The sequence below is a fragment of the Streptomyces sp. NPDC027189 genome (assembly GCF_055566975.1).
This window is the reverse complement of sequence record NZ_JBVHRI010000021.1, coordinates 113069-160688: the sequence shown is the minus strand read 5'-3', so window position 1 is coordinate 160688 and position 47620 is coordinate 113069. Positions and strand designations below refer to the sequence as shown.

Below are 47620 nucleotides of genomic sequence, written 5' to 3'. Positions count from 1 at the left end.
GCAGGCCGGCGTGCAGCGTGGTGTAGGCGTCGCGCACCTTCTTGATGACGTGCTGCGCGACCTGAGCGCCGAGCCCGCGTTCCTTGAGCTGCGCATAGGCCAGCTTCCGCAACGCGTACTCACGCGGCACACCGTTCATGAACGCGACCTCGGAGACCCAGTTGGCCTCCGAGTTGAATGTGTACAGGGTCGCAGCGATCGCCGGTGCCTGTGCGGCATCCGGTATCAGCTTGACCTGCGTCACGACCTTCACGAGCAAGATCGTAGCATTGATCTATGTCACCACGCTGGGAGCCAAATCCCAACATCCGCAGGGGCCGAACCGTCGTCTACACCCTCCATGCACATTTGGTCTTCACGCCCAAGTACCGGCGTGGCCCGTTCACGGACGAGATCCTTCGACGCTGCGAAGAGATCATGCGGGACGTCTGCGCCGACTTCGAAACCGAACTGGTCGAGTTCAACGGCGAACGCGATCACGTCCACCTGCTCGTGCACTACCCGCCCAAGGTCGCCATCTCGCGCCTGGTCGGCTCCCTCAAAGGCGTCTCCGCCCGAAGGCTTCGCCAGGAGTTTCCCGCCCACATCCGAAAGTACCTGTGGGGTGATCACTTCTGGTCGCCGTCCTACTTCGCCGCATCCTGCGGCGGCGCACCACTCAGCATCATCAAGGAGTACATCGAGAACCAGAAACGTCCCGACTGACGTCAACAGTGCGGACCCGAGCACCCGCGCAAGTCAGAGCAGTCCAGAGAAGCGCTTCCTCCCGGGCGTGAACGCCCGGGGTTCCGCGCTAGATCATGCTGAACTGAGGGAGCTCGCAGGTGGCGCGGGCATCAGGGCAGCGGGGGTATCGCGGGCTCAGCCTGCCGTGGCCGCAGCCCCCTCCGAGGCCCGCGCCTCCCTCAGCCGTATCGCGTGCTCGTTCGTGCGAACGTCGTACGTCATCAGCTTTGGGAGGAGGGCGGCGAGGAGGCCCACCGCCCCCACACAGATCAGGCCCCCCGACCAGATCGACGTCCGGACGCTCGTCCACGCGGCCATGCCCCCGGAGCGGACCTGGCCGAGCTGGGGCCCGACGGAATAGGACAGCAACTCGATCCCGGCGAGGCGGCCGCGCAGCTCGTCCGGGATCGTCTGGTTCCAGATGGCGGCGCGGAAGATCCCGCTGATCATGTCGAAGCAGCCGCCGAGGACGAGGAAGAGCAGCACCAGCCATACGTTGTCCACGACACCCGCGGCCACCATGGCGAGCCCCCAGCACGCCGCCGCGACGGCCACCATCCGCCCGTGCCGGTGGACTCGCGAGGTCCACCCGCTGGTCAGCGTCACCAGCAGGGAGCCAGCCGGCAGCGCGGCGTACATCAGCCCCAGCGACCACTCGGCGTCCAGCTCGTCCGCGAGGAAGGGCAGGACGGCAAGCGGCATCGCGAAGAACATCGCCGCGAGGTCGATTGCGTACGTACCGAGGAGCTCCTTGCGGCTCCACGCGTACCGCGCGCCCTCCGCGATGGACCGCAGCGACGGCTTCGCGGCCTCGTGCGCGGCGGGCGACGCGGCGAGCCCCACGATCAGCGCCACCGACACCGCGAAGGTGACCAGGTCCACCGCGTAGGCCCAGCCGAGCCCGGCGTACGCCACGACGACGCCCGCGAGGGCCGGGCCCGCGACGCCGCCGACCGTCCAGCGCAGGGAGTTGAGCGAGGTCGCGGCCGGCAGGTGCTCGTGCGCGACGATCCGCGGTACGAGCGAGTCAAGCGCGGGCCGCTGGATCGCGCCGAGCGCGGAGGAGAGCCCGGCGACCGCGTACAACGGCCACACCGGCGGGTGCGGCACCAACGCGTTGACGAGCAGTCCGGCGCACAACACTCCCTGCCCGGCCTCCGTGTAGACGATCAGCTTCCGCTTGTCCAGGGCGTCGGCGAGCGCCCCACCGTACAACCCGAACACGATCAGGGGTACGAGTTCCACGGCCCCGATCGCCCCCACGGCCGCCGCCGACCCGGTCAGCACCTTCATCTGCACCGGCAGCGCGACGGACGTCAGAAAGCTCCCGAAGTTCGTGATCAGCCCCGCCAGCCACAGCCGCCGGAAGTCGGCGGAGGCCCGCCAGGGAGCGAGATCGGGCAGGAGGGAACGGAGGCGGGAGGACGGGGTCACGAAAGGCCATGCTCAGGGGAGGCTTCGGCCCGGGCAACTGCTTTTCGGGTGCCGACAGGGGGCGGGGGTTGCCGCCGAAGGCGCGCGCAGAGACTGCTCGCCGGAGGCCGGGACTGCCGAGACGGGCGGGTGGGTGGGCGGGAAGGCAGGGTGTGAGGCGGTAGCCCCCGGGGAGGATGGGGTCCCTCTGTTCAAGCGAAGCCGAGAACCTGGGAAGGAAAGGGGTGGCGAGGGCCGAACAACGCTCGGCCCTCAGCTCCGCTCCAGCCACACCCGACCCCCCACCTCAATCCACCCCTCCGGCTGCGGCGCAGTAAGAATCTGCGACCCCGCCCCCTGGATGATGTTCAGCGCGCGGCCCAGCTGGGCCGTGAGCAACAGCGCCGCCGCCCCCGTCGCCTCGTCCTCGTCGATCCCGTCGTCACGCCCGGGAAAGCCACGGGCACGCACACGCCCGGCGGCCTCGTCCTCCCAGGCCCAGGCATAGATCCAATCCCCCGGTGCGGGGACAGACAGCGCGTCGACCTCGGCGGCCGACCCGTACTGCCGCACCGTACGTGTCGGCACCCACTCCGCCCGCGCCTCAATCCAGCTGAACTCCCCGTCCAGCCGAACCCCCACCACTCCGGCGGGCGTGACCAGTTCGGGCACGTCGAGCAGCCAGCCCGTACCGACACAGGGGTGCCCCGCGAACGGCAGCCGCAGCGTGGGCGTGTAGATGTCGATGACCCCGCGCTCAGGATCGTCGACGAACACGGTCTCGCTGAACCCTAGTTTCGCCGCGAACGACTGCCGCTCCTCACGGTCCGGTATCACCGCGCCCTCCCGCACGACACCGAGCTCATTGCCATACCGTCCGTCGGGTCCGCAGAAGACCCGGAGCACGTCGTAATCAGTCACTCCGGCATTCAAGCATCTGCGTTCCTGAGTTGATTTGTCCGGTGCCGGCCATACCGGACGTCCGAACAGCGTGAGTTGCTGGTCTGGAACGCTGGGCCCCGAACGGTGGTGGGGCCGTGGGGCGGGTGCTTTCCGGGCGGGCGCGCTCGCGTCTGACGCACCACGGGTGTGGTGCTGCGCGTCGTCCTGGCCGGAGCTGTCCGCTCCGTGCGGCCCCGGGTGCGGTGACTCGGCGCTTCGGGGACGGCCGGCCCGGAGCGATCCTCCGGTCGCACGGCCCCCACCTCAACACGCGGCGAGGCATGGGTGGTGGGGGTTTGGCGGGGTCCGTCTTTCCCGCGCCGGGCCGGGCAGCCCAGACCACGTCTGGCGACGACCACCGCGGCGGCATGGTGCCACATCTGCCGCGGATGGTGGCGGGCCCCGGGCATCGGTCCCGCGGCGGACTGGACGGCGCCCGAACTCGCCCTGCGCCGGGCCGTGCTCCCCCAGTCCACGGCTCTCTCCTTCCCCTTCACGGTCGAAGAGGTCGTACGGATGGGCCGCGCACCTTGGACGGCCCTGGACCGGGAGGACGACGACTCGGCGGTCTTCGAAGCGATGGCGGCCACGGAGGTCACCGAGTTCGCGGCCCGTCCCTTCTCCGCGCTCAGCGGCGGCGAGCGGGCCAGAGTCGCGCTCGCCCGGGTGCTCGCCCAGCGCGCCCCGCTGCTGCTGCTCGACGACCCGACCGCCGCCCTCGACCTGCGGCACCAGGAGTTGGTGCTGAGCGTGTGCCGGGACAGGGCGCAGGCCGGGGACGCCGTGGTCATGGTGCTGCACGATCTGGGGCTCGCGGCGGCGTACATGCACCGGGTGGCGATTCTGTGCGCCGGTCATGTCGCGGCTGACGGTCCGCCGGCCGCGGTCCTCACCGGAGAGTTGCTGAGCGACGTCTGTCGCCGGCCGGTGGAGGTGTTCCCGCACCCCAGGACCGGTGCGGCACTGATCACCCCGAAACGCGACTCTTGACCTGCGCTTGACCATTCCTTGGGATTCGTTTTGAGCTGTCGTGATCAAGCCGTTCCTGTACACCGTCCGTGAGAGCTGAATCACCAGACGGGTGGGTATCGGTGAGGCAAGCCTCAGATAAGTTAGGCCAGCCTCACCAAGCCGGCACGGGCCCCGCCGTGCGGATTGTCCGATTCTTCTCTTGGAGCCTGAATGCGAGCCGTCCGACTCTCAGTTGTCACCGCCGCCGCCACCGCGGCGGCTCTGACCGCCGTCACGGGCTGCACCGAGAAGAGCGACGCCAAGGGTGGCGACGCGATCCAGGTGACCGCCGCCGACTCGAAGTGCGACACCTCCGCCAAGTCGGTCCCGGCCGGCCAGGTCACCCTGAAGATCGAGAACAAGGGTTCCAAGGCCACCGAGGTCGAGATCGTCTTCCCGGACGACCGCATCGTCTCCGAGAAGGAGAACATCGGCCCGGGCACCAAGTACACGCTGACCGCCGAGGTCAAGGCCGGCTCGTACGAGATCGCCTGCCGACCGGGCATGAAGGGCCACGGCGTCCGCCAGAAGCTCACGGTCACCGGCGGCAAGGTCGCCAAGCGCGACCCGCGCCTCGACAAGGCCGTCGCCGCCTACCGTGAGTACGCGCAGACCCAGGCCGACGAGACGCTGCCCAAGGCCGAGGCGTTCGCCAAGGCCATCAAGGACGGCGACATCGAGGCCGCGAAGAAGGAGTTCGCCACCTCGCGCCTGGGCTGGGAGCGCACCGAGCCCGTCGCGGAGTCCTTCGGTGACATCGACCCGAAGGTCGACGTGCGCGAGGACGGCCTGGAGGACGGCCAGGACCCGGCCACGGACTGGACGGGCTGGCACCGGCTGGAGAAGTCCCTCTGGCAGGACAAGAAGATCGGCGACCGCGAGAAGGAGCTCGCCGATCAGCTGGTCACCGACCTGACCGACTGGCAGAAGCGGGTCGGCAAGGCCGAGATCACCCCGACCTCCATGGCCAACGGCGCCAAGGAGCTCCTCGACGAGGTCGCCACCGGCAAGGTCACCGGCGAGGAGGACCGCTACTCGCACACCGACCTGAGCGACTTCAAGGGCAACGTCGAGGGCGCGCAGAAGGCGTACGAGCTGCTGAAGCCGGTCGCCAAGGAGAACGACGCGGCGCTGACGACGGAGCTGGACAAGCAGTTCGCCGCGCTGAACACGCTGCTCGACAAGTACCGCACGGACAAGACCTCGTACGACTTCACCTCGTACGACAAGGTCGGCGAGGCCGACCGCAAGGAGCTCTCGGACGCGGTCAACGCGCTCGCCGAGCCCCTGTCCAAGCTCGCCGCCGCCGTCGTGAAGTAGGAGCCGCCACCATGACGGACACCACGGACACCACGGAAGCCACCGAGGACACCACCAGCTCTTCGCCCTCCCGCCGTTCGCTGATCGGCTGGGGTGGTGCGGGCCTCGCGCTCGGCGCCGCCGCTGCCGGCGGCGCGGTGGCGATGACCCGCACCGGCAACGACGTCGACCCGATCGCCGCCGAGGCGGGCGCCGCGGTCGCCTTCCACGGCACGCACCAGGCGGGCATCGCGACCGCGGTGCAGGACCGGCTGCACTTCGCCGCGTTCGACGTGAAGACGGAGGACCGCGCCGAGTTCGTGCAGATGCTCAAGGAGTGGACCGCGGCCGCACGGCGGATGACCGCCGGGCACGCGGTCGGCGAGGGCGCGTACGGCGGTCTGGCCGAGGCGCCGCCGGACGACACCGGTGAGGCACTGGGCCTCAAGCCGTCCCGGCTGACGCTGACGATCGGCTTCGGGCCCTCCCTGTTCGAGAAGTTCGGGCTGGCGGACCAGCGCCCGGAGGCCCTGGTCGACCTGCCGAAGTTCCCGGGCGACGCCCTGGAGAAGGCCCGCAGCAACGGCGACCTGTGCATCCAGGCGTGCGCGGACGACCCGCAGGTCGCGGTGCACGCCATCCGCAACCTGGCCCGGATCGGCTTCGGCAAGGTCGTCGTCCGCTGGTCGCAGCTCGGCTTCGGCAAGACCTCGTCCACGACCCCGGACGCGCAGACGCCGCGCAACCTGATGGGCTTCAAGGACGGCACCCGCAACATCGCCGGCACGGAGACGGACCGGCTGAAGAAGTTCGTGTGGGTGGGCGAGAAGGACGGTCCCGACTGGATGACCGGCGGCTCGTATCTCGTCGCCCGGCGCATCCGGATGCACATCGAGACCTGGGACCGCACCTCACTGCAGGAGCAGGAGGACATCTTCGGCCGCGACAAGGGCGAGGGTGCCCCCGTCGGCAAGGCCAAGGAGCGCGACAAGCCGTTCCTGAAGGCGATGAAGCCCGACGCGCACGTACGGCTCGCGCACCCGGACTCCAACGACGGCGCGACGATCCTGCGTCGTGGCTACTCCTTCACCGACGGCACGGACGGCCTCGGCCGCCTGGAGGCGGGCCTGTTCTTCCTGGCGTACCAGCGTGACGTGCGCAAGGGGTTCATTCCGGTGCAGCGGAACCTGTCGCGCCTCGACGCGCTCAACGAGTACATCCAGCACGTGAGTTCGGCGCTCTTCGCCGTCCCGCCCGGCGTCCGCGACAAGGACGACTGGTGGGGGCGCGCGCTGTTCTCCAAGGAGGCGTAGCCCGTGTTCAGCAACTACCTGATCGGCCTGCGCGAGGGGCTGGAAGCCAGCCTCGTCGTCTGCATCCTCATCGCGTATCTGGTGAAGACGGAGCGCAAGGACGCGCTGAAGCCGATCTGGATCGGCATCGCCGTCGCCGTCGCCATCGCGCTCGGCTTCGGCTTCGCGCTCGAATTCGGCTCCCAGGAGCTGACGTTCCAGGCGCAGGAGGCGCTCGGCGGTTCGCTGTCGATCGTCGCCGTGGGCCTGGTGACGTGGATGGTCTTCTGGATGCGGCGTACGGCCCGGCACCTGAAGTCCGAGCTGCACGGCAAGCTGGACGCGGCGCTGGCGATGGGCACCGGCGCGCTGGTGGCGACCGCGTTCCTGGCGGTCGGCCGGGAGGGCCTGGAGACGGCGCTGTTCGTCTGGGCGTCGGTGCACGCGGCCAGCGACGGCACGCCCCGCCCGCTGATCGGCGTCGCCCTGGGCCTGGCCACCGCGGTCTTCCTCGGCTGGCTCTTCTACCGGGGCGCGCTGAAGATCAACCTCGCCAAGTTCTTCACCTGGACCGGCGGCATGCTGGTCGTCGTCGCCGCGGGTGTGCTCGCGTACGGCGTCCACGACCTGCAGGAGGCCGACTTCGTCCCGGGCCTGACGAGCCTGGCCTTCGACATCAGCAGCACGATCGACCCGACCAGCTGGTACGGCACCCTCCTCAAGGGCGTCTTCAACTTCCAGCCCGACCCGACCGTCCTCCAGGTCACGGTGTGGGCGCTGTACCTGGTCCCGACACTCGCGATCTTCCTCGCCCCGGTAGGGTTCGCCTCCGGGAAGGGGAAGGTGAAGGTACCTGATGAGCAGGGATCGCGCGGGTCGCAGCCCTCGAAGGCTTCGTAGTCCGAACCGTCTGAACCAATTCGCCCTGGCCACAGGGGCGGTGACCGTTCTGTCCTTGACGGCGAGCGGCTGCGTGGTGGTGCACGGCGAGCGGGAGGTCGTACCGGCGGCGACCCGGGCCGAGGCCGCCCGCGCGCTCAAGGACTTCACCACCGCGTACAACAAGGCGGACAAGCAGTACGACAGTTCGCTGGACGCGGACCGGGTCGCCGGGCCGCTCGCCGACATCGACGGCGCCAAGCTCAAGGCCGGGCACAAGAACAACCCGGGCGGCAATCCGACGCATTCGCCGCTGAAGTTCAGCGACGCCAAGTTCGTGATACCCGAGAAGGCGGGCTGGCCGCGCTGGTTCGTGGCCGACACCGCGGCCAACAAGGGCCTGCCGACCAGCCGTTGGCTGCTCGTCTTCACCCGCTCCCGGGCGAACGACGTCTGGCAGGTCTCGTATCTCACCGTCCTCGCCGCCGACGACGTACCGACGTTCAAGAAGGACGACGCCGGCTGGGCCGAGCCGGTCACTGTGGACGACGCGGCCCTCGCGATCGAGCCGGAGAAGCTGAGCCAGTCGTACGCGACGTATCTGAAGGCCGGCGGCGACGGCTTCGCCGCGGGTACGCACACCTCACAGTGGCGCGCCCAGCGCAAGAAGTTCGCCAGCAAGCCCGGCCTCGCCCGGCAGTACATCGACGAGCCGCTGGCCTCGGGCGGCTACGCCCCGGTGGGCCTGCGCACCACGGACGGCGGGGCCCTGGTCTTCTTCACCACCCACCGCTACGAGAAACAGACCGCGGCGGCGGGCACCGAGATCCCCACCCCCACCGCCGACGTCCAGGCCCTGACAACCGGCGAGATCAAGCAGTCCCTCACCCTGGAGTTCATCTCCAACCAGGCGGCCCTGGACCCACCGAAGAACGCGGCCGGCAAGGGCGTGGCGATCCTGGGGCGGATCGAGGGGTTGACGGGGGCGAAGGGCGAGTAACCGCGACGGTTGCGTGACGGCTGCCGCCGGGGCGGCCGCCACCGCTGCCGAGCGGAACGGGAGGGCACAGCCTGCAGCGCCGGGCGCCTTGCAAGCGGACTTCAGCCCCGGTGGGGCCAAGCCGCCAGCTGCTCCGAGTCATCCCCCGCGTAGCGGGCACACGCGTCGGTCAGGATCTCAAGGAGCGTAAGCGGATCCGGCAAGGCGTACTCCGGCCCCCGTACCCACTCGACCGTCAGGTCACCCGGCAACCGCGCCGGCGGAACAAGGACGTACGACCCTCGGCAGTGCCACCGCAACCCCGGATGCTCGTCCATCGTCTCGGGATGGCAGTCCAGCTCGCAGGGCCACCACTCGTCCTCGTCCTCGGGCGTACCCCGGGTGGCCGTGAAGAAGAGCATCCGGTCACCGCCCGACTCCGCGACGGGCCCGACCTCGATGCCGGAGGCCAGCAAGCGCTCCAGCGCCTCGCGCCCCGCGTCCAGCGGCACGTCGAGAACGTCGTGCACCATGCCGGTCGCGGTGATGAAGTTGGCCTTCGGCTGGTGCCGGGCCCACCGCTCGATCTGCGCACGGTCGGTCGTGGACTGCGTCTGCCAGGCGAAGGAGACGGGGTGGCGCGCCGGAGTGGGACAGCCGACGCGGTCACAGGAGCACCGGTAGCCGGAGGGGTACGCGGCCTGCGCGAGCGGCAGCCCCGCGGCGGCAGCGGCGAGCAGCAGGGCCTCACGCCCGCGGTCCGCGCTCTCCACAGGATCCTTCGGCCGGCGTCCGCGGAGCCACTGGGAGATCCTGCCCTGCGCGCCGGAGCGGCGGGCGAACTCTGCGCTCATTTATCCCCTCGCCTAGCCGTTCGTGCCGACAACAGGCCTTCAAAAGGCCATCTGCAAGCCATCACCAAGCCCCATGGTCCCACCATCCTGCGCCCTGGGTGGCCAGAGCCCACATCCGGGGTGGGTGGGGAGATGTGTCTCCCCGGCCCGGATCGGGTGTCATTCCACACTTTGGCGGGATTTGCACCCCTACCGTGGTCGCCATGCTCACACGGACTGCGTTCCTGGGTCTCGCCGGTCTCACCTCACTCGCCCTCACCAGGCCCGGCGGCCCGCCGTCTCCACTGGAGTGGGGTACGGGGCCGCTGACGGTGGACTCCCTCCCCCGCATCACCTACGTCGCCCACCGCGGTGGCGCCCGGGAAGTCCTGGAGAACAGCATGTCGGGCCTGACGGCCGCGTACGAGCGCGGTACGGCGCAGGTGCTCGACTTCGACACCCGCATGCTGCGCGACGGAACCGTGGTGGTCATGCACGACGCGACCCTGGACCGCACGACCTACACGCGCGGAGCGGTACGGGACCTGAGCCTGCGGGACTGGCGGGGCGTGCGGCTGCGCCCCAAGGGCGCGCGCCCCGGCAGCCGGCACCTGGAGCGGCCGCCGACCGTCGCCGAGGTACTGGACCGCTTCGGCGGACGGATTGTGCTGACGCTGGAGGCGAAGGACCCGGAGAGCCTGGGCACACTCGCCGCGATGATCCGCGCCCGCGATCTGACCCGCTCGGCGTTCGTGAACTCCAACGACCCGGAAGTGGCCCGGCGTGCCCACCGGCTGGGCCTGCTCAGCCAACTGTGGCGGTCGGCGGCCCAGATGCGCAGCGACCGCCCCGAGCGCTGGACGTCGTTCGTCGACCTCCTCGACGTCGACCACAAGGCGCGTGACGTCGATCTCGTACGGGCCGTGAAGTCCGGCGTTCCGCGTGTGTGGGCGCACACGGTGATCACTCCGGCCCAGCGCGACCGGGCGCTCGCGCTGGGCTGCGACGGCATCATCACGGACACACCGGGCCGGTTGTCGGCACGGTCGACGACTCAGCGCGGGGCGAGGCCGAAGAGCGCGTAGTCGACGAGCGTGTCGGTGTACTCGTACGAGATCGGGCCGGTGCGCTGGAGCCAGCGCTGGGCCAGCGGGGAGACGAACAGCTCCAGGGCGATGCGAGGGTCGACGTCCCGGCGTACGTCCCCCTTGCCCTGCGCCGAGCGCAACCGCTTCACGTACAGCTGGAGCTGGGGTTCGAGGAGCTTGCCGACGAACTCGACGCCGAGCCGTTCGTTCACCACGCCCTCGGCGGCCAGGGCGCGCGACGGGATCTCGAACCTGGGGTCCAGCAGTTCGTCCACGGTGGCGCGCAGTACCAGTTTGAGGTCGGCGGCCAGATCCCCCGTGTCCGGGATCTCGTACGGCTCCTGCCCCGCCGCCCGCGCGGCCTGCTCGCCGTGGTCCATGAAGGCGTCGAGGAGCACGTCCGCCTTCGAGGACCACCAGCGGTAGATCGTCTGCTTGCCGACTCCGGCACGGGCCGCGATGCCCTCGATCGTGGTCTTGGGGTAGCCGACCTCGCCGACGAGGGCGAGGGCGGCGTCGTAGATCGCGCGACGCGACTTCTCACTGCGGCGGGTGGCGTCGGGGGCGGGCTTGGGCTTGGGCTTTTCGGCCATGGGGGGAACTTATCAGGGCGACGATACGGTACGTCTCGCCTCCGGCGGGGGCGGTGCGACGGGGCTGGGGTAAGGACGCGCGGTTCCCCGCGCCCCTTGTAGGGGCGCGGGGAACCGCGCGAGCAACCCCCACGCACCCGCAGCCGAAAGGCTGGTCGGGACGGGCAGGAGCGGAGGGGGCGAAACAACCGCTCCGAGCCCCGCCCCGGCCAACCGTAGAATCACCGGGTGAACGCCCCCCTGACCCCCGCCGACACCCTGCGCACCGCCCTCGCCGGGCTGCTCGACGGGCTGCCGCCGAAGGCCGCCGCGCAGGCGGTCGAGCGGCTGATCGCCAACTACCGGGGGACCACCCCGACGCACGCCCCGATCCTCCGCGACCGCTCGGACGTGGTCGCGTACGCCGCCTACCGCATGCCCGCCACGTTCGAAGCGGTGCACGCGGCCCTGGAGGCGTTCGCGGACGCGGTACCCGGATGGGCGCCGGGCAGCCACGTGGACGTCGGAGGCGGCACGGGCGCGGCGACGTGGGCGGTGAACGCGACCTGGGAGGGCGCCCGCCCGGTGACGGTGCTGGACTGGGCGGAGCCCGCACTCGCGCTGGGCCGGGAAATCGCCGCGGCGAACCCGGAGTTGAAGAGCGCCGAGTGGCACCGCTCTCGTATCGGATCAGCGCTCACCATCGAGAGCACTGATCTCGTCACCGTGTCCTACGTCCTGGGCGAGCTCACCGACGCCGACCGCGCCTCCGTCGTGGACGCCGCCGCGGCCGCCGCCCAGGCCGTGGTGATCATCGAGCCGGGCACCCCCGACGGCTACACCCGCGTCATCGAGGCCCGCGACCGCCTGATCCGCGCCGGGTTCCACGTCGCCGCCCCCTGCCCGCACAGCGCGACCTGCCCCATCGTTCCCGGCGAGGACTGGTGCCACTTCTCCGCCCGGGTGGCCCGTTCCTCCCTGCACCGCCAGGTCAAGGGTGGCTCCCTGCCGTACGAGGACGAGAAGTTCAGCTACGTCGCCGCGACCCGCTTCCCGCCGGCCCCGGCCTCCTCCCGCGTCGTGCGCAAGCCGCAGATCCGCAAGGGCCAAGTGCTCCTGGATCTGTGCGAGACCGAACCGTCACTGCGCCGGGAGACCGTGACCAAGCGCCACGGACCGTTGTACCGGGCGGCCCGTGACGCGGAGTGGGGCGACGCCTGGCCACCGGACGCGCGGGACTAGTTCCGCAGTTCCTGCGTGCAGCACTTCACGCTGCCGCCGCCCTTGAGGAGTTCGCTCAGGTCGATGCCGACGGGCTCGAAGCCGCGTTCCCGGAGGGGGTCGAACAGGCCGGTCGCGGCCTGTGGAAACAGCACGTGGAAGCCGTCCGATACGGCGTTGAGGCCGAGCACGGCGGCGTCGTCGTCGGCGGCGATCAGGGCGCCGGGGAACAGCCGGCGCAGCACCTCCCGGCTGCCGGGGGAGAACGCGGGCGGGTAGTACATGACCTCGTCCGCCCTGTCGTCCAGGACGGCGAGGGCCGTGTCCAGGTGGTAGTAGCGGGGGTCGACGAGATCCAGCCCGATCACCGGGCGGCCGAAGAACTCCTGGGCCTCGCCGTGCGAGAGAGGGCTCGCGCGGAAGCCGCGGCCCGCGAGCACGTACGACGTGGTGACCGCGAAGTCGCCCTCTCCCTCGTTGACGTGGACCGGCTCCCGCACCTGCGCGAAGCCGTGCGCGCGGAACCAGTCCAGATGCGCCGCCGCCTCCGGCTCGCGCTCGCGGTACGCGAACCGGGCGCCGAGCACCCGGCCGTCCACGACGGTCGCGCCGTTCGCCGCGAACACCATGTCCGGCAGGCCGGGGCGGGGGGTGAGCTCCGCGACCGTGTGGCCGAGCGAGCGGTAGCGGTCGCGGAGGTTCTCCCACTGGGCGACGGCGAGCGGCACGTCGACCGGCTTGGCGGGGTTCATCCAGGGGTTGATGGCGTACGTGACCTCGAAGTGTGCGGGTGGGCACATGAGATAGCGCCGGGGTGTGGCGCGGCGAGAAGGGTGCAAGGAGGGCTCCTTACGCAACCGCAGGGGCAGTTGATGCCCATGGTGCGCCGCGGGGTGCCCTCCGGGCGGGAGGCGAATGGGTTGTGTCCGGGCGGGGTGTTTCTCGCCCCCTCCGCCCCTGCCCGTCCCGTACCTGGGGGGCTGCGCCCCCAGGCCCCCGCCAAAAGACTGCGCAGTTCCCCGCGCCCCTGAAAAGGGGGCGCGGGGAACTGCGCAACGGGGTCGGGGGGGCGGTAGAAGACCCCTCAAGCCCCCCGTACCGCCCGTGCCAGCCGCGTCCCCGCGGCCGCCCGCGGCGCGTTGTCCGCCGGGCGACGCCTGGGGTGGACAGTGTTGGCCAGCAGCACCAGGAACGTATCCGTCGCCGGATCCAGCACCAGGGACGTTCCCGTGAAGCCCGTGTGGCCCGCCGCGCCGCGCCCCGCGAGGGCGCCCATGAACCAGGGCTGGTCCAAGGCGAAGCCGAGGCCGGGCGGGGTCAGCATCAGCTCGACGAAGTCGGGTCCGAGTATGCGGGCGGGGCCGTAGGAGCCGCCGGCCAGCAGGGTGCGGCAGAAGACCGCCAGGTCGTGGGCCGTGGAGAAGAGGCCCGCATGGCCCGCCACCCCACCGAGCGCCCACGCGTTCTCGTCATGCACCACACCCCGCAGCATCCCCCGGTCGACTTTGGCCCACGGCCGCCGCTGGTCCTCCGTGGCCGCCGCGCCCGGGCAGGGGCCGAAGCCGGTGGCGGTCATGCCGAGCGGCCGTGTGATGCAGTCCCGGACGAGGACGTCGAGCGTGCGCCCGGTGATGCGCTCCAGGATGTACTGGAGGAGGAGCAGGTTCAAGTCCGAGTACAGGTATGCGCCCGGTTCGGAGGAGGGGGCCTCCGCGCGGAGCAGCGCCAGGCGCGCGGCGTCGTCCGGGCAGTCGTACAGCGGGAGTTCGGGGCGCAGCCCGGAGGTGTGGGTGAGCAGCTGCCGCACGGTGATGTCGTACGCGGCGGCAGCGCGGAACTCCGGCAGATACGCACCCACCCGCGCGTCGATGCCGAGCGTGCCGCGCTCCAGCTGCTGCACCGCGGCGACCGCGGTGAACAGCTTGGTGAGGGAGGCCAGGTCGCAGGGTGTGTGGACGGTCATGGGCACCCGCGCCCCGGGCGGCAGCTCGACCCCCGTGTCCGTCTCCTCGTCGTACGCCGCGTAGCGCACCGCCCACCCCGCCGCCTCCTCGACGGCGACGACCGGACCGCGCCCCGCGATCACCACCACACCCGCCGCCCAGGGGTCCGGTCCGCGCGTGAGGGACCGGACCTCCCGTACGAGGTGACGCAGTTCTTCGGGGGCGAGCCCGGCCCGTTCCGGTGTGTCTGTGTGCAGTCTCGGCGCGCTCAGCTGTCCGCCGCCTTTCCGTGCGATGTGCGTCCCGTCTGCCAGGGGCGGCAGAGTCCCACGAAGCAGGCGATGGCCACCAGTACTGCGGCCAGTTGGACGACGGCCATCGGGACAGCGGTGTGCTCCCCGGCGATGCCGACGAGGGGCGAGGCGATCGCGCCGATGAGGAAGGAGGAGGTGCCGAGGAGGGCGGACGCGGAGCCGGCGGCGTACCGGACGCGCATGAGGGCGAGCGCCTGTGTGTTGGGCATGGCCAGGCCCATCGAGGACATCAGCACGAACAGGGCGGCGGCCACCGGAGCCAGCCCCACCTCGCCGAAGGCGCCCGTGGACATCAGCAGCAGCGCGGCCGCCGCGAGTGTGATCAGCCCGAGGCCGACGGCGAGCGCCTTGTCGAGGCTGACCCGGCCGACCAGGACCTTGCCGTTGATCTGGCCGACGATCACCAGACCGACGGAGTTGAGGCCGAAGAGCAGGCTGAACGTCTGCGGGGAGGCCCCGTAGATCTCCTGCACGACGAACGGGGACGCCGAGATGTACGCGAACAGCGCGGCGAAGGCGAAGCCGCCCGCGAGCATGTACCCGGCGAAGACGCGGTCGGCCAGCAGCCCGCGCATGGCGCGCAGTGCCTCGCCGACGCCACCGCTGTGCCGTTCGGCGGGTGCGAGGGTCTCGGGGAGCCGGAACCAGACGACCGCCGTCAGCGCGATGCCGACCGCCGTGAGCACCACGAACACGCCCCGCCAGTCGGTGAAGCGCAGGATCTGCCCGCCGATGAGCGGCGCGATGATCGGGGCGACCCCGGAGATCAGCATGAGGGTGGAGAAGAAACGGGCCATCGCCACGCCGTCGTACAGATCGCGGACGACGGCCCGGGCGATCACGATCCCGGCCGCGCCCGCGAGGCCCTGCGCGAGCCGGAAGGCGACGAGGAGTTCGACGCCCGGCGCGAGGGCGCACAGCACGGTGGCCACGATGTAGACGGCGAGGCCGGCGAGGAGGGGGCGCTTGCGGCCCCATCTGTCGCTCATCGGGCCGACGACGAGCTGTCCGAGCGCCATGCCCGCGAGGCACGCGGTGAGCGTGAGCTGCACGGTCGCGGCCGGGGCGTGCAGCGACTCGGTGACCTCCGGGAGCGACGGGAGGTACATATCCATCGCCAGCGGGGGCGTGGCGGTGAGGCCGCCGAGGATCAGGGTGACGAGGAGTCCGGTGCGGCGGAGGGCGCCGGTGTCCGGCGCTTTGGGCGCCGCTTGCGATACGCCGGCGAGCGCGGCGTTCGCTATGTGCCCCTCCGGGGCGGCTTCCTCCCGCTCGAACCGCTCTCCCCGCGTGGTGCGGCCACGCTCGGGCATGTGCCCCTCCCTCTCCGAGTAATCCGCCACCTATGCTCTCAGCTCGAACGGGGTGTTCGGGGTCACAGATCTTCGGGATCACAGGGCGAAGGGGCGGGGATGACGGGCGAGCGCGAGCGCGTGCGGTGGGGGATTCTGGCGACCGGGGGGATCGCCGCGGCGTTCACGGCGGATCTGGTGGACATGCCGGACGCCGAGGTCGTGGCGGTGGCCTCGCGGACGGACGCCTCCGCCAAGGCGTTCGCGGAGCGGTTCGGGATACCGAAGGCGTACGGGGACTGGGCGTCGCTCGCCGAGGACCCGGACGTCGACATCGTGTACGTCGCCACTCCGCACTCGGCACACCGGGCCGCCGCCGGGATGTGCCTGGAGGCGGGGCGCCATGTGCTGTGCGAGAAGGCGTTCACGCTGAACACGAGCGAGGCCGAGGAACTGGTCGCCCTCGCGCAGGTGCACGACCGCTTCCTCATGGAGGCCATGTGGATGTACTGCAATCCACTGGTCCGGCGGCTCAAGACGCTCGTCGACGACGGTGTGATCGGCGAAGTCCGCACGGTGCAGGCCGACTTCGGAATCAACGGACCGTTCCCGCCGTCGCACCGGCTGCGCGACCCCGCCCAGGGCGGCGGCGCGCTCCTCGATCTGGGCGTCTACCCGGTGTCGTTCGCGCAGCTGCTGCTCGGGGAGCCCTCGGACATCACCGCGAGAGCAGTGCTCTCCGACGAGGGCATCGATCTCCAGACGGGAGCAGTGCTCTCCTGGGAGAGCGGCGCTCTCGCTTCGGTGCACTGCTCCATCAACGGCGGCACCCCCGTCTCCGGCTCCGTCACCGGCTCCCAGGGCCGCATCGACATCCCGGACGGCTTCTTCTTCCCGGACCGCCTCGTGCTGCACCGCGACGGCCGCGACCCGGAGGAGTTCACGGCCGACCCGGCGGACGGCCCGCGCACCAGCCTCAGGCACGAGGCCGCCGAGGCGATGCGCGCCCTGCGCGCCGGCGAGACCGAGTCCCCGCTCGTCCCCCTCGACGGCAGCCTCGCCGTGATGCGGACGCTCGACGCGATACGGGACCGCATCGGCGTCCGTTATCCGGGCGAGGTCGGCACGGGCTGAGTTCCGCACTGCGGACTCTCCCTTCCGCACCGCGGACTCTCCCGTACGCTGCGGCCCCATGAATGCCATGAACACCATGAACGTCCCGCAGACGAAGATCGCCGTGGTGACGGGAGCGGGCTCCGGCATCGGCCGTGCGGTAGCCGTGGAACTGCTGCGCACCGGCTGGTCGGTGGCGCTGGCCGGACGCCGGACCGAGACCCTGGAGGAGACCGCGGCCCTCGTCCCCGAGGGGCCCTCGATCGCGGTACGCAGCGACGTCTCGCGGCCAGACGACGTGGCCGCCCTCTTCGCCGCCGTGCGCGACCGCTTCGGGCGGCTCGACCTGCTCTTCAACAACGCCGGCACGTTCGGCCCGGGCGGCGTCCCGCTCGAAGAGCTGCCGTACGACGCCTGGCGGCATGTGGTGGACACCAACCTCAACGGCGCGTTCCTGTGCGCGCAGGCGGCGTACCGGCAGATGAAGGAGCAGGACCCGCAGGGCGGCCGGATCATCAACAACGGTTCCATCTCGGCGCACACGCCCCGCCCGCAGTCGATCGCGTACACGGCGACCAAGCACGCGCTGACGGGCCTGACCAAGTCGCTGTCCCTGGACGGGCGCCCATACCGGATCGCCTGCGGTCAGATCGACATCGGCAACGCGGCCACCGACATGACCGAGCGGATGCGGACCGGAGCGCTCCAGGCGAACGGCGAACTGGCGGTCGAGCCGGTGATGGACGTGGCCGATGTGGCGCGCACGGTCCGGCACATGGCGGAGCTGCCCCTGGAGGCGAACGTGCAGTTCGCGACGGTAGTGGCGACGACGATGCCGTACGTGGGACGCGGCTGAGCCGATCGCGCCCGCGTCATGAACAGCCGATCAACCACTCATCAACGGTTCGTCAACGACTCGTCAACGACTCAACTTGCACAAACGGAAGCAGAAACTCCGGACCGTATCAGCCGGTAGCGGGCTTATGCTCAACATCTCCTCCACCAGAACTTCACACTTGGAGCACGAGACTTCGGTACGGCCACTGGTCCACACCGATGGGGGAGGTGGCAGCCGTTCCGCCGACCGGGTGGGGGCGGACCTCGCGCGGGACCGCGAGGTATGCACCGGATCGCGGAACGGCTGCCCCAACATGTGTGCGGCGCTCCGAGGTTCAGCGCCGGTGACGGCCGTCCGTGGCGTCGTCGGCCGGCTTGCGCCGGCGGTTGCGCAGCACGAGCGCCCCGCCCGCGAGCAGCGCGACGGCTCCCCCGGCCCCACCGAGCGACCCCCACGACGAGCCGTCCCCCGACGTGCCGCCCTGAGCGCCCGCGGCCGCCTTCGCCGCCTTCCGGTGGGGCCTGGCGCTCGCACCGCCCTCGCTGAGCGGATCGACCAGCGTGCCGACCGGCTCGGCGTTCGCCGCGTTCTTGAAACCCCAGTCGAGGAGCTGTGCCGTCTCCTCGTAGACGCCGCTGCCGCCGCTCTTCGGGTGCATCACGGTGACGAGGAGGGTCCGCCCGTCGCGGGTCGCCGCGCCGGTGAAGGTGTTGCCGGCGTTGCTGGTGTAGCCGTTCTTCACGCCGATCAGGCCGTCGTACATCTCCACGCCCCACGCGCCCGTGAGCAGCCTGTCGGTGTTCTGGATCTGGAAGGTCTTCTTGCCGCCGGCCGGGAAGTCGGCGGTCTTCGTCGCACAGTAGGCGCGGAAGTCGGCGTCGGCCAGGCCGTGCCGGGCGAAGAGCGTCAGGTCGTACGCGGACGACAGCTGCCCCTTGTGGTCGAAGCCGTCGGGGCTGACCACGTGCGTGTCCAGGGCCTGCAGGTCCGCGGCCTTGGCCTGCATCGCGGCGACGGTCGCGGCGACGCCGCCGTTCATGTGGCTGAGCACGTGCACCGCGTCGTTGCCGGAGCGCAGGAAGACGCCCTGCCACAACTGCTCGACGGTGTACGTGATGCCGGGCTTGACGCCGACGAGACTGGAGCCCATCGGTATCCCGGCGAGATCGGCGTCGGTCACGGTGTGCTTCTCGGTCCGCTCGAACTTCTTCAGCACGGTGTCCGCGAACAGCATCTTCAAGGTGGACGCGGGCGCCAGGCGCCGGTGCGCGTTGAACGCGGCGAGCACCTGGCCGCTGTCGTGGTCCGCGACGACCCAGGCGCGGGCGGTGAGCCTCTTGGGCAGCCCCGGGACGCCACGCACCTGAACGCCGGTACGGCCGAGCCGTTCACCGCCGATCGTCGTGGCGGCGTATGCGGATGGGGCGGCCGTGGAGGTGGCCGCGGCCAGCGGGACGGCCGCGGCAAGGCCGAGGGCGGCACGACGGGAAACCCGAGAAGAAACGCGCATCCCGGGACCGTACAAAGCGCCTCCGCGGCGTGGCACAGCGGGGTAATAAAGGACTCACAAAGGCGCGGCAAAATGGCGCGGGCCCGCCCCGTACGACCGTCCACCGTCCCACCGGGAGATGCGTACCGGGCGAGCCCGCTGTCTTCACCAAGGGGTCACTCAACAGGCGTTTCCTGGCAATACGCCCTAGAGAGCCTAGGAATCGGCTGTCTTACGGAATATTGATTTCGGGCGCGACTTTCTCAGCCCTCACACATCCCTTACTCAGCCCGGCTCAAAGGTTCCTCCATAGCTTGTGGCCGCGCCCACAGCGGGCGCCAAGAACCTTTGAGGAACGGGATGTTTGGCATCTATCTCAAGCGTGAGCTGAGCCGGCGCAAGAAGGCGGCGCTGGTGATCGCCATGGGTCTGGCGCTCGGTATCGCGCTGGTCATCACCGTCAACTCGGTGTCGGCCGGCATGCAGCAGGCACAGGACAAGGTCCTGAAGTCGCTGTACGGGCTCGGCACCGACATGACGGTCACCAAGGCCCAGACGGCGCCTTCGAGCGACTCCTCGGGCAGACCGAAGTTCAACTTCGACGCCAAGTCCAACAACAGCAAGACGACACAGAGCTCCGACCGCGTGATGACGCAGGGCGGTCAGTCCCTGAAGTCCTCGCTGGTCACCGAGGTCGCCGCGCAGAAGGGCGTGGCGAGCGCGGTGGGCGCGCTGAGCCTGAACGTCACCAAGGTCAACGGCTCCTTCACACAGGGCAAGGCGCACTCCTCCACCCAGCAGCAAGGCGGCGGCCAGGGCGGTCCCGGCGGTGGCACCAGCACGGGCCAGCCCCAGGTGCAGGGCGGCGGCGCCTCCTTCGACGTGAACTCGTACTCCGTCGCGGGCGTCGACGTCACCAACCAGGACCTCGGCCCGCTGGCCACCTCGAAGATCACCTCGGGCAAGACCTTCACGACCTCGCAGACCAACGCGAAGGTCGCGGTGGTCAGCAAGTCGTACGCCAAGGAGAACAAGTACAAGGTCGGCAAGACCTTCAAGATCTCCGGCACCAAGTACACGATCATCGGTGTCGCGACGCCCGACAGCAGCGAGTCGACCACCGACGTCTACCTGCCGCTGAAGCAGGCGCAGACGCTCGGCGACTCGAAGAACAAGGTCACCACGATCTACGTCAAGGCGACCGACTCCCAGCAGATCGACGCCGTCAAGAAGACGATCCAGAAGAACATCTCGGGCACGACGGTCACCACCTCCGCCGACCTCGCGGACACCGTCTCCGGCTCGCTGTCGACCGCCTCGAACCTCGCGACCAGCGTCGGCAAGTGGCTGTCCATCGCCGTCCTCGTCGCCGCGTTCCTGGTGGCGGCGCTCCTCACCTCCTCCGCCGTCTCCCGTCGCGTCCGTGAGTTCGGCACCCTGAAGGCGCTCGGCTGGCCGTCCCGCAAGGTCACCCGCCAGGTCGTCGGCGAATCCATCGTGAACGGCCTGCTCGGCGGCGCGCTCGGCATCGCCCTCGGCCTCGGAGCGGCGTACGCGGTCACGGCGATCAGCCCGAAGCTGACGGCGGAGCTCGGCTCCACCGGTGGCATGGGCGGCGGTGGCGGCATGGGCGGCGGCCCCGGTGGCGGCGGTCCCGGCCAGCAGGCGGCCTCGGCGGCCAAGAACACCATGGAGATCGCGCTGTCCGCACCGGTCTCACTGACCACCATCGCGCTCGCGGCGGGCCTGGCCATCGCGGGCGGTCTGATCGCCGGTGGGATGGGCGGCTGGCGCGCCTCCCGGATGCGCCCGGCGGACGCGCTGCGCAGCGTCTCGTAACTCGCCCTCGGGCCATATCCCCCTGAGCCGGGGCGCCGCGTCCACTCCCCCCGGGCCGCGGCGCCCCACCCCCTTCATCTTCGGAGACCTTCATGTACAAGCTCACCGGCGTCACCAAGCGCTACACACGGGGCAAGGAGACGGTGGAGGCGCTGCGCGGCGTCGACCTCGCCATCGAGGACGGCGACCAGCTCGTCATCCAGGGCCCCACGGGCGGTGGCAAGTCGACCCTGCTCCAGATGATCGGCGGTCTTGACCGCCCGACCTCAGGAAGCGTCGAACTGGACGGCGTGGACCTCGCCTCCATCAGCGAGGCCAAGCTGACCCGGCTGCGCGCCGAGAAGATCGGCATCATCTTCCAGGCCTTCAACCTCATCCCGACGCTGACCGCCCAGGAGAACGTCGAGACCGCCCTCGTACCGCTCGGTGTGAAGCCCAAGGAGCGGCGCGAGCGGGCCGCCGAGGCGTTGAGCTCGGTCGGTCTCGGCGACCGCCTGGGCCATGCGCCCAGCGAGCTGTCCGGCGGTCAGCAGCAGCGCGTCGCCATCGCCCGCGCGCTGGTCAAGAAGCCGAAGGTGCTGCTCGCCGACGAGCCGACCGGCAACCTCGACGAGGGCACCCGCGACGACATCATGGGCCTGCTCGAAGGGCTGTGGCACGAGTACGGGCTGACCTTCATCATGGTCACCCACGACTCGTCCATCGCCCGCCGCGCGCCGCGTCTCGCGACCATCAAGGCGGGGCAGATCACGCTGACCGAGCGGGGCGGGGCGCGCGGTGCCGCGGCCCAGCCGTTTGTCCAGCAGCCGGCCCAGCAGCCGTCGTACGGCGGTCAGGGCTTCTGATCCCGCGTCGGTCTTCGGGGCCGCTCACCGTCCGAGTACGCGGTCGACCTCGGCCAACTGCCCGGCGGTGAGCGGCCCTTCGGCGATCGCGCCCGCGTTCTCCTCGGCCTGGGCGACCGAGCGGAACCCCGGGATGGGAACGGTGCGCGGGCTGCGCGCCCACAACCAGGCGAGGGCGCCCTGCGCGAGCGTACGGCCGCCGCTGGTGAGGATCTCCCTGAGGGCGTCGACCCGGGCGAGCCACTCCGGGTCGGCGCCGCCCCGCTCGGTGAAGCCCGGCAGCCAGGCGGGCGGCGCGTTGCGGATGTCCCCCGCTTCGAGGGCCTGCCCCGCCGTGTGCTTCCCGGTCAGCAACCCCATCGCCAGCGGACTGCGGTTGACGCTCGCGAGGTTCGACTCCTCGCAGAGCGCGAGGAGTTCGGGCGCGTCCTGCAGCACATTGAGCCGATGCTGTACGGCCGCGCAGTGCTCGCCCTGCGCGAAGACGGCCGCGCGCTCGGGGTCGTCGGTGCTCCACGCGTAGGCGCGGATCAGCCCTTCCTGTACGAACTCCTCACAGATGTCCCGGAGTTGGGCGGCACGCTCCGGGTCCGCGTCGGAGAGGTGCAGCTGGTAAAGGTCGACGTAGTCGGTGTCAAGGCGCCGTAGAGAGGCGGTCAGCGCGCGGCGGGCGTACGCCGGGGAGTCGTCGCTGCCGGTGGCCAGCCGACGCTCCTCGTCGATCACGTTGCCCCACTTGGTGGCCACGACCACGTCGGACCGCCGGTTGCCCAGCGCCCGCGCGAGAACGCGCTCGCTGTGCCCGGCGCCGTACGCGTCCGCCGTGTCGAAGAAGGTCACACCGAGGTCGAGTGCACGCCGGATCGCCCGTACGGACTCTTCGTCGTCGACCTTGCCCCAGCCGAGCGGCTGACCGTCGGGGGTCGACCACTCGCCGCCGATGGCCCAGCAGCCGAAGCCGAGGGGGCTCACCTCGATACCGCTGCGTCCCAGTGTCCTGTGCTCAGTCGTCCCGTACTCAGTGGTCTCCATGCCACTGGACGCTAGGAGTTGGAGCGCACGCGAAGGCAAGCCCCCGGTGGGAGACGGTTACGCCTGGCCGGTCTCGAAGCGGGTGATCCTGCCGCCGTCGTCGACGGTGAAGCTCCACCTCGTCTTCATCTCGCCCCAGGTGTCGTTGCTGTAGCGGGCGATGAGGGAGCGGCCTCCGTTGGACTCGTTGTCGACGTCCATGTGGCCGTGGGAGGAGAAGATCTCCCGCTCGGTCCAGTCGGCGAGGTCACGGTCGGAGCCGTCGTCGGACATGGTGGCGCCGGGCGCGAGCAGCGCCTGGAAGGCATCCCGGTCGTGGGCGTTCACCGCGGTGACGAAGGCCCGGACGGCCGGCTCGCTGAGTTTCGCTACCTGAATCGTCATGCCAGCCAGACTCACACCGGTCCCCCGCGCCCGCCACCCGAACGGCTGCCCGGGAGCGTCGGGCTCGTCCGATCGGTGCGACGGTGGAGACCCCGGGGAGGGAACCGTTGCCGCTGTCTGCTCTGGGAGTCACCGTGACCTGTTTCGACCGAACCGATCTGGGACTGCTGTTGCTCCGTCTGGGCACGGGCGGAGTGCTGGCCGCGCATGGGGCGCAGAAACTGCTCGGCTGGTTCGGCGGGGGCGGTCTCGAAGGGACCGGGGCGGCCATGGAGGCCATGGGCTACATGCCCGGGAAGACGAGCGCGACGGCGGCCGGGCTCGCGGAGGCGGGCGGCGGCACACTGCTGGCGCTGGGCCTCGCGACGCCCGCGGCCGGTGCGGCGGCGGCCGGCTCGATGGCGGGCGCGGCGGCGGTGCACGCACCGAACGGGTTCTTCGCGCAGGGCGGTGGCTACGAGTACGCGGCGTCGCTGGGTCTGACGGCCGCGGGCCTCGCGGTGGCGGGACCCGGACGGCTGTCCCTCGACCATCTGCTGGGCCACACGGTGAACCGCGGCTGGATGGTGCCGACGGCGCTGGGCGTGACGGCGGCGGTCACGGCGGTGGTCGTGGGAGCGCGGAACAAGAGGGTGCGGAAGGCGGCGGAGGGGGAGCAGGAGGCGCTGTTCGACGAGCAGGCGTTCATCGACGAGTAGGCGTTCGTCGACGAGTAGGCGTCGGGTCTACGGGGAGGCATCGGGTCCATGAAGAGGCGTCGGGCGAGCGGCCTCTGGGGAGGCTGGCCGCATGGCTGACTCCGGAGACGCAGGTCCGATGGCTGATGAAGACGTCTGGGACTCGATCGACCGCCTGCACGCCTGGTTGGACGCCAACCGGGCGCACGACGGCCGGGAGGGCCTGCTCCTGCGCATGCTGAAGCTGTCGGAGGAGGTCGGCGAGGTGGCCCAGGCGGTGATCGGCGCGACGGGCCAGAACCCGCGCAAGGGCACCACCCACACCTGGGACGACGTGCAGTCGGAACTCTGCGACGTCGTCATCACGGCACTGGTGGCCCTGCGCACGCTGACGCCGGACGCGCGCGAGGTCTTCACCGCCCACTTGGCGGGCGTCACGGAGCGGTCGCTCGGCCCCCTCGGGAAGGGCCCAACTCCCGGAGCCTAAGAGGCACTTGCGACCCGACGACCAGCCGGTGTCCGAAGGTGTTCACCCCGCAGACCTACGCGCGCCGCGTGGAGTTGGCGGGGGCGGCTGAGCCTTCTCGTCGGCATCACGTCGACGAAAGGGTCCCAGTGCAGGACTGCGTTTTTCCCTCGGGCCGCCGGGCGATTGCCGTGGTGAGCGGGGTGCTTACGCTCGCCGTCATGGGCATGGGAAGCCAGGCGCGGGCGGCGAGTTATGGCACGCCGAGCCTTTCGTTGTCGGCGGCGTACCTGTCCGGCGCGGTGGGTGCGAGCGGTGATCCGGTCGTGCAGGTGACGGTCGCCCAGAGCGGCGCCGACGCGGGTGCGCTCGTCGTCTCGGTGACCAAGAGCAGCAGGACCTCCGTGGCGACCACCGGCGACGTCACCGTCACCGGAACCGGCGCGACCCGTAAGGTCGCCGTCGCCGCGCGCGGCCGGGGCTACACCGACCTCACCGTGAAGGTGACGGGAGTCGACGGCCAGACGGCCACGAAGACGCTGCACTACGCCGCGTCGGCCGCCGTCCAGCAGAGCGCGGACAGCAGGTACTTCACCGGTTCCAGCGACGCCTCCGCCGCCGTCGACGTGGGCGGCGGCTATGCGGTCGTCGCGGACGACGAGTCCAACACCCTGCGCCTGTACGACCGTTCGACGTCGGGCGCACCTGTCAGGACCTGGGACTTCAGCTCCAGGATCGGCGTCTCGAAGGAGATCGACATCGAGGGTGCCGCCCGCGTCGGCGACACCATCTACTGGACGGGCTCGCTGGGCAACAACAAGGACGGCGAGTACAAGTCGGCCCGCAACACGGTCTTCATGACCAAGGTCACCGGTTCGGGCGCGGCCACGACCCTCTCGTACGGCGGCGCGTACGCGAAGCTCCGCGACGACCTCGTCGCCTGGGACGAGGCGAACGGCGACCGCTACGGCTTCGCGGCGGGCACCGGGGCCGGCCAGGTCCCCAAGCAGATCGACGGCTTCAACGTGGAGGGCCTGGAGTTCGCGCCGGGCTCGACGACCACGGCGTACATCGGCTTCCGCGCGCCCCTCGCCCCGGCGGTGGCGGGCGGCAAGGCGCTCCTCGTCCCCGTCACGAACATCGACAAGATGGTCGGCAGCGGCGCGTCGGCCACCTTCGGCACCCCGATCGAGCTCGACCTCGGCGGCCTCTCGGTCCGCGACATCCGCAAGAACGCCTCGAACCAGTACCTGATCGTCGCCGGCTCCTGGGCCGCCGACGACAACACCGACCCGTACGCCCTCTACTCCTGGGACGGCGACCCGGCCCACGCCCCGGTCAAGCGCCTCGACCTCCCCACCTCGGACCCCGGCGGCTGGGAGTCCGTCGTCGACGTCCCCGACCTGACGGTGCCGGGCGCCCGCGCCCAGCTGATCACCGACGACGGCTCCGCCGACCTGTACGGCGACGGCACGGAGGCCAAGGACCTCACTCACCCGGAGTGGAAGAAGTCCCGGGCCACGTGGTTCACGGTCACCGGCTGAGGTAGCTGTAGCTGTAGCGACGGTGCTACTCGACGCCCGCGGCGTCCAGCAGCACCGTCGCGGTCGTGGTGGTCAGCCCGTCGAGGGTCTCGACCCGGGCGCCCGCGCGGGCGCTCGCACCGTCGAAGACCAGCATCAACTGCCGGGCGAGGAGATCGGGGTCGCGCGCGCCACCGCGCTCGGCCTCGGCCCGGAACACCTCTTTGAGCCGCTGCTTGGCGCCGCCGGCGACCGCACTCGCCGGGTGCTCGGGGTCCTTCAGTTCGACCAGCACGGCCAAGAAGGGACAGCCGCGGAACTCGGGCAGCGCCGCCGCCTTCTCCAGCCGCTCGAAGACGCCCAGGATGCGCTCGCGGGGCGTGACGGCCTCCCCCGCCTCGGGCGCGAGCTGCTCCACGTACTGCGGAATGCGCCGCTCCAGGCTCGCCGCGAGGAGGTCGTCCTTGCTGGCGAAGAGCTGGTACATCGACCTCTTCGAGACACCGGCCGACCGGCACAGTGCCTCGATGCCGATGGAGACGCCGTCGCGGTAGGAGAGCTCGGCCGCCGCGTCCAGCAGCCGGTCCCTCGGGGACGCCTTGTCTGTAGTGGCCATACGGGGAGGTTACCTCGCAAGAGAGAGCGAGGAAACCGATCGGTATACGGCTGCGCGAGCGCCCTCACGCATGACGCTGCGCGAGCACGCACACGCGTGACGCTGTGCGACCACCCTCACACGTGACGCTGTGCGAGCGCCCTCACACGTGACAGGGTGGTGAACAAGCGCTTAGATAGTGAGCCGATCTCGCCCGTGCCGAGCTGGAGGCCCCGTTGCTCTTCACATCCGTCGACGATGTCTCCGCACGCCTCGCCGAGACCGGCTATCTGGCGTCTCCCGCCGTCGCCACGACGGTCTTCCTGGCCGACCGCCTCGGCAAGCCGCTCCTGGTGGAGGGCCCCGCCGGGGTCGGCAAGACAGAACTCGCCAAGGCCGTCGCCGAGGTCGCCGGGGCACGACTGGTCCGGCTGCAGTGCTACGAGGGCGTCGACGAGTCCAGGGCGCTGTACGAGTGGAACCACGCCAAGCAGCTGCTGCGCATCAGCGCGGGCCGCGACGAGACGTGGGACGAGGCGCGCACCGACATCTTCAGCGAGGAATTCCTGCTGGCGCGCCCGCTGTTGACCGCGATCCGCGGCGACGAGCCCAAGGTGCTGCTGATCGACGAGACCGACAAGGCCGACGTCGAGGTGGAGGGTCTGCTGCTCGAAGTGCTCAGCGACTTCCAGGTCACCGTCCCCGAGCTTGGCACGATCACCGCGACCAGCCGCCCCTTCGTGGTCCTCACCTCGAACGCGAGCCGCGAGCTGTCCGAGGCGCTGCGCCGCCGCTGCCTCTTCCTCCACATCGGCTTCCCGGACGAGGAGTTGGAGCGTCGCATCGTACGGCTGAAGGTGCCGGGGCTCAACGCGGCGTTGGCGGAGTCCGTGGTGCGGGTGGTCGGCGCGCTGCGCGAGATGGACCTGCGGAAGGTCCCCTCGGTCGCCGAGACGATCGACTGGGCTCGCACGCTGATCGCTCTCGGGGCGGACACCCTCGACGAGAGCGTCGTGCACGACAGCCTCGGCGTGCTCCTCAAGCATCAGGACGACGTGCTCAAGGCGACCGCCAAGCTCGACCTGGGCGCCGTGTGACCGCGCCGTCGGCCGGTGCGGCGGAGCAGTCGGCGGGCGCGGCCGACCAGGCGGCCGATGTGGCGGACCGACTGACGGGTCTCGTCGGAGCGCTGCGCTCACACGGGGTGCGGATCGGCACCGGGGAAACCCTGGACGCCGCACAGGCGTTGGAGGCGCTCGGCCTCGCGGACCGGGAACGGCTGCGTGAAGGCCTCGCGGCCACGCTGCTCCACAGCACGGGGCAACGGCGGGTGTTCGATCCGGTCTTCGACGTGTACTTTCCGCGTCGCGTCGGGGCGCTGTCGGACAGCGAAGCGCCCGCCGACCGGGAGGACCTGCGCAGCCGGCTCGCGGCGGCGCTTGCGGCCAACGATCAATCGCTGATTGCCCAGTTGGCGGTCGAGGCTGTGGACGGCTTCGGTGGATACGGTTCGCCGGGGTCGGACGGCTGGTCGTCGTACCAGACGCTCGACCGGCTGCGACCGCAGACGCTGATGGCGCGGGTTCGCGACAGCGTCCGGGCGCAGCGCGGCGGAGCGGGGTTCACCGACCGGCTGCTGGAGGACGAGATCCGGCGGCGCATCGAGGCCTTCCGCGCGCAGGTCGCCACGGAGGCACGGCGCCGGGTCGCCGAGCGGCGCGGCCGGGACGAGATCGCGCGGCGGGCAGTGGCCCCGACCGCCGACCGGGTCGACTTCCTGTTCGCCGGGCGCACCCAACTCGCCGATCTGCGCAGGGTGGTTCAGCCGCTCGCGCGCAAACTGGCCACCCGGCTCGCCGCACGCCGCCGCCGGGCCGCCCGCGGCACCATCGACCTGCGGCGGACCCTGCGCGGGTCGCTGTCGACGGGCGGGGTGCCGATGCGACCCGTGCTGCGCAGGCGCCGCCCCGTTCGGCCCGAACTGGTTCTGCTGTGCGATGTGTCGGGCTCGGTGTCGGGATTCTCGGACTTCACGATGCTGCTGGTGCAGGCGCTGCACGACCAGTTCAGCAAGGTGCGGGTGTTCGCCTTCGTCAACCGGATCGACGAGGTGACCGGCCTGCTGGTGCACGGCACGGCCGACCCGGAGGGGCTGGGCGCCCGCATCCAGGCGGAGGCCACTCTGACGGGCTGGCACGGCAGCAGCGACTACGGTGTCGCGTTCGGCGAGTTCGACGAGCGGTACACCGACGCGGTCGGGCCGCGCACGACCGTGTTCGTCCTCGGCGACGCCCGTACGAACATGAGCGACCCGAACCTCCCGGCCGTGCGGCACCTCTCCGAACGGGCCCGTCGTGTCTACTGGTTGAACCCCGAGCAGCGGTCCCAGTGGGGCACGGGCGACTCCGCCGCGCCCGCCTATGCCGAACTCGTCGAGATGCACGAGTGCCGCAACGCCCGGCAGCTCAGCGAGCTGATCGCCCGCCTGCTGCCGGTCTGACGCTGCCGGTCCGACGTTCCCGGTCCGACATTGCCGGTCCGACGCTGCCGGTCTCGCGCTACCGCTCCGGCCTCGGCCCGACTACGCCACCAGCTGCGGATACATCACGCCGATGTCCTGAGACAGCTGGGCCTTGACATGCCGGGAAACATCGTCGGCGAGCACCTCGAAGGCACCGGACTCGATGCCGTCGAGCGCCTGGGCCGCCACGCTCTCGGGAGTGGACTTCGGCGCATCGACATGGGCGGCCAAGTCCGTGTCGACGTAACCGACATGGAGTCCGGTGACCTCGATGCCGCGCGGCTTCAGGTCGAGCCGCAGGGAGTTGGTCTGCGACCAGAGGGCGGCCTTGGACGCACTGTAGGAATTCAGGAGGCCGATCCACGACAGCACCGAGTGGACGTTGAGGATGTGGCCGCCGCCATTGCGCTCGATGATCGGCACGAAGGCGCGCGTGACGAGGAGCGGGCCGTAGAAGTTCGTCTCGAACTCGCGGCGGACGTCCTCGACGGGCGAGTCCAGGAAGTTCGCGTTCACGGACGCGCCGGCGTTGTTGATCAGGACGGTGACGTCCTGTGCCTGCTCGGCGGCCGCGGCGACGGACGCGGGATCGCTCACTTCCAGCGCCAGCGGCACCGCGTCGGGGTGCTCGACCGTCCGGGGGTCGCGCGCGGTCGCGTACACCTTCTTCGCACCGCGCTCGTACAGGGACTGCACCAGCGCCCGGCCGATACCGCGGCTGCCGCCGGTGACGAGGGCGACCGAGCCTTCGATGGATGTCATGGGTACTCCCGGGAACAAGGAATGGGAAACCGATCGGGTTACCTGCTCCTGCGAGAGTAAACCGATCGGTTTCCCGCCGCAAGGCCGGCCCCGCGCGGACCCGCGCGCCCCCCTTGCGGGCACGCGCGCGCTCCCCTTCCCGAAATAGCCGCGCCTCGAGCGACGGACCCCCCGCCCCGCCCCGTAGAGCAGACGACATCGGCCCACAGGGAGGGGAGCGCAACGTGGCAGGGCACAGCATCAGAGGCGTCCGGGGTGCGGCGATCGCGGCGGCGGCGATGGCCGCATTGACCGCGTCACAGGCGCCGGGGGCGGTACCGGCACGGGCCTCCACGCCCCAGCGGGAGGCGCCCGCCGAGCACGGGCCGAGCGTGTCGGGCGACACCCCGTACCGCACCAGCCTCCCGCCACTGCGGACCCGGGAACGCGAGCGCGGGGCATCGATGGCCGGCGCCGCCCTGCCGGCGAGCGTGTTCGGCGCCTACCGGCACGCCGAGGCGGAGCTCGCGCGCACCGCGCCCGGCTGCCGGCTGCGGTGGCAGTTGCTGGCCGCGATCGGCCAGGTGGAGTCCGGGCAGGCGCGGGGCGGCCGGGTGACGGCGGACGGTACGACCGTGACGCCGATTCTCGGGCCGCGGCTGGACGGCGGCGCCTTCGCCGTCGTGCGGGACACCGACGGCGGCGCGTACGACGGGGACCCGGCCTACGACCGGGCGGTCGGACCGATGCAGTTCATCCCGTCGACCTGGGCCCGCTGGGGCACGGACGGCAACGGCGACGGACGGGCCGACCCGGACAACGTCTTCGACGCGGCGCTCGCCGCCGGGCGCTACCTGTGCGCGGGCGGGCGGGACCTCTCCGACCCGGCGGAGCTGGACCGGGCGGTCCTCGGCTACAACCACTCGACGGCGTATCTGCGCACGGTCAGAGCCTGGTACGCGTACTACCTGGAAGGGCACCGGGTGGTGCCGGACGACCGCGCGGAGTCCCCCGCGCACCCGAAGCCGTCGCAGCCGCCGGCCACGCCGAAGCCGTCCACCCGTCCGAGCGCCGCCCCCTCCCCGGCACCGTCCGCGCCCGCCTCACCGACCCCGACCCCCGGCACGTCCCGTTCGGCGGGCGGGCCCACGGAGACGCAGGAGCCCCAACTCCCCACGCCCGGCACGGACATCGAACTGCCCGGCGCCGACCTGCTGCCCAGCGACGGCCCGCTGACCAGCAACGGTGTGGACTCGATCGCCTCCTCCCCCTCCACAACCGCGGATACCGGGCGGTAATGTCGCCACCCGCCGGGACGGCACAGGACCGGCGGGTGAGCGCAAAGGGGCCCTCATGGCGACGGACATGCCGGACATGCCTGCGGAGATACAGGCTGCCCACGACCGTTGGCAGCGCATGTGGAGCCATCGCGAGCAACTGCTCAAGGTGGCCCGGCGCAGGTCGATGAGCCCGGAGGACGCCGAGGACGCGGTGCACGAGGCGATGCTGCGCGCCGCGGAGCGCCCCGATCTGGACGACGAGCGTCTCGGCGCCTGGCTGACGACCGTGACCATGCGGCTGTGCGTCGACCGGCACCGCCAGGTCAACCGCGAGGCCGAGGTACACCGCAGCCCCACGCTCAACGCGCCGGGTCCGGTACCCGTCGAGGAGGCGGTGTGCGACCGGGCCGAGGCCAGGTGGCTGGCCGTGCGCAGCGGGGAACTGCCCGCGCGCCAGGCCGAGGCGCTCCGGCTGAAGTCCGAGGACCTCGACGTCGGCCAGGTCGCCGTGCGCATGGGGCTGAGCTATCGAACCGTCGAGTCGCTGCTCGCCCGGGCCAGGCGCACGCTGCGCAATTCGCTGGCCGGAACGCTGGGCCTCGCCGTGTTTCTGTGGGGGCGCGGCAAGCTGCGCGCGGGCGGACACGCGCAGGCCGTGGCGGTGACCTCGACGGCCGCGACGCTGGTGGTGGCGGGGTTCGTGCTGCCGTACGTCCACGACGGGGACGGGCAGGGCACGACTCCGCGTCCGTCCGTGTCCCGTATGGCCCAGAAGACCACGGAGACCGTCCGGCCCGACGGCGCCGGCCGGGGCGCCACCCCGAACGCCCGTGATCTGTCGGCCGCCTCTACCTCACACGGAGCGACGCCGACGGCATCGCCCGGTGACCACAACCAGTCGCTGCTGCCGCTGCCGGTGCCGCCGCTGCCGACCGCCTCGCTGTCGCCGATGCCGTCCGTTCCCGGCGTCCCGGGGGTGTCCGACCTGCCGAGCGTGCCCGCTCTCCCTGATCTGCCGGCCGTGTCCGCGGTCCCGACGACGCTTCCGGCCGCACCGGAGGCTCCCGTCGAGCTACCGACCCCGACGGCACTGCCGTAGAAGCCTCAGAACCCTCGAAAAAATCCGCGTCCGTCGCGACGGACGCCCCGCCCCTCCCCGTAGAGCAGATGTCGGAGCTGCTCCACGGCGCGAAGGGTGAACCGGATGGGTGTCGAGATCTGTGTGGAAGGGCTGACCAAGTCCTTCGGTCACCAGGTCATCTGGCAGGACGTCTCGCTGACGCTGCCCGCCGGGGAGGTCTCGGTCATGCTCGGCCCCTCGGGCACGGGCAAGTCGGTGTTCCTCAAGACGCTTGTAGGACTGCTGAAGCCGGACCACGGTTCCGTGAAGGTCGCGGGCCGGGATGTCACGAAGCTGCGCGAGCACGACTTGTACGAGGTGCGGAAGCTCTTCGGCGTGCTCTTCCAGGACGGCGCGCTGTTCGGCTCGATGAACCTGTACGACAACATCGCCTTCCCGCTGCGCGAGCACACCCGCAAGTCCGAGAGCCAGATCCGGCGCATCGTGCTGGAGAAGATGGACATGGTCGGGCTGATCGGTTCGGAGGGGAAGCTGCCCGGCGAGATATCCGGCGGCATGCGAAAGCGAGCCGGTCTCGCCCGAGCCCTCGTCCTCGACCCGGAGATCATCCTCTTCGACGAGCCGGACTCCGGCCTCGACCCGGTGCGCGTCGCGTACCTCAACCAGCTGATCGTCGACCTCAACGCACAGATCAACGCGACCTTCCTGATCGTCACGCACGACATTGCCTCGGCCCGCCAAGTGCCGGACAACATCGGGCTGTTGTTCCGCCGCGAGCTGGTCATGTTCGGGCCCCGCGAGAAGCTGCTCACCAGCGACGAACCCGTCGTACGACAATTCCTGAACGGCCGGATGCAGGGGCCGATCGGCATGGCCGAGGAGAAGGACGCCGCGCAGGTCGAGGAGGAGCTGGCGCGGCTCGGCGACATGGACCGACGGGCCCGCCATGTCGGCAACGACATGACACCGCGTCTGCTGCCGAGCCCCGCCATCACCCGCCCACCTCGCTGGGAGGCGATCGCGCGCCGCGAGTCCGAGCTGCACCGCAGTGAGGTGGCGGACGCATGAGGCTGTCACCGACCGGAGCACTCAGGCAGTCGGGGAACCTCTTCGCGATGGCGCTGGACGTCGTCCGGACCATGCCCCGGCGGCCGTTCCAGGCACGGGAGTTCATCCAGCAGGCCTGGTTCATCGCGAGCGTCACCATCCTGCCGACGGCCCTGGTGTCCATCCCCTTCGGGGCGGTCATCGCGCTGCAGATCGGCAGCCTGACCCGGCAGCTCGGCGCCCAGTCCTTCTCCGGGGCCGCCTCGGTTCTCGCGGTGCTGCGGGAGGCCTCGCCGATCGTCACCGCGCTGCTGATCGCGGGCGCCGGCGGCACGGCGATCTGCGCGGATCTCGGGGCGCGGAAGATCCGCGAGGAGATCGACGCGATGCAGGTGCTGGGCATCGACCCCATCCACCGGCTGGTCGTCCCGCGGGTCCTGGCGTCGATGGTGGTGGCGGTGCTGCTCAACGGCCTGGTGTCGGTCGTCGGCGTCGCGGGCGGCTACTTCTTCAACGTCGTCCTGCAGAACGGCACACCGGGCGCCTATCTCGCCTCCTTCACCACGCTCGCCCAGCTCTCCGACCTGTGGGCGGCGGAGATCAAGGCGCTGGTGTTCGGCGCGATCGCCGCGATCGTCGCCTCGTACAAGGGACTGACCGCGAAAGGCGGCCCGAAGGGTGTGGGCGACGCCGTGAACCAGTCGGTGGTGATCACCTTCATGTTGCTGTTCGTGACGAACTTCGTGATGACCGCCGTGTACTTCCAAGTCGTTCCGCAGAGGGGCTGAGTCATGGCGCTGCTGAATCGCCTGGAGGAACTGGGCAGCCAACTGTCCTTCTACGGCCGCTCGTTGGCATGGACAGGCCGTACCGTACGCCGCTACAAGAAGGAGATCCTGCGGCTGCTCGCCGAGGTGAGCTTCGGCCGCGGCGCCCTCGCCGTCGTGGGCGGCACGGTCGGCGTCATCGCCTTCCTGTCGTTCTTCACCGGCACGGAGGTGGGCCTGCAGGGGTACGCCGCGCTCAACCAGCTCGGCACCTCCAACTTCGTGGCGTTCCTCTCGGCGTACTTCAACACCCGGGAGATAGCCCCGCTGGTGGCCGGGCTCGCGCTCTCCGCAACGGTCGGCGCGGGCTTCACAGCCCAGCTCGGCGCGATGCGGATCAGCGAGGAGACCGACGCCCTCGAAGTCATGGGCGTGCCCTCGCTGCCGTTCCTGGTGACCACCCGGATGATCGCCGGTTTCGTCGCGGTGATCCCGCTGTACGTGATCGGGCTGCTGTCCTCGTACTTCGCCGCCCGCACCATCACCACCGGCTACTACGGGCAGTCGGCGGGCACTTACGACCACTACTTCCAGCAGTACCTGCCGCCGGTCGACGTGCTCTGGTCCTTCGGGAAGGTGCTCGTCTTCGCCGTCCTGATCATCCTGGTGCACTGCTTCTACGGCTACTACGCGAGCGGCGGGCCGGCGGGCGTCGGCGTCGCCGTGGGCCGCGCCGTGCGCACCTCGATCGTCGCGATCAACGTCCTGGACTTCTTCCTGTCGCTCGCGATCTGGGGCGCCAACACGACCGTACGGATTGCGGGGTGAGCCGTATGAGAGTGCTGAGACTGCGGTTGTACGGCGTTGTGTTCCTCGCCGTGCTCGCGCTGCTGCTGTCCCTGTCCGTCGCCGTGTACCGGCAGGTGTTCACCCCGGCCGTACGGATCGAGCTGGAGGCAGACAGCCTCGGCAACCAGCTCGATCCGCGCGCCGACGTCAAACTGCGCGGGCTGCTGGTCGGCGAGGTACGCGCGGTGCACGCCGACGGGACGAAGGCGACGCTCGACATCGCGCTGAAGCCGGAGTACGTCGCATCCATCCCGTCCGACGTGCACGCGCGCCTGCTGCCCAAGACGCTGTTCGGCGAGAAGTACGTCGACCTGGTCGCGCCCGCGCGGTCCTCGGCCCGGCCCATCCGCGCCGGGGACGTCATCACCCAGGACCGCACCCGCGTCGGCATCGAGCTCCAGCAGCTGATGAACGACCTGCTGCCGCTGTTGCGGACCGTGCAGCCCGGCAAGCTCAACGCCACGCTCTCCGCGTTCGCCACCGCCCTCGAAGGGCGCGGCGACCGGATCGGCGACAACCTCACGCGCGTGGAGGACTATCTGCACCGGCTCAATCCTCATCTGCCGTCCCTCACCGAGGACTTCGCCCGGCTGGCCGACGTCGCCGAGGTGTACGGCGACGCGGCTCCCGACCTGATGGAGATCCTGCGCAACACCGTCACCACCAGCCGAACCCTGGTCGAGCAGCGGGACCGGCTCGCGTCCGCGCTCACCACGACGGCCACCGCCGCGGGCACCGCGAACGACTTCCTCGACGCGAACGGCGACCGGCTGATCACCCTGGGCCGGGTCTCCCGCCCCACGCTCGAACTCTTCGCCCGCTACTCGCCCGAGTACCCCTGCCTCCTCGCCGGCCTGGTGCGCGAGGAGCAGGCATCCGAGCAGGCATTCCGGGGCGGCAAGATGCACATCACGCTCGAAGTCGTGCGCCAGCAAGGGGCGTACGAACCCGGTGAGTACCCCCGCTACGGCGAGCGGTCGGGGCCCAACTGCCGCGACCTGCCCCATCCGCAGGTGCCCGCGCCCGGAGTCCACCTCAACGACGGTTCCGCGAAGGGCAGTCCGTCCGGCCCCGGCGGCGTCTCCGCCACCCGGGCCGAGCAGCGCGCCGTCGGTTCGCTCGTGGCGCCCGTCATGGGCGTACCCGCCGACGAGGTGCCGCCGGTCGCGACCCTGCTGTTCGGGCCGATGGCGCGCGGAACGGCGGTGAGCGTCGCATGAGGACCACGGAGACGACGAAGACCACGAAGGCTACGGAGACTACGGAGACGGCAAAGTACGTGAAGTCCGCGAGGGTCACGAGGACGTCAGGAGCCCGGCAGACCGCCGCCCCGCTGATCAAGTTCAGCCTCTTCGCCCTGGTGACGATCCTGGCGACGGCCCTGCTCGCCGCCACCATCGTCAACATCTCCCTCACCCCCGAGCACACGTATCGCGCGGTGTTCAGCGACGTGACGGGCCTGGAGAACGGCGACGACATCCGGGTGGCCGGGGTGCGGGTCGGCGAGGTCGAGGGCATCCGGATCAAGGACCGGACGCTGGCGGAGGTCACCTTCACGGTCGGCGCGGACCGTCCGCTGCTGAACAGCACCGGCGCGGTCATCCGCTACCGGAACCTGGTCGGACAGCGTTACGTCGCCCTGACCGAGGGCGCGGGAGACGGCACCCGGCTCAAGCCCGGCTCCACCATCCCGCTGTCGCGCACGCAGCCCGCGCTGGACCTCAACGCGCTGCTGAACGGCTTCAAGCCACTGTTCGCCGCGCTCAGCCCGCAGGACGTCAACCAGCTCGCCACCGAGATCATCCGGACCCTCCAGGGCGAGGGCGGCACCGTCAACAGCCTGCTCATGCACACGGCTTCGCTCACCACGACGCTGGCCGGCCGTGACAAGCTGATCGGTTCGGTGATCGACAACCTGAACACCGTGCTGGACACGCTGGACAAGCGCGGCTCCCGCTTCTCCGGGTTGCTCAAGCAGCTGCGTCGGGTGATTTCGGGGCTGTCCGCCGACCGCAAGCCCATCGGGCAGTCGCTGGTGGGCATCGGCGACCTGACGGACGCCACCTCGGGGCTGCTCAAGGACGCGCGTCCGCCGCTGAAGGACGACATCGCCGAGCTGACCGATCTCACCGGAACGCTCAACAAGAACGAGAACACCGTGGAGGGCGTCCTGAAGCGGCTGCCGAACAAGCTCAACGAGCTGACCGGGACGGCGTCCTACGGCTCGTGGTTCAACTTCTACCTCTGCGACTTCGACGGCCGGATCGTGCTGCCGAAGACGAAGCAGGTGCTCACTCCCGACCTGCACGTGGCGCGGGCGAGGTGCGGCGCATGACGAAGCACTTCCTTCCGCACAGGACCCGTAAGCGCCGCCCGGAACCGCTGGTCAAGGTCCGCATCGACCCGCCGAAGCTCCCCAAGATACGGCTGCTTCCACGCCGGGCACCGCGCCCCCGCCGCCCGGAACCCCTGGTCAAAGTCCGCATCGACCCGCCGAAGCTGCCCCGCATACGGATACGCCGCCCGCGCCTGATCCCGTTCCGGGAGCGCAACCCCGTGGTGATCGGAGCCGTCGGCCTCACCATCCTGGGGCTGCTGACCGTGGCCGCGTTCAACGCCGACAGCCTGCCGCTGATCGGCGGCGGCGACACGTACAGCGCGGCCTTCTCGGAGGCGGGCGGCCTCAAGCCCGGCGACGAGGTGCGGATCGCCGGCGTCAAGGTCGGCAAGGTCGAGGACGTCGATCTGGACGGCGACCACGTCAAGGTCACCTTCAAGATCAAGGGCGATCCGAGGTTCGGCACCGAGACCGGTGCCTCGATCCGGGTCAAGACGATCCTCGGCGCGAAGTACCTCGCGCTGCACCCCAAGGGATCGGGGCAGCTGAAGCCAGGCAGCGAGATCCCGCTCAAGCGGACGGTTCCGGCGTACGACGTCGTGCAGGCGTTCAGCGATCTCACCACCACGACGGAGAAGGTCGACACCGACCGGCTGGCGAAGGCCCTGGACACCATCTCCACCACCTTCCAGGACTCGCCCGCCGAGGTGCGGGCGTCCATCAAGGGCCTGTCGAGGATCTCCCGGACGGTCGCTTCGCGTGACAAGGCGCTGGGCGAACTCCTCGACCACGCGAACGGCGTCACGGGCGTGCTGGCCGAGCACTCCGAGGACTTCACCGCGCTGGTCAAGGACGGCGACAAGCTGTTCAAGGAGATCAGCAAGCGACGCACGGCGATCCACAAGCTGCTGAAGAGCTCCGCCGCGCTCGGCATCGAGCTCTCCGGCCTGGTCGCGGACAACGACAAGGAGATCGGGCCCGCGCTCAAGGGCCTGAACACCGTGGTGCGGATGCTCGAACGCAATCAGTCGAGCCTGGACCGGAGCGTCAAGCTGCTCGCGCCGTACGTCCGGGTCTTCACCAACGCCCTCGGCAACGGCCGCTGGTTCGACAGCTACGTCCAGAACCTGGTCGCCGCTCCGGTGGTGCCGCGCACGGGAGGCACCCAGTGAAGAACCTGAAGAGGCGCGTGGCCGTCATCACCTCACTCGCCCTCGTCGCCGGGCTCACCTACGTCCTGTGGCCGCGCTCCGAGTCCGTGCACATCACCGCGTACTTCCCGCGCACCGTCGGCATCTACCCCGGCTCGGACGTCCGCGTCCTCGGCGTCCGGATCGGTGAGGTCGAGAAGATCACGCCGCAGGGCGACCGGGTGCGGGTGGAGCTGAAGTACGACGAGGGCCGCAAGGTCCCGGCGGATGCCAAGGCCGCGATCATCAACTCCTCGGTGGTCAGCGACCGTTACGTGCAGCTGCTGCCGGTGTACCGAAAGGGCCCGGTACTGCGGAACGGCGCCGTCATCCCCGAGACGCGGACGGCCGTGCCGGTCGAACTGGACCGCATCTTCGACAGTCTGCACACCACGGCCGACGCGCTCGGCCCCAAGGGCGCCAACCAGGACGGCGCGCTGTCGCGGCTGCTCGGGGTGAGTGCGGACAACCTCGACGGCCAGGGCGAGAACCTCAACCAGATGGTCGAGGACCTTTCGCAGGCGGTCACCACGCTGTCCGACGGCCGCACGGACCTCTTCGGCACGGTACGGAACCTGCAGGTGTTCACGGCGGCGCTGGCCGCCGACGACAAGAGCGTGCGGTCCTTCAACACCAGCCTCGCCGAGGTCGCCGGGCAGCTCGCGGGCGAGCGCAAGGATCTCGCGGACGCGCTCAAGAACCTGGGGACTGCGCTCGGTGATGTGTCCTCCTTCGTGAAGAACAACAAGAAGTCGCTGACCTCGAACGTGCAGGGCCTGAGCAAGGTGACCAAGGTGCTCGTCACCCAACGGGCCGCGCTGGCCGAGCTGTTGGAGGTCGCTCCCACGGGTCTGTCGAACCTGAACAACGCCTACAACCCGTCCTCGGGAACCCTCGACACCCGCAACAACGCGCAGCAGGCACAGGATCCGGCCTCGCTGCTGTGCTCCGTGCTGAAGACGACGGGCGACGAAGGCGGCAAGAACCCCGACTGCAAGGAGCTGAAGGACCTCTTCGACTCCCTGCCGAAGGTGCCGCAGGGTTCCGCGGTGACGGGAACGGTCGACCGGACGCTCGGCGGAATTCTGGGGGCGAGCGCATGAGCGCACTGCGCAAGGTCGGGGCGGTCGCGTGGGCCGCGGTCGGCTCGCTACTGCTGTCCGGCTGCGAGTTCAACGGCTGGTACGACGTCCAGCTGCCCGGCGGAGCCGCCGCCGACGGTCACGCCTACCACGTCACCGTCGAGTTCCGCGACGTCCTCGACCTGGTGCCACAGTCGGCGGTGAAGGTCAACAACGTCACCGTGGGCGCGGTCGAGAAGGTGGAGCTGAACGGCTGGCACGCGCGCGTACGGCTCCGGGTCGCCGACTCGGTGAAGCTGCCCGCCAACGCGATCGCCGAGCTGCGGCAGACCAGCATGCTCGGCGAGAAGTACGTCGCCCTCTCCGCCCCGACCGGCACCGCTCCCGTGGGCCGGCTCGGCGACGGCGACCGCATCCCGCTGTCCCGCAGCGGCCGCAATCCGGAGATCGAGGAGGTGCTGTCCGCGCTGTCCGCCCTGCTCAACGGCGGCGGAGTGGCCCAGCTCAAGACGATCACCGTGGAGCTGAACAAGGCTCTGGACGGCCGGGAGAACCGGGTCAGATCGCTGCTCAAGGAGCTGAACACCTTCATCGGCGGCCTGGACGACCAGCGGAAGGACATCGTCCACGCCCTCGAGGCGGTCGACCGGCTCGCGGGCCGGCTCGGCAAGGAGAAGAAGACGATCGCCCAGGCCGTCGACACGATGCCGCCCGCCCTGAAGGTCCTCGCCGACCAGCGGCGCGATCTGACGAGGATGCTCACCGCCCTGTCGAAGCTGGGCAAGACGGGCACCAAGGTGGTCACGGCCTCGCACGACGACACGGTCGCGAACCTCAAACAGCTGCGGCCGATCCTGCAACAGCTGAACAAGGCGGGCAACGATCTGCCCAACTCCCTGGAGCTGCTGACCACTTACCCGTTCCCGCGCAACGCGGTGGACGCCGTCAAGGGTGACTACGTCAATCTCCACATCACCGCGGATCTCGACCTGGCCGGCATCTACGGGAACGTGACGGGCGGCAACTCCGATCGGGGCAACGGCGATTCCCAGAAGCCCGGCACTCCCGACGTACCAAAGCTCCCCGAGCTGCCAAGCGTTCCGACACCCACCGCGCTGCCGAGCACACCGAGCCTGCCGTCGTCCCCCTCGGTGCCGTCGTCCCCGTCGGCCCCGTCGAGTGGCGGCGGGCCGCTGTGCCCGCCGGTGTGCACCAGCAGCTACATGACCGGCACAAGCGACGCGGACCTGCCCGAGGGGATCAACCTCGCGCTCGCGGAGCTGATGCTGAAGGGAGTCCAGCCGTGATCACCCGTACGGTCAAGGCCCAACTCCTCGCCTTCGCCACGGTCACCGCCGTCGGGGTGTCGTACGTCGGCGCCGAGTACACGGGCCTGGTGGACGACATCCTGGGCCGCGGCTACACCGTGCAGGCCGACTTCGCCGACTCCGGGGGCATCTTCCCCGGCGCCGAGGTCACGTACCGCGGGGTGCCGGTGGGCCGCGTCGGCGCGCTGCGACTGACCGGCGCCGACGGCGTCTCGGTCGCCCTCGACATCAAGGACGGCGCGCCGCGCATCCCGGCGGACACCCTCGCCGTGGTGGCGAACCGCTCGGCGGTGGGCGAGCAGTACGTAGATCTGCAGCCGCGCACCTCCCACGGCCCGTACCTCCTCGACGGCAGCGCCATCCCCCGCGGCAGCACCCGCGTGCCGCTGCCCACCACGGACCTGGTCCTCAGCCTGGACCGCCTGGTGAACTCGGTCGGCAAGGACGATCTCCAGGTCACAGTCGACGAGCTGGGCAAGGCCTTCTCCGGCACCGGCCCGAATCTGAGCCGCTTGGTGGACTCGGGCAACGCGCTCGTGGAGTCGGCGTCCGATTCACTCCCCCAGACGATCTCGCTCATCGAGGACTCGCGGAAGGTCCTCAAGACGCAGACCGACCAGGGCTCGTCCATCAAGTCGTTCGCGCACGATCTGGCGGCGCTCAGCGCACAGCTGAAGTCGAGCGACGGGGACCTGCGCAAGCTGATCGGCAACGCGACGCCGGCCGCCCAGCAGGTGAACTCGCTGCTGAAGTCCACCGGTCCACGGCTCTCGGTCCTGCTGGCCAACCTGATCAGCGGCGGCCAGGTCACGCTGGCCCGCCTGCCCGGCGTGGAGCAGTCCCTGGTCACCTTCCCGGCGCTGGTCGCGGGCAGCTACACGGTCGTCCCGGGCGACGGCACCACCCACTTCGGCCTGGTGGTGAACGCCGACGACCCGCCGCCGTGCACCCAGGGATACGGGACAACTCGGCGCGACCCCTCGGACACCAGCACGCGCGCGGCGAACACCGACGCGCGCTGCACGGCCCCGCGCGGAAGCAAGACGTCGGTGCGGGGCGCGCAGAACGCCCCCGGCACGTCGACCGCTTCCGGCGGCGCGAACCAGACGGCGTACATCACGCCGTACGACCCGGAGACCGGCACCGCCACCGGCCCGGACGGAAGGCCCGTCGAGATCGGCTCGACGGGCGGCCAACAGGCGGTGTTCGGAGGGGAGTCGTGGCAATGGTTGCTGGTCGGACCGATGGCATGAGCAGAGCCATGAGAAGTGCCCTGTCGATCAGGGCCATGAGAAGTGCCCTGCCGGGCAAGGCCTGGTCGGTGGGGCTCGTCGTGGCGACCGTCCTCACCACCGCGCTGACGATCTGGCTGACCCTCGGGCTGGTCGACCAACGCGAGGCTCAGCAGCGACGCCAGGACATCCTGGCCGCGGCCCGCCAGTCGGCGCTGAACTTCACCTCGCTCGACTACCGGCACTACGACCGGGACAGCGCGAACGTCCTCGAGGGCGCCACCGGCGACTTCAAGAAGCAGTTCGCCGCGCAGACCGAGCAGCTGACGCAGCTGGTCGCCCAGAACAAGTCGGTCTCCGAGGGCCAGGTCCTGGAGGCGGGCATCGTCCGCTCCGACGAGCACTCGGCCCGCGTGCTGGTGGTCGCCGACAGCAAGGTGACCAACACCGCCGCCCCCAAGGGCGAGGCGCGCACCTATCGGCTCCAGCTCGACCTGGTGCACCGGGACGGCCGCTGGTTGACCTCGGACGTCGAGTTCGTCGGCTGACCGCGATCGACCGCCGTAGGCCCCATGAGGACATGAAGACATGAAGACATGAAGACATGGGGACTTGAGGACTTGAGGAGTAAGACCGTGACGAAGACGACCACCCGAGGCCGCGGCTCCGGACCCGGCACGCGGCGCACCATCACCGCGGCCGCCCGCGCGGCGGCCAAGCGCGCGGAGCGCGGCCACCGCGAACCGGACCCGGCAGCCACTGATGAGGAGGCCCGGGGGCGGCCCGAGGCACCGGCCCCCGGACGCACCGTGCTCGTCGAGGCCCCAGAGAAGGACGGCTGGGACGACCCACCGGAGCCTTCGCCGGAGTCTTTCGAGGAGGACGCGCGGCAGGAGGAGGACGAACCCGGCCCCGGCAGGGCGCCGCGGCGCGTTCGGCGGCGGCTGCTCACCGCGGTCCTGTGCGTCCTGCTCGTGGCGGGCCTGGTCGCGGCCGCCGTGCTCGGATGGCAGTACCGGGAGGGAGTCCGGGCCGACCAGGCGCGCGGACAGGCACTCACAGCCGCGCGGCAGGCAGCACCCGTCGTGCTCTCGTACGACTACCGCCACCTCGACCGCGACTTCGCAGCGGCCCGCGCCCGACTCACCGGCCACTTCCGCGACGAGTACCGAAAGACCACCACGACGGTGGTCGGCCCGACGGCCAAGAAATACCACGGTGTGGTGAAGGCGACGGTCGCGCAGCCCACCGGCGGCTCCCCGGCAGCCTCCGTGATCTCGACCTCGGCAGACCGGGCCGTGGTCCTCCTCTTCGTCAACCAGGTGACCACGAGCACCCAGGTCTCGGGCTCGCGCGTGGACCTGAACCGGGTCCGGATGACGCTGACGCGCACGTCCGACGGCTGGAGGGTGAGCGGGGTCGACGCGCTCTGACAGGCATTCGACGAGCTTGAAGCGGTGGGGACTGGAAGCGGAGCGTCAGCCACCGCGCCAGTCCCCGACCTCGTGAGAACCTAGGGCAGTCTCACGAACGGTGACAGGAAGGCCCTTGCACCCGGAGTGTCCAGCCGGTACGAAACGTTCGTGGCGTAACACGGGGTATCGCCGGTGATGGTCGTCGCCGCAAGGATGCTCTTGCCGCCGACGACTGCGAAGTTGGGGCCGCCGGAATCGCCGTAACAGGCGCCGCCGTTGCCCTGTGGCTCGGTCATGGCCAGACGCACCCAGGCGTTGTTGAGGGCGTTGAAGGTCACGGGCGCCTTCATGCGCACACCGCCGCCCGGATGTGTCTGTCCGCCCGGGCCGTTGACTGCTTCCTGAGTGCCGTATCCGGCGACGAGCCAGTCGGTGGAGTTCAGCGCCTGTGGGCCGAGTGCGCCCAGCTGGTTCGCGGTCGGCAGGGCAGCCGGGGTGAAGGACCAGCGGCTCTTGACCTTCGCGGCGGGTAGTTCGATCACCGAGATGTCGTGCGGGTCCGAGGCGGGGCCCGGGTAGTCGGGGTGGCTGTGGGCCGTGCCTTGGACGGCGACGGCGTTGGCCTGTGCGGCCGGATCGCCGGGGTACTTCTTCGCGGCGGCGTCCAGTCCCGCCTGCACGTCCTGGTCGAGCGAGACGTAGAACCTCACGTTGTCCGGCCAGTCCGTGGTGCAGTGTGCCGCGGTCAGGAATGTGTCCGCGTCGATCATCGTGCCCGAGCAGACCCAGTCGACCCGATCCGGGGTCGCCGGGTTGTTGTCGTTGTCCCAGGTGGCCACGAGCGCGCCGACTTCGGTGCGTTCGGGCGCGGGTGTCGCGTTGTAGGAGTTGATCGCGGAGGAGGGCAGCGCGGTGGCGAGCACGGTGGCGCAGGCCGCTGCGGTGACGGCGGTGGCGCGTACGGCGGTCAAGAAGAACCCCTTCGGTGGGTGTGGGAGAGGCGTTCTCCTGTGGAGGGTGAGGGCATTGAAGCGCTCGAGACGGTGCGCGGCAAGAGCGGGGCGCCCAGACAGTGGAGCGCTGATTGCGGAAGGGGACGATCAGGATCGGCAGGTTCAACGACTGGCTTCTCACCCCACGGAGACCTCCTCCCGCCTGGAGATCTGCCTTCCACCCAGCGCCCTGCTCCGTCCGGTCCGGGAAGGTCTGCGTCTGGCCGCCGAGGAAACCCGCGTTGTGATCGGCGACCGCGGAGGGCGAACGGAGCGGGACGGCAGTGGAGTTCACTGTGACGTATCGTCAGAAATACTGCCGGACAAGGGAATCGGCCTCCGCAGCCGCCCGGGCCGTACGGGCGTCCGACAAGGACGGCCTCGGCGCCGAGCGCGAGCGCCAGCCGCATCGGACAGGGAGATCTCGCCCCGCCGCGGCATGCGCCGTGAGCGCGGCCAGATCTCGTCCCGCCGCAGCACATGCGCCGTGAGCGCGGGCCCGCACGCTGAACCTGCGAGCCCAGAGGGCGCCGTCGCGCACAGCGAGCCGCCGGCCACTCCCCGCGACCGCGCCGTGACGCCGGCAGGGACGGCACCGGCGCGGACCCGCGCGCTCCTGCAATGGCTGGGCATCGACAGAGGGACGCAGATGGCAAGTTTCGGGAGGAAGCGGACGACGCGCGCGTCGCGGTACGGTCCGCCCCGGAGCCGTTCAGCGCACCGCACGGACCTGCGGCATCCGCTACCGTGCCCCCCCAAGTCAGGCCCCTCGACCACAGCCGGGCCGGACGCGGAATGGGTGGTGGCACGTGGTGTTCGCTGATGCGCTGCACGCCGGCGCCGCCGACCTCCTGGTGGGACGCGAGCGCGACCTGGACCACATCCTTGGGTTGTTCGAGCAGCGTGCGAGCGGCGCCCTGCTGCTGTCCGGAGACCCCGGCGTCGGCAAGTCCGCGGTGCTGGACGCCGTGGCCAGGGCCGCCTCGCAGAAAGGGACCCGTGTGCTGCGCGCGGCGGGTGCCGAGTTCGAGGCGGACGTCAGCTACTCGGCGCTGAACCAGATCCTGCTGCCGCTGCACAGCACACTCGACCGGCTCACCGCCTCCGGCAGAGAAGCCATGACCGTCGCCCTGGGTTTCGGCGCCGGCCCGCCTCCTGAGCGCCTGGTCGTCTGCAACGCCACGCTGGCCCTGCTCCGGTCGGCGGCCGACGACAGCCCCGTCCTGCTGATCATGGACGATCTTCCCTGGAGCGGCTGCTGACGCGGGTCCACCCCCCGCTCGGCGACGACGTGTCGCCAGTCGACCTCTGAGAGCGCGCACTCACGAGCGTCGGCTCAATGCGCAGCTCCACCGATCGACGCATCCGCATCTACCGCTGCACAAAACCTTGCGGCCTCTACCGCCTGATATCTAAAATATCTTCGCTGATTCTCGCGTTCAACGAAGTTTCTTCGGTAGACGGCTATCGAGAGTAGGTGCCTCCATGACGGTTGCCGCAGTGTCGACAGTCCACCCCGACGAGGTGCACGAGAGACTCGGCCGGCATGTGCTGACCGACGGTTTCAAGCTTGTGCTCGACCCGCTCGACAGCCAGGGATCGTGGATCGTCGACGCGCGCACCGGTGGGAAGTTCCTCGACCTCTACTCGTTCTTCGCGTCCGCCCCGCTGGGGCTCAACGCGCGGGGCATCGTGGACGACCCGGAGTTCATGACCCTCCTCGCACAGGTGGCGGCGAACAAGCCCGCCAACCCCGACGTCTACACCACGCACTACGCCGAGTTCGTCGAGACGTTCGCCCGGGTGCTGGGCGATCCGGACCTGCCGAGACTGTTCTTCGTCGAGGGCGGGGCGCTCGCCGTCGAGAACGCGCTCAAGACGGCGTTCGACTGGAAGAGCCGCCGCAACGAGGCCGCAGGCCGCTCCCCCGAGCTCGGCACCAAGGTGCTCCACCTTCGGAAGGCGTTCCACGGCCGCAGCGGGTACACCCTCTCGCTGACCAACACCGAGCCCAACAAGACGGCCCGCTTCCCGAAGTTCGACTGGCCGCGCATCGACGTACCCGCGGTGCGCTTCCCCCTCGAGCGCCACCTCGCCGAGGTCGCGGAGGCCGAGCGAGAGGCCCTCGCGCAGGCGCGGCGAGCGTTCGAGGACAACCCGCACGACATCGCCTGCTTCATCGCCGAGCCGATCCAGGGCGAGGGCGGCGACAACCACATGCGCCCGGAGTTCCTGCAGGCGATGCAGGCGCTCTGCCACGAGTACGACGCGCTGTTCGTGCTCGACGAGGTGCAGACCGGGGTGGGGATCACCGGCACCACCTGGGCCTACCAGCAACTCGGTCTGGAGCCGGATATCGTCGCCTTCGCCAAGAAGGTCCAGCTCGGCGGCATCATGGCCGGCCGCCGGGTCGACCAGGTACCCGACAACGTCCTCCGGGTCTCCGGGCGGATCAACTCCACCTGGGGCGGCGGACTCGTCGACATGGTCCGGGCCCGCCGCATCCTGGAGATCATCGAAAGGGACGACCTGGTGGCCAATGCCGCTGCCGTGGGAGCGTGGTTCCTGACCGAACTGCGTGATCTCGAAGTCCGACACACACCGATGGCGGCCAACGCGCGAGGCCGCGGACTGATGTGCGCCATCGATCTGCCTGACGGCGCCGTGCGCGATGACGTGGTGCGCAGGCTGCGAACCGAGGAGCAGGTGATCGCATTGCCGTGCGGTGAGCGTACGGTGCGCTTCCGCCCAGCCCTGTCCATCACCCGGGACGAGCTCGGGTTCGCCCTGCGGGCCCTCGACCGGATCCTCGCCGGTCTCCACTGACGTACCGGACGATCCCGTACGAGCCGACCCCGTACCAGCCACCCCAGCCCAACCCACTCGAAAGGCAGGGCAAAGACATGGCCCGTTCCGTCGCCTCGATCGTTGCCGGCCATCCGGTCGCCGGCGCTCCCGGCGGGACTCTTCGGCGCCCCAATCCCGGTCATACCGCCGAAGTGGTCACCGAGGTCTCGCTCGGGGACGCCTCGACCTTCGTCGAGGCCGCCAGGGCCGCGAAGGCGGCTCAGCGGTCCTGGGCGGACGTTCCGGCGCCGGTGCGCGGGTCCGCGATCGGAAAGATCGGCCGGCTCGTCGAGGCGAACAAGGAC

At 70.4% G+C, this 47620-nt stretch carries 46 protein-coding genes and 1 pseudogene (1 of these 47 only partly in view); 33 read left to right on the top strand and 14 right to left on the bottom strand.

All coding sequences use genetic code 11. From position 1 onward, the window contains the following. A pseudogene (locus tag ACZ4RZ_RS37080) lies at positions 1-253 on the bottom strand (RNA-guided endonuclease TnpB family protein); the annotation flags it as partial. Between the two features lie 23 nt (positions 254-276). Between ACZ4RZ_RS37080 and tnpA the strand changes: the two are divergent. After that, positions 277-705, top strand: a complete 429-nt coding sequence (tnpA, locus tag ACZ4RZ_RS37075; RefSeq protein WP_079089547.1) for an IS200/IS605 family transposase — start codon at positions 277-279, stop codon at positions 703-705. A 156-nt stretch (positions 706-861) separates the two neighbouring features. On the opposite strand, the gene ACZ4RZ_RS37070 is transcribed toward tnpA, so the two are convergent. Then, the gene (locus ACZ4RZ_RS37070) at positions 862-2160 is read right to left on the bottom strand and encodes an MFS transporter (RefSeq protein ID WP_467751341.1); all 1299 of its coding nucleotides are present in this window, start codon (positions 2158-2160) and stop codon (positions 862-864) included. A gap of 252 nt (positions 2161-2412) precedes the next feature. After that, complete coding sequence (locus ACZ4RZ_RS37065; RefSeq protein ID WP_467751339.1) at positions 2413-3060, bottom strand: PhzF family phenazine biosynthesis protein; 648 nt, start codon at positions 3058-3060, stop codon at positions 2413-2415. Between the two features lie 309 nt (positions 3061-3369). On the opposite strand from ACZ4RZ_RS37065, the gene ACZ4RZ_RS37060 reads away from it, so the two are divergent. From ACZ4RZ_RS37060 to ACZ4RZ_RS37040, 5 genes are all read left to right on the top strand, one after another. Beyond that, positions 3370-4071, top strand: a complete 702-nt coding sequence (locus ACZ4RZ_RS37060; RefSeq protein WP_467751338.1) for an ATP-binding cassette domain-containing protein — start codon at positions 3370-3372, stop codon at positions 4069-4071. Between the two features lie 192 nt (positions 4072-4263). Then, positions 4264-5412: an iron uptake system protein EfeO gene (gene efeO / locus ACZ4RZ_RS37055; RefSeq protein WP_467751336.1), complete on the top strand. Its 1149-nt coding sequence runs from the start codon at positions 4264-4266 to the stop codon at positions 5410-5412. An 11-nt stretch (positions 5413-5423) separates the two neighbouring features. Further along, positions 5424-6704 (top strand): iron uptake transporter deferrochelatase/peroxidase subunit, encoded by a 1281-nt coding sequence (gene efeB, locus ACZ4RZ_RS37050; RefSeq protein ID WP_467751334.1) that lies wholly within the window; start codon positions 5424-5426, stop codon positions 6702-6704. A gap of 3 nt (positions 6705-6707) precedes the next feature. Further along, entirely contained in the window at positions 6708-7583 is an 876-nt protein-coding gene (gene efeU, locus ACZ4RZ_RS37045; RefSeq protein ID WP_467751332.1) for an iron uptake transporter permease EfeU, read from the top strand. Next, the gene (locus ACZ4RZ_RS37040; protein WP_467751330.1) at positions 7540-8562 is read left to right on the top strand and encodes an SCO2278 family lipoprotein; all 1023 of its coding nucleotides are present in this window, start codon (positions 7540-7542) and stop codon (positions 8560-8562) included. The genes efeU and ACZ4RZ_RS37040 overlap by 44 nt, the downstream gene beginning before the upstream one ends. Before the next feature lie 101 nt (positions 8563-8663). On the opposite strand, the gene ACZ4RZ_RS37035 is transcribed toward ACZ4RZ_RS37040, so the two are convergent. Further along, a complete protein-coding gene (locus tag ACZ4RZ_RS37035; RefSeq protein ID WP_467751328.1) occupies positions 8664-9395 on the bottom strand; it encodes a bifunctional DNA primase/polymerase in 732 nt (243 codons plus the stop codon). Positions 9396-9598: 203 nt separating this feature from the next. Between ACZ4RZ_RS37035 and ACZ4RZ_RS37030 the strand changes: the two genes are divergently transcribed. Next, positions 9599-10459: a glycerophosphodiester phosphodiesterase gene (locus ACZ4RZ_RS37030; protein ID WP_467751326.1), complete on the top strand. Its 861-nt coding sequence runs from the start codon at positions 9599-9601 to the stop codon at positions 10457-10459. Here the strand turns inward: ACZ4RZ_RS37030 and ACZ4RZ_RS37025 are convergent. Next, a complete protein-coding gene (locus ACZ4RZ_RS37025; protein WP_467751325.1) occupies positions 10429-11055 on the bottom strand; it encodes a TetR/AcrR family transcriptional regulator in 627 nt (208 codons plus the stop codon). The two genes, ACZ4RZ_RS37030 and ACZ4RZ_RS37025, sit on opposite strands and share 31 nt — an antisense overlap. A 228-nt stretch (positions 11056-11283) precedes the next feature. Here ACZ4RZ_RS37025 and ACZ4RZ_RS37020 point away from each other — a divergent pair, with 228 nt between their 5' ends. Continuing rightward, entirely contained in the window at positions 11284-12276 is a 993-nt protein-coding gene (locus tag ACZ4RZ_RS37020; protein ID WP_467751324.1) for a small ribosomal subunit Rsm22 family protein, read from the top strand. Here ACZ4RZ_RS37020 and ddaH read toward each other — a convergent pair. The 3 genes from ddaH to ACZ4RZ_RS37005 all read right to left on the bottom strand — a co-directional run bounded on the left by ddaH (position 12273) and on the right by ACZ4RZ_RS37005 (position 15825). After that, entirely contained in the window at positions 12273-13094 is an 822-nt protein-coding gene (ddaH, locus tag ACZ4RZ_RS37015; RefSeq protein WP_467751322.1) for a dimethylargininase, read from the bottom strand. The two genes, ACZ4RZ_RS37020 and ddaH, sit on opposite strands and share 4 nt — an antisense overlap. A 245-nt stretch (positions 13095-13339) precedes the next feature. Further along, complete coding sequence (locus ACZ4RZ_RS37010; protein ID WP_467751350.1) at positions 13340-14512, bottom strand: serine hydrolase domain-containing protein; 1173 nt, start codon at positions 14510-14512, stop codon at positions 13340-13342. Next, complete coding sequence (locus ACZ4RZ_RS37005; RefSeq protein ID WP_467751320.1) at positions 14467-15825, bottom strand: multidrug effflux MFS transporter; 1359 nt, start codon at positions 15823-15825, stop codon at positions 14467-14469. The genes ACZ4RZ_RS37010 and ACZ4RZ_RS37005 overlap by 46 nt, the downstream gene beginning before the upstream one ends. 99 nt (positions 15826-15924) lie before the next feature. On the opposite strand from ACZ4RZ_RS37005, the gene ACZ4RZ_RS37000 reads away from it, so the two are divergent. Together ACZ4RZ_RS37000 and ACZ4RZ_RS36995 are read left to right on the top strand one after the other, a co-directional pair. Beyond that, the gene (locus ACZ4RZ_RS37000) at positions 15925-16938 is read left to right on the top strand and encodes a Gfo/Idh/MocA family protein (protein WP_467751319.1); all 1014 of its coding nucleotides are present in this window, start codon (positions 15925-15927) and stop codon (positions 16936-16938) included. Positions 16939-16996: 58 nt separating this feature from the next. Continuing rightward, positions 16997-17773: an SDR family oxidoreductase gene (locus ACZ4RZ_RS36995; RefSeq protein WP_467751318.1), complete on the top strand. Its 777-nt coding sequence runs from the start codon at positions 16997-16999 to the stop codon at positions 17771-17773. A 316-nt stretch (positions 17774-18089) separates the two neighbouring features. Here ACZ4RZ_RS36995 and ACZ4RZ_RS36990 read toward each other — a convergent pair whose 3' ends face one another. Next, on the bottom strand, positions 18090-19265 hold the full coding sequence (locus tag ACZ4RZ_RS36990) for a D-alanyl-D-alanine carboxypeptidase family protein (protein ID WP_467751317.1): 1176 nt from the start codon (positions 19263-19265) through the stop codon (positions 18090-18092). Positions 19266-19604: 339 nt separating this feature from the next. Between ACZ4RZ_RS36990 and ACZ4RZ_RS36985 the strand changes: the two genes are divergently transcribed. Together ACZ4RZ_RS36985 and ACZ4RZ_RS36980 are read left to right on the top strand one after the other, a co-directional pair. After that, a complete protein-coding gene (locus ACZ4RZ_RS36985) occupies positions 19605-21083 on the top strand; it encodes an ABC transporter permease (RefSeq protein WP_467751315.1) in 1479 nt (492 codons plus the stop codon). Between the two features lie 92 nt (positions 21084-21175). Further along, a complete protein-coding gene (locus ACZ4RZ_RS36980; protein WP_467751313.1) occupies positions 21176-21928 on the top strand; it encodes an ABC transporter ATP-binding protein in 753 nt (250 codons plus the stop codon). Between the two features lie 24 nt (positions 21929-21952). Here the strand turns inward: ACZ4RZ_RS36980 and ACZ4RZ_RS36975 are convergent, their stop codons facing one another. Then, the gene (locus ACZ4RZ_RS36975) at positions 21953-22960 is read right to left on the bottom strand and encodes an aldo/keto reductase (RefSeq protein WP_467751312.1); all 1008 of its coding nucleotides are present in this window, start codon (positions 22958-22960) and stop codon (positions 21953-21955) included. Positions 22961-23017: 57 nt separating this feature from the next. Further along, positions 23018-23344, bottom strand: coding sequence for a nuclear transport factor 2 family protein (locus tag ACZ4RZ_RS36970; protein WP_467751311.1), 327 nt, complete (start codon positions 23342-23344; stop codon positions 23018-23020). 134 nt (positions 23345-23478) lie between these two features. Here ACZ4RZ_RS36970 and ACZ4RZ_RS36965 point away from each other — a divergent pair, with 134 nt between their 5' ends. The 3 genes from ACZ4RZ_RS36965 (at position 23479) to ACZ4RZ_RS36955 (ending at position 26031) form a co-directional block, all read left to right on the top strand. Continuing rightward, complete coding sequence (locus tag ACZ4RZ_RS36965; RefSeq protein WP_467751309.1) at positions 23479-24042, top strand: DoxX family protein; 564 nt, start codon at positions 23479-23481, stop codon at positions 24040-24042. Positions 24043-24160: 118 nt separating this feature from the next. Then, positions 24161-24508, top strand: coding sequence for a MazG-like family protein (locus tag ACZ4RZ_RS36960; RefSeq protein ID WP_467751308.1), 348 nt, complete (start codon positions 24161-24163; stop codon positions 24506-24508). A 200-nt stretch (positions 24509-24708) separates the two neighbouring features. Then, on the top strand, positions 24709-26031 hold the full coding sequence (locus ACZ4RZ_RS36955; RefSeq protein ID WP_467751307.1) for a hypothetical protein: 1323 nt from the start codon (positions 24709-24711) through the stop codon (positions 26029-26031). Positions 26032-26056: 25 nt separating this feature from the next. On the opposite strand, the gene ACZ4RZ_RS36950 is transcribed toward ACZ4RZ_RS36955, so the two are convergent. Then, complete coding sequence (locus ACZ4RZ_RS36950) at positions 26057-26626, bottom strand: TetR/AcrR family transcriptional regulator (RefSeq protein ID WP_467751305.1); 570 nt, start codon at positions 26624-26626, stop codon at positions 26057-26059. A 215-nt stretch (positions 26627-26841) separates the two neighbouring features. Here ACZ4RZ_RS36950 and ACZ4RZ_RS36945 point away from each other — a divergent pair, with 215 nt between their 5' ends. Together ACZ4RZ_RS36945 and ACZ4RZ_RS36940 are read left to right on the top strand one after the other, a co-directional pair. Beyond that, positions 26842-27702: an AAA family ATPase gene (locus ACZ4RZ_RS36945; RefSeq protein WP_467751303.1), complete on the top strand. Its 861-nt coding sequence runs from the start codon at positions 26842-26844 to the stop codon at positions 27700-27702. Continuing rightward, a complete protein-coding gene (locus tag ACZ4RZ_RS36940; protein ID WP_467751302.1) occupies positions 27699-29105 on the top strand; it encodes a vWA domain-containing protein in 1407 nt (468 codons plus the stop codon). Before ACZ4RZ_RS36945 ends, ACZ4RZ_RS36940 begins: the two co-directional genes overlap by 4 nt. An 81-nt stretch (positions 29106-29186) precedes the next feature. Here ACZ4RZ_RS36940 and ACZ4RZ_RS36935 read toward each other — a convergent pair whose 3' ends face one another. Continuing rightward, complete coding sequence (locus tag ACZ4RZ_RS36935; protein WP_467751301.1) at positions 29187-29888, bottom strand: SDR family oxidoreductase; 702 nt, start codon at positions 29886-29888, stop codon at positions 29187-29189. 224 nt (positions 29889-30112) lie between these two features. On the opposite strand from ACZ4RZ_RS36935, the gene ACZ4RZ_RS36930 reads away from it, so the two are divergent. The 13 genes from ACZ4RZ_RS36930 (at position 30113) to ACZ4RZ_RS36870 (ending at position 43494) form a co-directional block, all read left to right on the top strand. Next, positions 30113-31165: a lytic transglycosylase domain-containing protein gene (locus tag ACZ4RZ_RS36930; protein ID WP_467751299.1), complete on the top strand. Its 1053-nt coding sequence runs from the start codon at positions 30113-30115 to the stop codon at positions 31163-31165. A gap of 55 nt (positions 31166-31220) precedes the next feature. Further along, positions 31221-32246 (top strand): RNA polymerase sigma factor, encoded by a 1026-nt coding sequence (locus ACZ4RZ_RS36925; protein ID WP_467751298.1) that lies wholly within the window; start codon positions 31221-31223, stop codon positions 32244-32246. A 105-nt stretch (positions 32247-32351) separates the two neighbouring features. Beyond that, positions 32352-33296 carry an ABC transporter ATP-binding protein gene (locus ACZ4RZ_RS36920; RefSeq protein ID WP_467751296.1) on the top strand — a complete coding sequence of 315 codons (945 nt, stop codon included), beginning with the start codon at positions 32352-32354 and terminating at the stop codon, positions 33294-33296. After that, on the top strand, positions 33293-34063 hold the full coding sequence (locus tag ACZ4RZ_RS36915; RefSeq protein ID WP_450697556.1) for an MlaE family ABC transporter permease: 771 nt from the start codon (positions 33293-33295) through the stop codon (positions 34061-34063). The genes ACZ4RZ_RS36920 and ACZ4RZ_RS36915 overlap by 4 nt, the downstream gene beginning before the upstream one ends. Before the next feature lie 3 nt (positions 34064-34066). Next, entirely contained in the window at positions 34067-34870 is an 804-nt protein-coding gene (locus tag ACZ4RZ_RS36910; RefSeq protein ID WP_399078646.1) for an MlaE family ABC transporter permease, read from the top strand. 5 nt (positions 34871-34875) lie between these two features. Continuing rightward, complete coding sequence (locus tag ACZ4RZ_RS36905; protein WP_467751294.1) at positions 34876-36111, top strand: MCE family protein; 1236 nt, start codon at positions 34876-34878, stop codon at positions 36109-36111. A gap of 113 nt (positions 36112-36224) precedes the next feature. Beyond that, positions 36225-37226, top strand: a complete 1002-nt coding sequence (locus tag ACZ4RZ_RS36900) for an MCE family protein (RefSeq protein ID WP_467751349.1) — start codon at positions 36225-36227, stop codon at positions 37224-37226. A gap of 194 nt (positions 37227-37420) precedes the next feature. Further along, the gene (locus ACZ4RZ_RS36895; protein WP_467751348.1) at positions 37421-38401 is read left to right on the top strand and encodes an MCE family protein; all 981 of its coding nucleotides are present in this window, start codon (positions 37421-37423) and stop codon (positions 38399-38401) included. Then, positions 38398-39522, top strand: a complete 1125-nt coding sequence (locus ACZ4RZ_RS36890) for an MCE family protein (protein WP_467751293.1) — start codon at positions 38398-38400, stop codon at positions 39520-39522. The genes ACZ4RZ_RS36895 and ACZ4RZ_RS36890 overlap by 4 nt, the downstream gene beginning before the upstream one ends. Then, positions 39519-40808, top strand: a complete 1290-nt coding sequence (locus ACZ4RZ_RS36885; RefSeq protein ID WP_467751292.1) for an MCE family protein — start codon at positions 39519-39521, stop codon at positions 40806-40808. The genes ACZ4RZ_RS36890 and ACZ4RZ_RS36885 overlap by 4 nt, the downstream gene beginning before the upstream one ends. Next, complete coding sequence (locus ACZ4RZ_RS36880) at positions 40805-42082, top strand: MCE family protein (RefSeq protein ID WP_467751291.1); 1278 nt, start codon at positions 40805-40807, stop codon at positions 42080-42082. Before ACZ4RZ_RS36885 ends, ACZ4RZ_RS36880 begins: the two co-directional genes overlap by 4 nt. A gap of 35 nt (positions 42083-42117) precedes the next feature. Next, complete coding sequence (locus tag ACZ4RZ_RS36875) at positions 42118-42609, top strand: hypothetical protein (protein ID WP_467751290.1); 492 nt, start codon at positions 42118-42120, stop codon at positions 42607-42609. Between the two features lie 87 nt (positions 42610-42696). Continuing rightward, positions 42697-43494: a hypothetical protein gene (locus tag ACZ4RZ_RS36870; protein ID WP_467751288.1), complete on the top strand. Its 798-nt coding sequence runs from the start codon at positions 42697-42699 to the stop codon at positions 43492-43494. Between the two features lie 80 nt (positions 43495-43574). On the opposite strand, the gene ACZ4RZ_RS36865 is transcribed toward ACZ4RZ_RS36870, so the two are convergent. After that, positions 43575-44447 carry a trypsin-like serine protease gene (locus ACZ4RZ_RS36865; protein WP_467751286.1) on the bottom strand — a complete coding sequence of 291 codons (873 nt, stop codon included), beginning with the start codon at positions 44445-44447 and terminating at the stop codon, positions 43575-43577. Positions 44448-45277: 830 nt separating this feature from the next. Between ACZ4RZ_RS36865 and ACZ4RZ_RS36860 the strand changes: the two genes are divergently transcribed. The 3 genes from ACZ4RZ_RS36860 to ACZ4RZ_RS36850 all read left to right on the top strand — a co-directional run. After that, positions 45278-45730, top strand: a complete 453-nt coding sequence (locus ACZ4RZ_RS36860) for an ATP-binding protein (RefSeq protein WP_467751284.1) — start codon at positions 45278-45280, stop codon at positions 45728-45730. A gap of 223 nt (positions 45731-45953) precedes the next feature. After that, positions 45954-47294, top strand: coding sequence for an L-lysine 6-transaminase (gene lat, locus ACZ4RZ_RS36855; RefSeq protein WP_467751282.1), 1341 nt, complete (start codon positions 45954-45956; stop codon positions 47292-47294). A gap of 77 nt (positions 47295-47371) precedes the next feature. Beyond that, on the top strand, positions 47372-47620 hold the 5' end (the start) of the coding sequence (locus ACZ4RZ_RS36850; RefSeq protein ID WP_467751281.1) for an aldehyde dehydrogenase family protein. Its footprint extends 1305 nt past the window's final position; 249 of the gene's 1554 nt are visible here — the first part of the coding sequence; the start codon lies at positions 47372-47374; its stop codon lies beyond the right edge, outside the window.

What these genes read in the sequence shown, in the direction of transcription:
- ACZ4RZ_RS36985 (WP_467751315.1), top strand. Translation starts at nt 19,605, where the DNA reads ATGTTTGGCATCTATCTCAAGCGTGAGCTGAGCCGGCGCAAGAAGGCG.
- ACZ4RZ_RS36950 (WP_467751305.1), bottom strand. Translation starts at nt 26,626, where the DNA reads ATGGCCACTACAGACAAGGCGTCCCCGAGGGACCGGCTGCTGGACGCG.
- ACZ4RZ_RS37030 (WP_467751326.1), top strand. Translation starts at nt 9,599, where the DNA reads ATGCTCACACGGACTGCGTTCCTGGGTCTCGCCGGTCTCACCTCACTC.
- tnpA (WP_079089547.1), top strand. Translation starts at nt 277, where the DNA reads ATGTCACCACGCTGGGAGCCAAATCCCAACATCCGCAGGGGCCGAACC.
- ACZ4RZ_RS36925 (WP_467751298.1), top strand. Translation starts at nt 31,221, where the DNA reads ATGGCGACGGACATGCCGGACATGCCTGCGGAGATACAGGCTGCCCAC.
- ACZ4RZ_RS37040 (WP_467751330.1), top strand. Translation starts at nt 7,540, where the DNA reads ATGAGCAGGGATCGCGCGGGTCGCAGCCCTCGAAGGCTTCGTAGTCCG.
- ACZ4RZ_RS36905 (WP_467751294.1), top strand. Translation starts at nt 34,876, where the DNA reads ATGAGAGTGCTGAGACTGCGGTTGTACGGCGTTGTGTTCCTCGCCGTG.
- ACZ4RZ_RS37025 (WP_467751325.1), bottom strand. Translation starts at nt 11,055, where the DNA reads ATGGCCGAAAAGCCCAAGCCCAAGCCCGCCCCCGACGCCACCCGCCGC.
- ACZ4RZ_RS36980 (WP_467751313.1), top strand. Translation starts at nt 21,176, where the DNA reads ATGTACAAGCTCACCGGCGTCACCAAGCGCTACACACGGGGCAAGGAG.
- lat (WP_467751282.1), top strand. Translation starts at nt 45,954, where the DNA reads ATGACGGTTGCCGCAGTGTCGACAGTCCACCCCGACGAGGTGCACGAG.
- ACZ4RZ_RS36975 (WP_467751312.1), bottom strand. Translation starts at nt 22,960, where the DNA reads ATGGAGACCACTGAGTACGGGACGACTGAGCACAGGACACTGGGACGC.
- ACZ4RZ_RS36915 (WP_450697556.1), top strand. Translation starts at nt 33,293, where the DNA reads ATGAGGCTGTCACCGACCGGAGCACTCAGGCAGTCGGGGAACCTCTTC.
- efeB (WP_467751334.1), top strand. Translation starts at nt 5,424, where the DNA reads ATGACGGACACCACGGACACCACGGAAGCCACCGAGGACACCACCAGC.
- ACZ4RZ_RS36955 (WP_467751307.1), top strand. Translation starts at nt 24,709, where the DNA reads ATGGGCATGGGAAGCCAGGCGCGGGCGGCGAGTTATGGCACGCCGAGC.
- ACZ4RZ_RS36960 (WP_467751308.1), top strand. Translation starts at nt 24,161, where the DNA reads ATGGCTGATGAAGACGTCTGGGACTCGATCGACCGCCTGCACGCCTGG.
- ACZ4RZ_RS36920 (WP_467751296.1), top strand. Translation starts at nt 32,352, where the DNA reads ATGGGTGTCGAGATCTGTGTGGAAGGGCTGACCAAGTCCTTCGGTCAC.
- ACZ4RZ_RS36970 (WP_467751311.1), bottom strand. Translation starts at nt 23,344, where the DNA reads ATGACGATTCAGGTAGCGAAACTCAGCGAGCCGGCCGTCCGGGCCTTC.
- ACZ4RZ_RS37005 (WP_467751320.1), bottom strand. Translation starts at nt 15,825, where the DNA reads ATGCCCGAGCGTGGCCGCACCACGCGGGGAGAGCGGTTCGAGCGGGAG.
- ACZ4RZ_RS36910 (WP_399078646.1), top strand. Translation starts at nt 34,067, where the DNA reads ATGGCGCTGCTGAATCGCCTGGAGGAACTGGGCAGCCAACTGTCCTTC.
- ACZ4RZ_RS36935 (WP_467751301.1), bottom strand. Translation starts at nt 29,888, where the DNA reads ATGACATCCATCGAAGGCTCGGTCGCCCTCGTCACCGGCGGCAGCCGC.
- ACZ4RZ_RS37035 (WP_467751328.1), bottom strand. Translation starts at nt 9,395, where the DNA reads ATGAGCGCAGAGTTCGCCCGCCGCTCCGGCGCGCAGGGCAGGATCTCC.
- ACZ4RZ_RS36885 (WP_467751292.1), top strand. Translation starts at nt 39,519, where the DNA reads ATGAGCGCACTGCGCAAGGTCGGGGCGGTCGCGTGGGCCGCGGTCGGC.
- ACZ4RZ_RS36990 (WP_467751317.1), bottom strand. Translation starts at nt 19,265, where the DNA reads ATGCGCGTTTCTTCTCGGGTTTCCCGTCGTGCCGCCCTCGGCCTTGCC.
- ACZ4RZ_RS36875 (WP_467751290.1), top strand. Translation starts at nt 42,118, where the DNA reads ATGAGAAGTGCCCTGCCGGGCAAGGCCTGGTCGGTGGGGCTCGTCGTG.
- ACZ4RZ_RS37000 (WP_467751319.1), top strand. Translation starts at nt 15,925, where the DNA reads ATGACGGGCGAGCGCGAGCGCGTGCGGTGGGGGATTCTGGCGACCGGG.
- efeO (WP_467751336.1), top strand. Translation starts at nt 4,264, where the DNA reads ATGCGAGCCGTCCGACTCTCAGTTGTCACCGCCGCCGCCACCGCGGCG.
- ACZ4RZ_RS36995 (WP_467751318.1), top strand. Translation starts at nt 16,997, where the DNA reads ATGAATGCCATGAACACCATGAACGTCCCGCAGACGAAGATCGCCGTG.